General features: G+C 72.8%; 48 protein-coding genes and 1 pseudogene (2 of these 49 cut by a window edge). 30 read left to right on the top strand and 19 right to left on the bottom strand.

Annotated elements, in window-relative coordinates; all coding sequences use genetic code 11:
* On the top strand, nt 1-46 hold the end of the coding sequence (locus AB0L45_RS20490) for a DUF397 domain-containing protein (RefSeq protein WP_365841805.1). Its footprint begins 191 nt before the window's first position; only the last 46 of its 237 coding nucleotides appear in the window; its start codon lies beyond the left edge, outside the window; the stop codon is at nt 44-46.
* A gap of 76 nt (nt 47-122) precedes the next feature.
* Here the strand turns inward: AB0L45_RS20490 and AB0L45_RS20485 are convergent, their stop codons facing one another.
* Nucleotides 123-1,379 carry an 8-amino-7-oxononanoate synthase gene (locus tag AB0L45_RS20485; RefSeq protein WP_365841803.1) on the bottom strand — a complete coding sequence of 419 codons (1,257 nt, stop codon included), beginning with the start codon at nt 1,377-1,379 and terminating at the stop codon, nt 123-125.
* A 146-nt stretch (nt 1,380-1,525) separates the two neighbouring features.
* On the opposite strand from AB0L45_RS20485, the gene bioB reads away from it, so the two are divergent.
* The 6 genes from bioB (at nt 1,526) to AB0L45_RS20455 (ending at nt 8,632) form a co-directional block, all read left to right on the top strand.
* The gene (bioB, locus tag AB0L45_RS20480) at nt 1,526-2,743 is read left to right on the top strand and encodes a biotin synthase BioB (protein ID WP_365841801.1); all 1,218 of its coding nucleotides are present in this window, start codon (nt 1,526-1,528) and stop codon (nt 2,741-2,743) included.
* On the top strand, nt 2,736-4,046 hold the full coding sequence (locus AB0L45_RS20475; RefSeq protein ID WP_365841799.1) for an adenosylmethionine--8-amino-7-oxononanoate transaminase: 1,311 nt from the start codon (nt 2,736-2,738) through the stop codon (nt 4,044-4,046). Before bioB ends, AB0L45_RS20475 begins: the two co-directional genes overlap by 8 nt.
* Nucleotides 4,047-4,142: 96 nt before the next feature.
* On the top strand, nt 4,143-4,835 hold the full coding sequence (gene bioD / locus AB0L45_RS20470; RefSeq protein WP_365841797.1) for a dethiobiotin synthase: 693 nt from the start codon (nt 4,143-4,145) through the stop codon (nt 4,833-4,835).
* A gap of 69 nt (nt 4,836-4,904) precedes the next feature.
* Nucleotides 4,905-5,576, top strand: a complete 672-nt coding sequence (locus AB0L45_RS20465) for a class I SAM-dependent methyltransferase (protein WP_365841794.1) — start codon at nt 4,905-4,907, stop codon at nt 5,574-5,576.
* A 650-nt stretch (nt 5,577-6,226) separates the two neighbouring features.
* A complete protein-coding gene (locus AB0L45_RS20460; RefSeq protein ID WP_365841792.1) occupies nt 6,227-7,489 on the top strand; it encodes an alpha/beta hydrolase in 1,263 nt (420 codons plus the stop codon).
* A 222-nt stretch (nt 7,490-7,711) separates the two neighbouring features.
* Nucleotides 7,712-8,632 carry an ABC transporter ATP-binding protein gene (locus tag AB0L45_RS20455; RefSeq protein ID WP_365841790.1) on the top strand — a complete coding sequence of 307 codons (921 nt, stop codon included), beginning with the start codon at nt 7,712-7,714 and terminating at the stop codon, nt 8,630-8,632.
* 46 nt (nt 8,633-8,678) lie between these two features.
* On the opposite strand, the gene AB0L45_RS20450 is transcribed toward AB0L45_RS20455, so the two are convergent.
* Entirely contained in the window at nt 8,679-9,401 is a 723-nt protein-coding gene (locus tag AB0L45_RS20450) for a dienelactone hydrolase family protein (RefSeq protein WP_365841788.1), read from the bottom strand.
* A 221-nt stretch (nt 9,402-9,622) separates the two neighbouring features.
* Here AB0L45_RS20450 and AB0L45_RS20445 point away from each other — a divergent pair, with 221 nt between their 5' ends.
* The 5 genes from AB0L45_RS20445 (at nt 9,623) to AB0L45_RS20425 (ending at nt 14,472) form a co-directional block, all read left to right on the top strand.
* A complete protein-coding gene (locus AB0L45_RS20445) occupies nt 9,623-10,513 on the top strand; it encodes an LLM class F420-dependent oxidoreductase (RefSeq protein ID WP_365841786.1) in 891 nt (296 codons plus the stop codon).
* Between the two features lie 111 nt (nt 10,514-10,624).
* On the top strand, nt 10,625-11,053 hold the full coding sequence (locus AB0L45_RS20440; RefSeq protein ID WP_365841784.1) for a GNAT family N-acetyltransferase: 429 nt from the start codon (nt 10,625-10,627) through the stop codon (nt 11,051-11,053).
* Between the two features lie 225 nt (nt 11,054-11,278).
* A complete protein-coding gene (locus tag AB0L45_RS20435; RefSeq protein ID WP_365841782.1) occupies nt 11,279-12,622 on the top strand; it encodes a hemolysin family protein in 1,344 nt (447 codons plus the stop codon).
* Entirely contained in the window at nt 12,619-13,671 is a 1,053-nt protein-coding gene (locus tag AB0L45_RS20430; protein WP_365841780.1) for a hemolysin family protein, read from the top strand. Before AB0L45_RS20435 ends, AB0L45_RS20430 begins: the two co-directional genes overlap by 4 nt.
* 12 nt (nt 13,672-13,683) lie before the next feature.
* Nucleotides 13,684-14,472, top strand: a complete 789-nt coding sequence (locus AB0L45_RS20425) for an SGNH/GDSL hydrolase family protein (RefSeq protein ID WP_365841778.1) — start codon at nt 13,684-13,686, stop codon at nt 14,470-14,472.
* On the opposite strand, the gene AB0L45_RS20420 is transcribed toward AB0L45_RS20425, so the two are convergent.
* On the bottom strand, nt 14,469-15,353 hold the full coding sequence (locus tag AB0L45_RS20420) for a polysaccharide deacetylase family protein (RefSeq protein WP_365841776.1): 885 nt from the start codon (nt 15,351-15,353) through the stop codon (nt 14,469-14,471). The two genes, AB0L45_RS20425 and AB0L45_RS20420, sit on opposite strands and share 4 nt — an antisense overlap.
* 263 nt (nt 15,354-15,616) lie before the next feature.
* Here AB0L45_RS20420 and purB point away from each other — a divergent pair, with 263 nt between their 5' ends.
* The 3 genes from purB to proP all read left to right on the top strand — a co-directional run bounded on the left by purB (nt 15,617) and on the right by proP (nt 19,492).
* Nucleotides 15,617-17,050, top strand: coding sequence for an adenylosuccinate lyase (gene purB, locus AB0L45_RS20415; RefSeq protein WP_365841774.1), 1,434 nt, complete (start codon nt 15,617-15,619; stop codon nt 17,048-17,050).
* Between the two features lie 12 nt (nt 17,051-17,062).
* Nucleotides 17,063-17,638, top strand: coding sequence for a G/U mismatch-specific DNA glycosylase (gene mug, locus AB0L45_RS20410; protein ID WP_365841772.1), 576 nt, complete (start codon nt 17,063-17,065; stop codon nt 17,636-17,638).
* Between the two features lie 321 nt (nt 17,639-17,959).
* Nucleotides 17,960-19,492, top strand: coding sequence for a glycine betaine/L-proline transporter ProP (gene proP, locus AB0L45_RS20405; protein ID WP_365841847.1), 1,533 nt, complete (start codon nt 17,960-17,962; stop codon nt 19,490-19,492).
* 155 nt (nt 19,493-19,647) lie between these two features.
* Here the strand turns inward: proP and AB0L45_RS20400 are convergent, their stop codons facing one another.
* Nucleotides 19,648-20,100, bottom strand: coding sequence for a hypothetical protein (locus AB0L45_RS20400; protein ID WP_365841770.1), 453 nt, complete (start codon nt 20,098-20,100; stop codon nt 19,648-19,650).
* 258 nt (nt 20,101-20,358) lie between these two features.
* Here AB0L45_RS20400 and AB0L45_RS20395 point away from each other — a divergent pair, with 258 nt between their 5' ends.
* From AB0L45_RS20395 to AB0L45_RS20380, 4 genes are all read left to right on the top strand, one after another.
* The gene (locus tag AB0L45_RS20395; protein WP_365841768.1) at nt 20,359-21,516 is read left to right on the top strand and encodes an ROK family transcriptional regulator; all 1,158 of its coding nucleotides are present in this window, start codon (nt 20,359-20,361) and stop codon (nt 21,514-21,516) included.
* Nucleotides 21,517-21,862: 346 nt separating this feature from the next.
* Nucleotides 21,863-23,125 carry a histidine kinase gene (locus AB0L45_RS20390; RefSeq protein ID WP_365841767.1) on the top strand — a complete coding sequence of 421 codons (1,263 nt, stop codon included), beginning with the start codon at nt 21,863-21,865 and terminating at the stop codon, nt 23,123-23,125.
* The gene (locus AB0L45_RS20385) at nt 23,110-23,757 is read left to right on the top strand and encodes a response regulator transcription factor (RefSeq protein ID WP_365841765.1); all 648 of its coding nucleotides are present in this window, start codon (nt 23,110-23,112) and stop codon (nt 23,755-23,757) included. Before AB0L45_RS20390 ends, AB0L45_RS20385 begins: the two co-directional genes overlap by 16 nt.
* A 159-nt stretch (nt 23,758-23,916) precedes the next feature.
* Entirely contained in the window at nt 23,917-24,849 is a 933-nt protein-coding gene (locus AB0L45_RS20380) for an alpha/beta hydrolase (protein ID WP_365841763.1), read from the top strand.
* 65 nt (nt 24,850-24,914) lie between these two features.
* Here AB0L45_RS20380 and AB0L45_RS20375 read toward each other — a convergent pair whose 3' ends face one another.
* Nucleotides 24,915-25,283, bottom strand: a complete 369-nt coding sequence (locus AB0L45_RS20375) for a VOC family protein (RefSeq protein ID WP_365841761.1) — start codon at nt 25,281-25,283, stop codon at nt 24,915-24,917.
* Nucleotides 25,284-25,449: 166 nt separating this feature from the next.
* A complete protein-coding gene (locus AB0L45_RS20370) occupies nt 25,450-26,217 on the bottom strand; it encodes a GntR family transcriptional regulator (protein ID WP_365841759.1) in 768 nt (255 codons plus the stop codon).
* Between the two features lie 220 nt (nt 26,218-26,437).
* Between AB0L45_RS20370 and AB0L45_RS20365 the strand changes: the two are divergent.
* Nucleotides 26,438-27,034 (top strand): annotated as a pseudogene (locus tag AB0L45_RS20365) (aspartate/glutamate racemase family protein); the annotation flags it as partial.
* A gap of 190 nt (nt 27,035-27,224) precedes the next feature.
* On the opposite strand, the gene AB0L45_RS20360 reads toward AB0L45_RS20365, so the two are convergent.
* Complete coding sequence (locus tag AB0L45_RS20360; protein WP_365841757.1) at nt 27,225-28,112, bottom strand: RNA polymerase sigma-70 factor; 888 nt, start codon at nt 28,110-28,112, stop codon at nt 27,225-27,227.
* A gap of 300 nt (nt 28,113-28,412) precedes the next feature.
* Here AB0L45_RS20360 and AB0L45_RS20355 point away from each other — a divergent pair, with 300 nt between their 5' ends.
* Complete coding sequence (locus AB0L45_RS20355) at nt 28,413-30,044, top strand: alkaline phosphatase D family protein (RefSeq protein ID WP_365841755.1); 1,632 nt, start codon at nt 28,413-28,415, stop codon at nt 30,042-30,044.
* A gap of 98 nt (nt 30,045-30,142) precedes the next feature.
* Entirely contained in the window at nt 30,143-31,549 is a 1,407-nt protein-coding gene (locus AB0L45_RS20350) for a GNAT family N-acetyltransferase (RefSeq protein ID WP_365841753.1), read from the top strand.
* Nucleotides 31,550-31,834: 285 nt separating this feature from the next.
* Here the strand turns inward: AB0L45_RS20350 and AB0L45_RS20345 are convergent, their stop codons facing one another.
* Together AB0L45_RS20345 and AB0L45_RS20340 are read right to left on the bottom strand one after the other, a co-directional pair.
* Nucleotides 31,835-33,205 carry a carbohydrate-binding protein gene (locus AB0L45_RS20345; RefSeq protein WP_365841751.1) on the bottom strand — a complete coding sequence of 457 codons (1,371 nt, stop codon included), beginning with the start codon at nt 33,203-33,205 and terminating at the stop codon, nt 31,835-31,837.
* 77 nt (nt 33,206-33,282) lie between these two features.
* Entirely contained in the window at nt 33,283-34,401 is a 1,119-nt protein-coding gene (locus tag AB0L45_RS20340; protein WP_365841749.1) for a LysR substrate-binding domain-containing protein, read from the bottom strand.
* Between the two features lie 215 nt (nt 34,402-34,616).
* Between AB0L45_RS20340 and AB0L45_RS20335 the strand changes: the two genes are divergently transcribed.
* Nucleotides 34,617-36,311: a DUF885 domain-containing protein gene (locus tag AB0L45_RS20335; protein WP_365841747.1), complete on the top strand. Its 1,695-nt coding sequence runs from the start codon at nt 34,617-34,619 to the stop codon at nt 36,309-36,311.
* 88 nt (nt 36,312-36,399) lie between these two features.
* Here the strand turns inward: AB0L45_RS20335 and AB0L45_RS20330 are convergent, their stop codons facing one another.
* Nucleotides 36,400-37,230, bottom strand: a complete 831-nt coding sequence (locus AB0L45_RS20330; protein ID WP_365841745.1) for a class I SAM-dependent methyltransferase — start codon at nt 37,228-37,230, stop codon at nt 36,400-36,402.
* Nucleotides 37,231-37,469: 239 nt separating this feature from the next.
* Here AB0L45_RS20330 and AB0L45_RS20325 point away from each other — a divergent pair, with 239 nt between their 5' ends.
* A complete protein-coding gene (locus tag AB0L45_RS20325) occupies nt 37,470-37,916 on the top strand; it encodes an Lrp/AsnC family transcriptional regulator (RefSeq protein ID WP_365841743.1) in 447 nt (148 codons plus the stop codon).
* Between the two features lie 9 nt (nt 37,917-37,925).
* On the opposite strand, the gene AB0L45_RS20320 is transcribed toward AB0L45_RS20325, so the two are convergent.
* The 4 genes from AB0L45_RS20320 to AB0L45_RS20305 form a co-directional block, all read right to left on the bottom strand.
* A complete protein-coding gene (locus tag AB0L45_RS20320) occupies nt 37,926-41,123 on the bottom strand; it encodes an SMC family ATPase (protein ID WP_365841741.1) in 3,198 nt (1,065 codons plus the stop codon).
* Nucleotides 41,120-42,286: an exonuclease SbcCD subunit D gene (locus tag AB0L45_RS20315; RefSeq protein WP_365841739.1), complete on the bottom strand. Its 1,167-nt coding sequence runs from the start codon at nt 42,284-42,286 to the stop codon at nt 41,120-41,122. The genes AB0L45_RS20320 and AB0L45_RS20315 overlap by 4 nt, the downstream gene beginning before the upstream one ends.
* Before the next feature lie 215 nt (nt 42,287-42,501).
* Complete coding sequence (locus AB0L45_RS20310) at nt 42,502-43,674, bottom strand: alpha/beta fold hydrolase (protein ID WP_365841738.1); 1,173 nt, start codon at nt 43,672-43,674, stop codon at nt 42,502-42,504.
* Nucleotides 43,675-43,888: 214 nt separating this feature from the next.
* Nucleotides 43,889-44,767, bottom strand: coding sequence for a hypothetical protein (locus AB0L45_RS20305; protein WP_365841736.1), 879 nt, complete (start codon nt 44,765-44,767; stop codon nt 43,889-43,891).
* A 492-nt stretch (nt 44,768-45,259) separates the two neighbouring features.
* Between AB0L45_RS20305 and AB0L45_RS20300 the strand changes: the two genes are divergently transcribed.
* A complete protein-coding gene (locus tag AB0L45_RS20300; protein WP_365841734.1) occupies nt 45,260-46,555 on the top strand; it encodes a hypothetical protein in 1,296 nt (431 codons plus the stop codon).
* A gap of 129 nt (nt 46,556-46,684) precedes the next feature.
* On the opposite strand, the gene AB0L45_RS20295 is transcribed toward AB0L45_RS20300, so the two are convergent.
* Together AB0L45_RS20295 and AB0L45_RS20290 are read right to left on the bottom strand one after the other, a co-directional pair.
* A complete protein-coding gene (locus tag AB0L45_RS20295; protein ID WP_365841732.1) occupies nt 46,685-48,640 on the bottom strand; it encodes an ABC transporter ATP-binding protein in 1,956 nt (651 codons plus the stop codon).
* Nucleotides 48,637-48,783 carry a hypothetical protein gene (locus tag AB0L45_RS20290; protein ID WP_365841730.1) on the bottom strand — a complete coding sequence of 49 codons (147 nt, stop codon included), beginning with the start codon at nt 48,781-48,783 and terminating at the stop codon, nt 48,637-48,639. Before AB0L45_RS20290 ends, AB0L45_RS20295 begins: the two co-directional genes overlap by 4 nt.
* A gap of 149 nt (nt 48,784-48,932) precedes the next feature.
* On the opposite strand from AB0L45_RS20290, the gene AB0L45_RS20285 reads away from it, so the two are divergent.
* From AB0L45_RS20285 to AB0L45_RS20265, 5 genes are all read left to right on the top strand, one after another.
* On the top strand, nt 48,933-50,324 hold the full coding sequence (locus tag AB0L45_RS20285; RefSeq protein ID WP_365841728.1) for a DUF5685 family protein: 1,392 nt from the start codon (nt 48,933-48,935) through the stop codon (nt 50,322-50,324).
* A 187-nt stretch (nt 50,325-50,511) separates the two neighbouring features.
* Nucleotides 50,512-52,053, top strand: a complete 1,542-nt coding sequence (locus tag AB0L45_RS20280; protein WP_365841725.1) for an amino acid permease — start codon at nt 50,512-50,514, stop codon at nt 52,051-52,053.
* Nucleotides 52,054-52,112: 59 nt separating this feature from the next.
* Nucleotides 52,113-53,126, top strand: coding sequence for an SMP-30/gluconolactonase/LRE family protein (locus AB0L45_RS20275; RefSeq protein WP_365841723.1), 1,014 nt, complete (start codon nt 52,113-52,115; stop codon nt 53,124-53,126).
* A 214-nt stretch (nt 53,127-53,340) separates the two neighbouring features.
* Nucleotides 53,341-53,589, top strand: a complete 249-nt coding sequence (locus tag AB0L45_RS20270) for a WhiB family transcriptional regulator (protein ID WP_365841721.1) — start codon at nt 53,341-53,343, stop codon at nt 53,587-53,589.
* A gap of 111 nt (nt 53,590-53,700) precedes the next feature.
* On the top strand, nt 53,701-54,444 hold the full coding sequence (locus tag AB0L45_RS20265) for a Crp/Fnr family transcriptional regulator (RefSeq protein WP_365841719.1): 744 nt from the start codon (nt 53,701-53,703) through the stop codon (nt 54,442-54,444).
* Between the two features lie 12 nt (nt 54,445-54,456).
* Here AB0L45_RS20265 and AB0L45_RS20260 read toward each other — a convergent pair whose 3' ends face one another.
* From AB0L45_RS20260 to AB0L45_RS20250, 3 genes are all read right to left on the bottom strand, one after another.
* Complete coding sequence (locus AB0L45_RS20260) at nt 54,457-54,810, bottom strand: hypothetical protein (protein WP_365841717.1); 354 nt, start codon at nt 54,808-54,810, stop codon at nt 54,457-54,459.
* Between the two features lie 31 nt (nt 54,811-54,841).
* Complete coding sequence (ctaD, locus tag AB0L45_RS20255; RefSeq protein ID WP_365841715.1) at nt 54,842-56,560, bottom strand: cytochrome c oxidase subunit I; 1,719 nt, start codon at nt 56,558-56,560, stop codon at nt 54,842-54,844.
* 240 nt (nt 56,561-56,800) lie between these two features.
* Nucleotides 56,801-57,351: the 3' portion of a hemerythrin domain-containing protein gene (locus AB0L45_RS20250; RefSeq protein ID WP_365841713.1), read on the bottom strand. 76 nt of this gene lie beyond the right edge of the window; only the last 551 of its 627 coding nucleotides appear in the window; its start codon lies off the right edge, out of view — the gene reads right to left on this strand; the stop codon is at nt 56,801-56,803.

Below are 57,351 nucleotides of genomic sequence, written 5' to 3'. Positions count from 1 at the left end.
CTTCGTCGACGGCCTGGCCGACAACCGCTTCGCGCAGGTCGGATGAGCGCGATCGCCGTACGACGGCGATACGCGGACCGGCACGCCCGGCCGGTCCTCCGGAATTTCGCCGGCCGGCTCGCCTAGCCGCTGACCGGCGCCGTCCGCACCACCGTCCGTACGGCCTCCCGCGCCTGCCGGGGCGTCAGGTCCGCGCGGGCGGTCAGGCGCAATCGGGAGATGCCGTCGGGCACGGACGGCGGCCGGAAGCAGCCGACCACCAGGCCCGCGTCCCGGCAGTCCGCCGCCCACCGGACGGCCTGCTCCGGCGAGGGCGCCCGTACGGAGACCACCGCGGCGTCCGGGCGGACCGCCGCCAGCCCGGCGGCGCTGAGCCGCTGGTGCAGTTCGGCCGCCACCGCGCGGACCCGGCCGGCACGTTCCGGCTCGCGGCGCAGCAGGCGCAGTGCCGTACGGGCGCCGCCGGCCGCGGCGGGGGCGAGACCGGTGTCGAAGATGAACGTCCGCGCGGTGTTGACCAGGTGCTCGATGACCCGGGCCGGGCCGAGCACCACGCCTCCTTGACTGCCGAGCGACTTCGAGAGGGTGGCGGTGACGACCACGTCCGGATCCCCGGCCAGCCCGGCCGCGTGCACCGTGCCGCGCCCCCCGTCGCCGAGAACGCCCAGGCCGTGCGCGTCGTCGACGAGCAGCGCCGCGCCGTGCGCCCGGCAGGCGTCGGCGAGGGACCGCAGGGGCGCGGCGTCACCGTCCACGGAGAAGACGGCGTCGGTGACGGCGAGCGCCGGGCCGTCGTGGCCGTCCAGGGACTTGCGGACCGCGTCCGGGTCGGCGTGCGGCACCACGACGGTCCTGGCGCGGGCGAGCCGGCAGCCGTCGATGAGCGACGCATGGTTGCCCGCGTCCGAGACGATCAGGCCGCCGGGGCCGCCGAGCGCGGTGACGGCGGCGAGGTTGGCCGCGTAACCGGAGGACAGCACGAGGGCGGCCTCGAAGCCGCAGAACTCGGCGAGTTCGGCCTCCAGGCGGGCGTGCAGCTCGGTGCTGCCGGAGACCAGCCGGGAGCCGGTGGCGCCCGCGCCCCAGCGGTGCGCGGCCTGCGCGGCGCCGCGGGTGACCTCGGGGTGCCGGGCCAGGCCGAGGTAGTCGTTGCTCGCCAGGTCCAGCAGCGGTGACTCGACCGGCCGCGGCCGTAGCGTACGGACGAGCCCCGCCCGGCGGCGCTGTTCGCGGGCCGTATCGATCCAGCCGAACGCGGCGGCCCGCGCGTCGGTGCCCGGCGCGGTGCCGCGGTCGGGGACGGGTGCCCCGGCGGACCCGTCGTGAGGCGGTGCCGGCACGTCGCGGAGCAGTGGCGGCGCGGGGTCGTCCTGATGCATCGGCTTCCTTCGCGTTTGTGGGCTGTCGATAGACGTTAGCGGTCGTTACACCGTCCTACGGTGTGGCCATGCACACACCCCGGATCAGCGCCCTTGTCGGGTTCCTCCATGGTCGCGGGCCGTGGGCGTACGCCAGGATCGTCGCCATGGATCTGCTGACAACGCTGGTGGACAAGGGGCTGCGGCGCGAACTGCCGACCCGCGAAGAGGCGCTCGCCGTGCTGGCGACGTCCGACGACGACCTGCTCGACGTGGTGGCCGCGGCCGGAAAGGTACGCCGCCGCTGGTTCGGGCGGCGGGTGAAGCTGAACTATCTGGTCAACCTGAAGTCGGGGCTGTGCCCCGAGGACTGCTCGTACTGTTCCCAGCGGCTCGGTTCCAAGGCCGAGATCCTCAAGTACACCTGGCTCAAGCCGGAGGAGGCCTCCGAGGCGGCCGCGGCGGGGGTGGCCGGCGGTGCCAAGCGGGTCTGCATCGTGGCCAGTGGCCGCGGGCCGACGGACCGGGACGTGGACCGGGTCTCGCAGACCATCGCCGCCATCAAGGAGCAGAACGAGGGCGTCGAGGTGTGCGCGTGCCTCGGCCTGCTCTCGGAAGGCCAGGCGGCCCGGCTGCGGGCAGCGGGCGCGGATGCCTACAACCACAACCTCAACACGTCCGAAGCCACCTACGGGGACATCACCACCACCCACACCTACGCGGACCGGGTCGAAACGGTCCAACAGGCGCAGGCGGCGGGCCTGTCCGCCTGCTCGGGCCTGATCGCGGGCATGGGCGAGACCGACGCGGACCTGGTCGACGTGGTGTTCGCGCTGCGCGCGCTGGACCCCGACTCGGTGCCCGTCAACTTCCTGATCCCCTTCGAGGGCACTCCGCTGGCCAAGGAGTGGAACCTCACGCCCCAGCGTGCGCTGCGCATCCTGGCGATGGTCCGCTTCGTCTGCCCGGACGTGGAGGTACGGCTGGCCGGCGGGCGCGAGGTGCATCTGCGCTCGCTGCAGCCGCTCGCCCTGCACCTGGCCAACTCCATCTTCCTCGGTGACTACCTGACCAGCGAGGGCCAGGCGGGCAAGGACGACCTGGCGATGATCGCGGACGCGGGCTTCGAGGTGGAAGGCACGGACACCGCCACCCTGCCGGAGCACCGCGCGGACGCGCTCCCGGGCGACGGCTGCGGTGGCCACGGGGGCGGCGGCTGCGGGCCGTGCGGGGACGGCGAAACGGCGGCGGAGCCGGCTGAACGGGCCGCCACGGGCGCCGCGACCTCCCCGGCCGCATCGACCGCCCCGACCGCCGGAGCCCGTACCGACCTGGTCTCCGTACGCCGCCGTGGCGCCGGTACGGAACTGCCGCCGAATGCCTGAGGCCGCCCAGCTCTCCGTGCCCGAACTGCTGGCCCTCGACCGGCAGCACGTCTGGCATCCGTACGGCCCGATGCCCGGCCGGGCCGAGCCGCTGGTCGTCGCGTCGGCCTCCGGCGTACGACTGCGACTGTCCGAACCTGTCGAGGGACAGACCGAGTTGGTGGACGGAATGTCCTCCTGGTGGTCGGCCGTGCACGGTTACCGCCACCCCGTGCTCGACGACGCCGTCCGCGGCCAGCTGGACCGGATGAGCCATGTGATGTTCGGCGGGCTCACGCACGAGCCCGCCGTACGGCTCGCCGCCCGGCTGGCGGAGATCACCCCGGACGGGCTGGAACACGTCTTCCTCGCCGACTCCGGATCGGTGTCGGTCGAGGTCGCCGTGAAGATGTGCCTCCAGTACTGGCGCTCCGTCGGCCGGCCGCGCAAACAGCGGCTGATGACCTGGCGCGGCGGCTACCACGGCGACACCTGGCAGCCGATGTCGGTGTGCGACCCGGACGGCGGGATGCACGAGCTGTGGCAGGGCGCCCTGCCCCGGCAGCTGTTCGCGGACACACCGCCTCCAGGGTTCGACGCCCCGCCGGACCCGGCCTACGCGGCACAGCTGCGCGAGCTGGTCGCGCGGCACGCCCACGAGCTGGCAGCGGTCATCGTGGAGCCGGTGGTCCAGGGAGCGGGCGGCATGGCCTTCCACTCCCCCGGCTACCTGCGCGTGCTCCGCGAGGCGTGCGACGAGCACGGCGTCCTGCTGGTCTTCGACGAGATCGCCACCGGCTTCGGCCGTACGGGAGCGCTGTTCGCCGCCGACCACGCGGGCGTCACGCCGGATGTGATGTGTCTCGGCAAGGCCCTGACCGGCGGCTATCTCACCATGGCGGCGACGTTGTGCACGCCGGCCGTGGCGGACGGGATCTCCCGGGGTGACGTGCCGGTGCTCGCGCACGGGCCGACCTTCATGGGCAACCCGCTGGCCGCCGCGGTCGCCAACGCCTCGCTGGACCTGCTGCTCTCCCAGGACTGGGCCCGCGAGGTCAAACGGATCGGGACCGGCCTGCGGGACGGCCTCGCCGACGTCACCGCCATGGACGGCGTACGGGACGTACGGGTCCTCGGCGCCATCGGGGTCGTCCAGCTCGACCACCAGGTCGACATGGCGGCCGCCACGCGGGCGGCCGTACGGGAGGGCGTGTGGCTGCGCCCGTTCCGCGACCTCGTGTACGCGATGCCGCCGTACATCACCGGGGACGAGGACGTGGCACGCGTCTGCGCGGCGATGCGCGCGGTGGCACGCGAGGGGTGAGGGCCCCAGGGGTGATCCCCGGTTTCCGCCCTGGGGGCTCCGGCCACCGGGCCCCCAGGGCGGCCGACAACCATGCTCGACGACAGGAGAAACGACGTGTCGGTGCTGTTCGTGACCGGAACGTGCACGGAGATCGGCAAGACCGTGACCACGGCGGCCCTCGCCGCGACGGCGCTCGCCCAGGGCCGGTCCGTCGCGGTGCTCAAACCCGCCCAGACCGGGGTCGCCGCCCATGAGCCGGGGGACACGGCGGAAGTCGTCCGGCTCGCCGGGCCCCAGGTCACCACCGCCGAACTGGCGCGCTACCCCGAGCCGCTGGCACCGGAGACCGCCGCGCGGCGCGCCGGCCTGCCGCCCGTACGCCCCGAGGAGATCGCGAAGGCGGCCACCGAACTGGCGGCCTCGCACGACCTCGTACTCGTCGAGGGCGCGGGCGGCCTGCTCGTACGGTTCGACGAGCAGGGCGCGACCCTCGCCGACGCGGCACGCCTGGCCGGGGCTCCCGTACTGGTCGTGGCCCAGGCCGGCCTGGGCACGCTCAACGCGGTGGCACTCACCGCGCTGGCCCTGCGCACGTACGGGATCGACAGCCCCGGCGTGGTGGTGGGCAGCTGGCCCGCGGCCCCCGGCCTCGCCGCGCGCTGCAACCTCGACGACCTTCCGCGGGCGGCCGGCGCGCCGCTGCTGGGACGCGTCCCGGAAGGCGCCGGCAGCCTGCCCCCGGAGGACTTCCGCGCACAGGCCCCGAGTTGGCTGGCGCCCGTCCTCGGCGGCACCGCCGCGCTTTGACAGTGGTGTCCCGGCGCGGCACGGCGGACACTCGAACCGGCGGACGTCGTACGGTGAAGGGATCCAGCCATGCCACAGCGCACGAGGGCCGAGCGGGGAGTCGTGCACCATCCGTTCTTCGCCCGGTGGTACGCGCACATCGCGGACCACCGCTCGGGGCTCACGGCCCTGCGGCGCGACCTGCTGGCCGGGCTCTCGGGCCGGGTGATCGAGATCGGCGCCGGCACGGGAGCGAACTTCGCCCACTACCCGCGGACCGTCGCCGAGGTGGTGGCCATCGAACCCGAACGCACCCTGCGGCAACGGGCCCTGACCGAAGCGGCACGCGCCGGGATCCCGGTGGACGTCGTACCGGCCACGGCGGAGGCGCTGCCGGTCAAGAGCGAAGCCTTCGACGCGGCGGTGGTGTCGCTGGTGCTCTGCTCGGTACGTGACGTGCAGCGCTCGCTGTCGGAACTGCGGCGGGTGCTGCGGCCCGACGGTGAACTGCGCTTCTTCGAACACGGACGCTCCCTGCGCCACGGCCCCGCCACGGTGCAGCGGGCCCTGGACCGTACGGTCTGGCCCCTCCTGATGGGCAACTGCCACCTCTCCCGCTCCCCCTTGGCCGAACTCCACACCGCCGGCTTCACCGTCACCACCTACCGCCGCACCCGCATCCTGGGCCCCGGCCCCGCCCTCCCATGGACGGTACTGGGCGTGGCACGCCAGTCCGGGGAGGAGCAGGCGGAGGAGGAGTGACGCACGCGCCCTCACCAGGCGCGGGTGGCTATCAGCTCCTCCGCGCCCGCGTCCGCGTACAGCTGCCGCAGGAATGCGTGCTCTGCCACCTGCTGGTCGGTGATGTGCATGCCCCGTCCCCGTCCCGTTCCCGTCCCCTTCGTGTTCCGGTGCACCGATCATGCACCACACCACTGACAAGGGACGGAGGAGCCAAGCCGACGAGCGCCGCGCGGCGCGCAGCGCGCCTGGCCGGTTACGCGGCATGAGCCTTTCGGCAGGTCATCGTCATGGCGAGGTGTGTGCCAGCCGGCCGGGAGCCGTTGCCACCGAGTCCCGCTCGGCCCGGGGCTCGTGTCAGCCCGTAGGCGTACGAGGGCAGCGGGGCCGGCCACACGCTGCTCACCCCGTTCGCCAGGGCGGCGACCGAACCCGCTGCTCAGCGGCGCGAACGGCGCTTCCGGGCACCGGCCGAGGGCCGGGTGGGCATCCGCCTGGGGTCGTACACGTATCCGGATTCCAGCCTCGGCCGTCTCCCCCGGACAACGCCCCCTCCCCATGAAACCGCAGCTCAACTCCCGTGCGCCGGGTGGCTCGCACGGCGCGGACCACGTCCATGATCAACCCGCAGGCTGACGCGCCGGGCCGCGCGCGGATCTAGCGTCATCCGTGTGATCAGACTTCCTCGCGCGGCCGGAGCCGTCGCCTTGTCGCTGGTGTTCAGCCTTCCACTGCCGCTCGCCGCGGCAGCGGGCACGTCCTGGGCCGCTGCCCCGCCCGCCGCGCCGTCCACCACGCCACCCGTCCGTACGGACACGAAGGCCGCCGCGCAGTTGCGCCTGCCCGCGCCCACCGGGCCCTACGCGGTCGGCCGGTCCACGCTGCACCTCACCGACCACAGCCGCCGCGACCCGTGGGTGCCTACGGCGGAAGCCCGCGAGCTGATGGTCAGCCTGCACTATCCGGCCCGCCGCGGTACGGGCACGCCCGCGCGGTACGCCACCGTCGAGGAGAGCCGGCACCTCCTCAAGGCCCAGGGCTGGGAGGGCAGGATCACTCCCGAGGCCCTGAGCGACACGGCCGTACACGGCCGCGCGGACGCCCGCCCCGCGGCCGGCGCCTATCCGCTGCTGGTCGTCTCGCCCGGATTCAGCGCGCCCCGCTACTCCCTGACCAGCCTCGCGGAAGACCTGGCCTCCCGGGGGTACGTCGTCGCGGTGGTCGACCACGCCTACGAGAGTGTCGGCACCGCCTTCCCCGGCGGCCGGATCCTGACCTGCGTCGCCTGCGAGAAGGTGTACGGCACCGAGGACGGCGCCCGGCTGGCGGCCGTCGGCCGGGGCCAGGACGTCTCGTTCGTCCTGGACCGGCTCACCGGGCACCGGCCCGCCTGGCGGCACTCCCACATGATCGACAAGAAGCGCATCGGCATGGCGGGTCACTCGCTCGGCGGCGCGAGCGCCGTGTCCGCCATGGCGCACGACAGCCGCATACGGGCCGGCGTCAACATGGACGGGGCGTTCCAGGACCCCGTACCGGCCGGCGGCCTCGGCTCCCGCCCCTTCCTCATGCTCGGCACCGACAACGAGGTGCACCGGCCCGGCGGCCGGGACCGGACCTGGGACCTGGCCTGGAGCCGGCTGGACGGCTGGAAGCGCTGGCTGACCGTCGCCGGTTCCGACCACCTCACCTTCAGCGACGGGCCTGTCCTGACCGACCAGTTCGGCCGGCCGGCCGCGAGCCCCACGGCTCCGTCGGACACACAGCCCCCGCTGACCGGCCGACGCTCGGCCGCCCTCACCCGCGCCTACGTGGGAGCGTTCTTCGAGCAGCATCTGCGGCACCTACCCCAGCCCCTCCTCCAGGGCCCCACGAAGGACTGGCCGGAAGTGAGGTTCCACAACCCGGTTACGGTGCCGTCGGCCGGGCGCTGAGTGTACGGACCACGCGCCGGGACCGGGCGGCCGCTGAGTGTCCGGACCGCGCGCCGGGACCGGGCGCCGGCCAGGGGGCGGGTCCGCGGAGGATGCCAGGATGGACGACGGGAGCGGGCCGGCCCGTAGGGGGATGCCAGGACGACCGGAGCTGCCCTACTGTCGTGGCCCACGCGGGAGTTGCCGCCCCGTAAGGCACGGGGCCGACGTCGGGAGGCTGACGTGTCCACACCGGTCTCAGGCGGGGTGCCGTACGCCACGCAGGGCGGCGGGTCGGCCGCGCGGGCGGTGTCGCTGGTCAAGACGTACGGGACGGGCGAGGCCCAGGTCGTGGCGCTGGACGGGGTCGACGTGTCGATCGGGCGGGGGCAGTTCACGGCGGTGATGGGCCCCTCCGGGTCGGGAAAGTCCACGCTGATGCACCGCCTGGCGGGCCTGGACACGGTGTCGGCCGGGCGGGTGTGGCTGGGCGACCGGGAGATCACCGGCCTGGACGACCGCCGGCTGACCCGGCTGCGCAGGGACCACGTCGGCTTCGTGTTCCAGGCGTTCAACCTGCTGCCCACCCTGACGGCGGAGGAGAACATCACGCTGCCCATGGACATCGCCGGCCGCAAACCGGACCGTGAGTGGCTGCGTGAGGTGATCGACACCCTCCGGCTCGGCGACCGTCTGCGGCACCGGCCCGCCCAGCTCTCCGGCGGGCAGCAGCAACGGGTGGCGTGCGCCCGGGCGCTCGCCGCCCGCCCCGCGCTGATCTTCGCGGACGAGCCGACCGGCAACCTCGACTCCCGCTCGGGGCTGGAGGTGCTCCAGTTCCTGCGGGAGGCGGTGGACGGCCTCGGGCAGACGGTCGTGATGGTGACCCATGACCCGAACGCGGCGGCCCACGCCGACCTCGCGCTCTACCTGGCGGACGGCCGGATCGTGGACGAGATGCCACGGCCCAGCGCCGCATCCGTACTGGCGCGCATGCAGGTCCTCACCGCGGACCCCGGCCCCGCCGCATCCCCACCGGCACCACCGACCACACCACCCCCACCGGCACTACCACTTCCACCAACCACACCACCTCCACCAACCACCAGGCCCCCGGCACCGACCACCACCCAGGCCGCCCGCAGCAAAACGACTGACCCGTGACGCGGACCACGCCCCGGGCACGAGTGAGCGCCGGAAGCCGACCTGATCACTCTGTAACGGGCAGGCATTCGGCGAGCAGATCGACGATGTCGCGCCAGGCTCGCTGTGCGTGTCGTGGGTGGTAGCCGACGCCCGGGGGCGTGCTGTGGTTGACCGGTGGGTGGTGGAAGGCGTGCAGGGCCCCGCCGTAGACCACGCAACGCCAGTCGACGCCCGCCTCCCGCATCTCGGCGGTGAACGCTTCCCGTTGCGCGGGTGGCATGATCGGGTCTTCCGATCCGACCCCGGCCCACACGGGGCAGCGAATGCGTGCCGCCTCGCCCGGTCGGCCCGTGGTCAGTGCGTTGACCGTACCGATTGCGCGCAGGTCGGCTCCGTCGCGTCCGAGTTCCAGCGCAATCGCGCCCCCGGTGCCGTAGCCGATGGCGGCGACCCGGTCGGGGTCGGTCCGCGGTTCGGCGCGCAGCACGTCGAGTGCCGCATGGCCGATGCCCCGCATCCGGTCGGGGTCTGCGAGCAGCGGCAGGCAACGGGACAGCATCTCCTCGGGGTCGTCCAGATAGCGCCCGCCGTGGAGGTCGAAGGCCAGCGCCACGTATCCCAGCTCGGCCAGGGCATCGGCCCGGCGGCGCTCGACGTCGCTGAGCCCCATCCCCTCAGGCCCGATCAGGACCGCGGGCCGACGCTCGTCACCGGCAGGGAGCGCGAGGTGCCCGACCATCGTGAGAGCATCGGCCGGGTATTCGACCGTACGTGTCGTGATCGTCATGAGACTGGACCGTAGTGACCGTTCAGCCAGGTCGGGCCGGTGTTCACCGTAGGCAGAAGGTGGTCCGTCGCGGCTGCACGGCGCCCCCCTCTCCCCGTCCCGGCCACCCACCGAAGTGTTCGATGCGAGGCGCATTCTCACTACACTCGCCGGCTGTCCGCACCACGCGACCACCGCACGCGCCGGCCCACCGCCGCGCGCACGCATCTCAAGGGGGCCCCATGCCACGTCCGTTCCGCTTCGGCGTCAACATGCTCACCATCGAGTCGGGGCCCACCTGGCGGGAGAAGTGCCGCCGGGCCGAGTCCCTGGGTTACGACGTGGTGCTCGCACCGGACCACCTCGGCATGCCCGCGCCGTTTCCCGCGCTGATCGCCGCCGCCGAGGTGACCGAGCGCCCGCGCCTGGGCACCTTCGTCCTCAACGCGGGCTTCTGGAACCCGGCCCTGCTGGCCCGCGAGGTGGCCACCACCGACCTCCTCACCGACGGCCGGCTCGAACTGGGCCTGGGCACCGGGTACGTACGTGCCGAGCACGACAAGGCGGGCCTGCCCTGGGGTACTCCCGGCGAACGGGTGGACCACCTCACGCGTACGGTCGAGGAACTGGACCGTCTCCTGGGCGACCCGGAACACGGCCCGAAGCCGGCCCAGCAGCCCCGGCCGCCGCTGCTGATCGGCGGCAACGGTCCCCGTATGCTGCGCCTCGCCGCCCGGCACGCCGACATCGTGGCCCTCACCGGTGGCCGGCCCGCCCCCGGCAAGCCGGAAGGCACTCTCGAACTCCTCGCGCCCGAAGCCCTCGACGCCACCCTGGCCGGTTACCACCGGGCAGCCGCGGACCGCCCGGCCCCGGCCGAGCTGAACATTCTGGTCCAGCAGGTACGGGTCACCGACGACCGGCGCGCCGTGGCTCGCGAGATCGCCGGGCACGGCATCGGCGTCGACGAGGAACAGGCGCTGCACGTGCCGACGTTCCTGTTCGGCACGGTCGCGCAGATGGCCGAGCAGCTGCGTGAACACCGCGAGCGCTACGGCTTCTCGTACATCACCGTCCTGGACCCCTCCATGGAGGCGTTCGCGCCGGTCATGGAGGAGCTGAAGGGCAGTTAGCACGGGCCGGGCGTTCGGACCGGCGGCGGCTCTCCCGGCCGGTGGCGAGCCGCGTCCCGGTATACGGAAGTCCATGGCGGCGCGGCGCCGTTCCGTGCTTGGCTTCCGCACATGATCGATCTTGAGATACGGACCGCCGTACCGGATGACGCGAAGGCCGTGCTCGCCTTCTGGGAGGAGGCGGCGGAAGGCACCTCCATTACGGACGACGTGGCCGGGGTGACCCGGCTGATCGGCCGGGATCCGCAGGCCCTGATCCTCGCGGAGTCCGGCGGAACCCTGGTGGGCTCGGTGATCGCCGGGTACGACGGCTGGCGGTGCTCGCTGTACCGGCTCGCGGTGCTGCCGTCGCACCGGAGGCAGGGCGTCGCGACCGCGCTGCTCGAAGCGGCCGAGCGCCGTTTCCTGGCCGTGGAGGGCAGGCGCGGGGACGCCATGGTGCTGGAGGCGAACGAACGGGCCCAGCGGGCGTGGGCCGCGGCCGGCTACCGGCGCGAGGACCACTGGCGGCGGTGGGTGAAGCCGCTGCCCCGGCCCTGACCTGCTCCCCGGCCGGTCCCCCGTCCCGACCCGCCCCTGCCCGGCGCTCCCTCTCCTCGCCACGGCCCGCAACCTGCTTTGCCCATCCTTTACCATGGATCCTTCCACGTCTCCCAATGAAAGGAGTGAGCGTCCAGCCATGGGCGAGCCTCCCAGTTGTCATCCCGTCCGCGCCCGAGGCGCGAACCTCCCGGTCCTGTTCGATCATGGGACGGAGGTGACCCGATGACCGAGCTGCTCCTCCTGGCCGTGGCCCTGCTCCTGACCCTGGCCTGCGGCGTCTTCGTCGCGGCCGAGTTCTCGCTGACGACCGTCGAGCGCAGCGACCTCGAACGCGCCGTGGAGCGCGGCGAGCGCGGCGCGGACAGCGCCCTCAAGGCCGTCCGGAGTCTGACGTTCCAGCTGTCCGGCGCACAGCTCGGCATCACCGTGACCGGCCTGGTCATCGGCATGCTCGCCAAGCCGTCGATCGCCGCCCTGCTGGCCGGACCGCTCGACGCCCTCGGCCTGCCGCCCGCCGCCGGTGACTCCGTGGCCCTGGTCCTCGGTACGGCCGTCTCCACGGTCGTCCTGATGGTCATCGGCGAGCTGGTGCCCAAGAACTGGGCCATCTCCAGCCCGCTGCCCGTCGCCCGCCGGGTCGCCACCGCGCAGCGCGGCTTCAGCGCCTCCTTCCGGCCGCTCATCGGGCACCTCAACAACACCGCGAACCGGATGATCCGCCGGATGGGCATGGAGCCCGCCGAGGAACTGGCCTCCGCCCGCGGCCCGCAGGAACTGGTCGCGCTGGCCCGGCACTCCGCCAAGGAAGGCGCCCTGGAGCCGGACACCGCCGAGCTGTTCGTCCGCACCCTCGCCCTCGCCGACCTGACCGCGGAGAACGTCATGACTCCGCGTGTGCAGGTCACGGCCCTGGACGTGCAGTCCACGGCGGAGGACGTGGCCGCCGCGACGCGCGCCACCGGCCTGTCCCGCTTCCCCGTCTACCGCGGCAGCCTGGACTCCGTGGTCGGTGTCGCGCACATCAAGGACGTACTGGCCGTGCCCGCCGGGCGCCGCTCCCGCCACCCGGTCGCCGAGCTGCTGCGCGAGCCGCTGCTCGTACCGGAGACGCTGACCGTCGACAAGCTGCTGGACCGGCTGTCCGGACGGCAGACGATGGCCGTGGTCATCGACGAGTACGGCGGTACGGCGGGCGTCGCCACCCTGGAGGACATCGTCGAGGAGGTCGTCGGCGAGGTACGCGACGAGCACGATCCCCTGGAGACGCCGGACCTGGCCCCGGCGGGCGAGGACGCGGACGGCCGGGCCCGCTACGAGGCGGACGGCGCCGTACGCACCGACCAGCTCGAACAGATCGGCCTGAAGCTGCCGGAGGGCCCGTACGAGACCCTGGCCGGCCTGATCGCCACCGAGCTGGGCCGGATCCCGGCCGCCGGGGACAGCCTGGAGGCCGCGGGCTGGCGGATGGACGTCCTGGACGCCTCCGGGCACCGCGCGGCGCTGGTGCTGCTGCACGCGCCGCTGCCGGACAGCGCCGACGACGAGACCGGGGAGGCGACCCGATGACCGCGCTCCAGTTGTTCATCGGCCTGCTCACGCTGGTCGTCAACGCGTTCTTCGTGGGCGCCGAATTCGCGATGATCTCGGTGCGCCGCAGTCAGATCGAGCCGTACGCCGAGGACGGCGACCGCCGTGCGGACCGGGTTCTGTGGGGTCTCCAGCACGTCTCCGGCGTGATGGCGGCCGCGCAGCTGGGCATCACCCTGTGCACCCTGGTGCTCGGCGCCGTCGCCGAGCCCGCCATCGCCCACCTCCTGGAGCCGGCCTTCGACGCGGTCGGCGTGCCGGACGCCCTGGTCCACCCGATCTCCTTCGTGCTGGCGCTGGCCGTGGCGACGTACCTGCACATGCTCTTCGGCGAGATGGTGCCGAAGAACGTGGCGCTGGCCGAGCCGGTGCGTACGGCGCTGCTGCTGGGACCGCCGCTGGTCGCGCTGACCCGCGCGCTGCGGCCGGTGATCTTCGCCATCAACACGTTCGCCAACGCGCTGCTGCGGCTGCTGCGGGTGGAGGCCAAGGACGAGGTCGCGGCCACGTTCTCGGACGACCAGCTCGCGAAGATGGTCGAGGACTCGCAGGCCGCCGGGCTGCTGGACGACCGGGCGAAGGAGCGCCTGCGGGACGCCCTGGAGCTGGGCCGCCGCCCGGTCGCCGATGTGGTGGTGCCGGTGGAGAAGGTCGTGACGGCCCGGCTGGGCATCACGCCGGAGGGCGTGGAGGAACTGACCGCGACGTCCGGTTTCTCGCGTTTCCCGGTCATCGACAGCACCCGGCGCATCCTGGGATACCTGCACGTCAAGGACGCACTGGACGCCTCACCGCGGGATCTGCCGTTCCCGCTCTCCGCGCTGCGGCCGATCGCCCGCGTACGGGCCGGGACACCGCTCGACGACGTACTGTCGGCGATGCGGGCCTCCCGTACGCACCTGGCGGCGGTCATCGGCGAGGACGGCCGCCTGGCGGGCCTGGTCACCATGGAGGACGTACTGCGGGAGCTGGTGCTCCAGCAGCAGCCCACGAAGGCCGCACCGGCCGGGGGCGCGGCCCGGCGGTAGGATTCCTCCGCCATGGAGATCAATGCCACCTACACCAGTTTCGTCGCGGTGGGCGACAGCTTCACCGAGGGCATGTCCGACGTGCTGCCGGACGGCTCGTACCGCGGCTGGGCGGACCTGCTGGCCGCCCGGCTCGCGGCCCGTACCCCCGGTTTCCGCTACGCCAACCTCGCGGTGCGCGGCAAGCTCATCGGGCAGATCGTCGACGAGCAGACCGGTCCTGCGGCCGCGATGGGCGCCGATCTGGTCACCCTGGTGGGCGGGCTGAACGACGTACTGCGTCCCAAGTGCGACGTGGACCGGGTCTGCGCCCTCCTGGAAGAGGCCGCGGGACGGCTGGCCAAGGACTGCGGGCAGCTCGTCCTGATGCGCAGCCCCGGGCGGCAGGGCCCGGTCCTGGAACGGTTCCGGCCCCGCATGGAACAGCTCTTCGCCCACATCGACGCGCTGGCCGCCCAGCACGACGCCATCGTGGTGGACCTCTTCTCCTCGCGCGCGCTGGCCGACCCCCGGATGTGGGCGGAGGACCGGCTCCACCTGAACAAGGCCGGGCACGAACGGGTGGCCGAGGCCGTCTGGCAGGCCCTCGGTCTCCCCGCCGAGTCCGACTGGGACGCCCCGCTGCCCGCCTTCGTCCCGCCGGGCTGGAGGGCCCGGCGCACCGCGGACGTACGCTTCGCCCGCCAGCACCTCGTCCCCTGGATCGGCCGCCGCCTGACCGGCCGCTCCAGCGGGGACGGCCGCGCGCCGAAGCGCCCGGAGCTGGTGCCGTACGAGGATCTGCGCACGTACGAGGACTAGGAGCGGCCCCGCTCCCCCTCGCCGGCGGTCGTGCGGGCGTAGTGCTCGGCGATCTCGTCGCTGGTCGTCAGCCAGACGCCGGGGTGGTTCGCGATGTGTTCGAGGGCCTGGTCCAGGTACTTGTGCCGGAACGGCTGGTTGATGACGAACGGGTGCAGGACCAGGGACATGACCCGGCCGCTGTCCGCGGAGTCGGCGTACAGCTGGTCGAGCTGGTCCTTGACGATCTGCACGAAGTCCGGGCCGCTGAGGCTCTTGCCGACGAACAGGCTGATGTCGTTGACCTCGATGGAGTACGGAACGCTGAGCATGCCCGGCACGTTCAGGCGGTACGGCTGGTCGTCGTTGGCCCAGTCCAGTACGTAGTCCAGGCCGAGTTCGGCGAGCAGTTCCGGCGTACGGAAGGTCTCGGTCAGCGCCGGGCCGAGCCAGCCGCGGGGGCGCCGGCCGGTGGCCTTCTCGATGGCGCCGACGACCTCCGTGAGGTAGGCGCGCTCCTCCTCGACGGTCATGTCCGCCTGGAAGGTGGAGTTGTCGCGGCCGTGCGCGATCCAGGCCCAGTCGCGGGCCCGGCCCGCTTCGACGATCTGCGGATAGTGGCGGGTGACCGCGGAGTTGAGCATGACACTGGCGCGCAGGCCGTGCCGGTCGAGGCTCTCGATCAGCCGCCAGATACCCACCCGGGGACCGTAGTCACGCCAGCCGTAGTTCAGCGGGTCCGGCGCCAGCCCCGCGGTGCCCGGGAAGATGCTGGTCGAGGGCCGGTCGACCTGATAATGCTCGACGTTGAGCCCCACGTAGAAGGCGACGCGCGCGCCGTCCGGCCAGTGGATCGGTTCCCGCTCGACGATCGGGCTGTAAGCGAAGAGTTCGTTGTCCATGATCCCCCACCTCGTGCCAGGTCCGTGCCTGTAAAAGGCACCTGCGCAGGCCACCCGCGCTCGATGTTCACCCTAGCGCGAACATCAGAACTCTCTCGACGTGACGCCCGCCACACACGCATCCCGTCGACGAACCCGGGCTGCCCCTACTGGTCCACAGCGGGTGGTGAGCGGGCCCGGCCCGGGGCAGCGGACCCGGACCGCATCCGCGGGGCACCCGCCTCTGACCGGTCACACCTGCGTGACCAGTAGACTCTCGTCCCGTGACTGCCAAGCCCCGCATTCCGAATGTTCTGGCCGGCCGCTACGCCTCCGCGGAGCTCGCCGTCCTGTGGTCCCCCGAGTACAAGGTGAAGCTGGAGCGCAAGCTGTGGCTCGCGGTGCTCCGTGCGCAGAAGGACCTCGGGGTGGAGGTGCCGGAGCAGGCGCTCGCTGATTACGAGCGGGTGCTGGACGATGTCGATCTGGCCTCGATCGCCGAGCGTGAGAAGGTCACCCGGCACGACGTGAAGGCCCGTATCGAGGAGTTCAACGCGCTCGCCGGGCACGAGCAGGTCCACAAGGGCATGACCTCCCGTGACCTGACCGAGAATGTCGAGCAGCTGCAGATCCGGCTGTCGCTGGAGCTGATGCGGGACCGTACGGTCGCCGTGCTGGCGCGGCTGGGCCGGCTCGCCGGGGAGCACGCCGAGCTGGTCATGGCGGGGCGTTCGCACAACGTCGCGGCCCAGGCGACCACGCTGGGCAAGCGCTTCGCGACCGCCGCCGACGAGCTGCTGGTCGCGTACGGGCGGCTGACGGACCTGCTGGACCGCTATCCGCTGCGCGGCATCAAGGGTCCGGTCGGCACCGCGCAGGACATGCTGGACCTGCTGGGCGGTGACGCCGCGAAGCTGGCCGAGCTGGAGCAGCGGATCGCCGGGCACCTCGGCTTCGGCCAGGCGTTCACCTCCGTCGGCCAGGTCTATCCGCGCTCGCTGGACTACGACGTGGTCACCGCGCTGGTGCAGCTGGCCGCGGCGCCCTCCTCGATCGCCAAGACGATCCGCCTGATGGCCGGCCACGAGCTGGTGACCGAGGGTTTCAAGCCCGGCCAGGTGGGCTCGTCCGCGATGCCGCACAAGATGAACACCCGCTCCTGCGAGCGCGTCAACGGCCTGATGGTCATCCTGCGCGGTTACGCCTCGATGGCCGGCGAGCTGTCCGGTGACCAGTGGAACGAGGGCGACGTGTCCTGCTCGGTGGTGCGCCGGGTCGCGCTGCCGGACTCCTTCTTCGCCCTGGACGGCCTGCTGGAGACGTTCCTGACCGTGCTGGACGAGTTCGGCGCCTTCCCCGCCGTCGTCGCGCGGGAGCTGGACCGCTACCTGCCCTTCCTCGCCACGACCAAGGTGCTGATGGGTGCCGTACGGGCCGGAGTGGGCCGCGAGGTGGCGCACGAGGCGATCAAGGAGAACGCGGTCGCCGCGGCGCTCGCCATGCGCGAACAGGGTGCGGAGCGCAACGAACTGCTCGACAAGCTCGCGGCGGACGAGCGGATCCCGCTGGACCGCGCCCAGTTGGACGCGCTGATGGCGGACAAGCTGTCCTTCACGGGCGCCGCCGCCGACCAGGTGGCCGCCGTCGTCGCGCGGATCGAGGAGATCACCAAGCAGTACCCCGAGGCCGCGGCGTACACGCCGGGCTCCATCCTGTGAGGCGCTGCTGAGATGGGATTGACTCCCGAGGAACTGCAGGCCGCGCGCGGCCGTCTCGTCCCTGACGTGGCGGCGCCCGGCCTGCGGGTGCTTTTCTGCGGTATCAACCCCGGGCTGGTCTCGGCGGCCACCGGCCACCACTTCGCCCGGCCCGGCAACCGCTTCTGGCCCACCCTGCACGCGTCCGGGTTCACCCCGCGGCTCCTCAAGCCCGCCGAGGAGCAGGAGCTGCTCGGCTACGGCCTCGGCATCACCAATGTCGTGCAGCGGGCGAGCGCCCGGGCCGACGAGCTGAGCGCGGAGGAGTTCCGCGAGGGTGGGCGGGAGCTGGCCGAGAAGGTGCGGCGGCTGCGGCCGGAGTGGCTCGCGGTGGCCGGGGTGACGGCCTATCGGGTGGCTTTCGACGACAAGCACGCCAAGGTCGGGCCGCAGGAGCGGACGATCGGTGACACCCGCGTCTGGGTGCTGCCCAATCCCAGTGGACTCAACGCGCACTATCCGCCGGCCGCGCTGGCGGAGGAGTACGCCCGGCTGCGTGCGGTGGCTTTCGCCGACGAGGCCGAGGAAGGTGACGCGCGGGACGTGTGAGTCGCGCGTTACGGGTAAGGCGTGCGTTGTGTGTAGGGCGCACGGGGTGGTGGGGCCGTGCGGAGCGGTTAGCCCGTTCGGGAGCGTTGCGCCGGGTGGATACGGCCAGTGAGCCGACAGTCCGCCCGGCGTTCCATTGGCCCCATTCGTGTCGTTCCTATGCTGGTTGTGCCGATTTCGACCTTTGCGTTGATACTCGGAGTAACCAATGTGCCGCTCAGCCCCTAGCGACAGGACGAGATGACTACCGGTCAGCCTCAGCCGCCGCGCGTCCGGCGGAACAAGCGGTCGGACGGAGGAAGGAACTCCGACACCGACCGGCTGCTGCGCACTCTGCTGCGCCGCCGCAAACACCAGCTCAGCGTCGAGGAAGTCACCGTCACCGACAGACCGCAGGTACGCCGCGCGGTCACGGCGGCCGCCCTCGGCAACATGATGGAGTGGTTCGACTTCGGGGTCTACGCCTACCTGGCGGCCACGATGGGCAAGGTCTTCTTCCCGTCCAGCTCCCCCGGCGCCCAGCTCGTCTCCACCTTCGCCACCTTCGCCGCCGCCTTCCTCGTGCGGCCGCTCGGCGGTCTGGTCTTCGGGCCGCTGGGCGACCGCATCGGACGGCAGCGCGTGCTGGCCGCCACCATGATCATGATGGCGATCAGCACCTTCGCGGTCGGCTTCCTGCCCGGTTACGACTCCATCGGCTTCGCGGCGCCCCTGCTGCTGCTCCTCTGCCGACTGGTGCAGGGCTTCTCGACCGGAGGGGAGTACGCCGGCGCCACGACCTACATCGCCGAATACGCCCCGGACAAGCGCCGCGGCTTCCTCGGCAGCTGGCTCGACTTCGGCACCTTCGTCGGCTACGCCCTCGGCTCCGGCCTGGTCACCGTGCTCACCGCCGTACTGGGCACGGACGGCCTGGAGGACTGGGGCTGGCGGATCCCCTTCATGGTGGCCGGGCCGCTCGGCCTGATCGGCCTCTACATGCGCATGAAGCTGGAGGAGACCCCGGCCTTCAAGCAGGAGGCGGAAGCCGCGCGGCAGGAGGCCCAGAACGCGAGCTCCGGCGACACTCCCGTCGAGGAGGCCCGGCAGTCGGGCAAGGGCCGGCTGAAGGAGATCTTCACAGGGCACTGGGAAGCCGTGCTGATCTGCATGGGGCTGGTGCTGCTGTACAACGTCACCAACTACATGGTGACGTCCTACCTCCCCACCTTCATGACCGAGACGCTCGGCGAGGACGCCACGACCGCCCAGCTGCTGGTCCTGGGCACCATGGTCGTCGTCGCCCTGACGATCACGACGGTGGGCCGTACCTCGGACCGGTGGGGCCGTCGGCCGGTGTTCATGGCGTCCAGCGTCGCGCTCGTGGCACTGGCCTATCCGGCGTTCCTGCTGATCCGGGAGGGCGGCATCCTGCTGCCGGCCTTCGGATGCCTCGTCCTGGGCCTGCTGCTGGTGTGCTTCGCGGGCACCTCCGCCTCGACGCTGCCGGCGCTCTTCCCCACCCATCTGCGCTACGGGGCGCTGTCCATCGCGTTCAACATCTCCGTCTCGCTCTTCGGCGGCACCACCCCGCTGGTCGTCTCCGCGCTGGTGGAGTCCACGGGCAGCCACATGGTTCCCGCGTACTACCTGATGGTGGCGGGCGTCATCGGCTTCATCGCCGCCTTCTTCCTGCACGAGACGGCGGGCAAGCCGCTGCGCGGTTCCGGCCCGATGGTCGAGACCCCGGAGCAGGCCCGCAAGCTGGTGGCCGACAGCCGGACCGAGGCCGGGCGCCAGGCCCGGGACATCTGGATCCGCCTGCGCCACCCCTGGGCGCACCACCGTGACAAGGAAGGCGAGCAGGACAAGTAGGCCGAGCCGGACGCGCAGTCCGCGTACGGGGGCGGCCGCGGCGGTACGGTCCGCGCGCGGCCCCCGCACCCCACGGGCCCGGAACGGGTGGCGCCGGCGGTGCTGCCGGTCCGCTGCGGACCGGCGGCGCCACAGCCGCCACCCGTTCGCCGTTCTCAGGGCACCAGGTCCGCCCGGCCCACCGCCGCCAGCAGCTGGAAGACCGGCATGCCGGGGCCGCCCTCCCCCAGGCCGACCGCGATCCAGCGCCCTTCGGCACGCCAGGCGTGCACCCGCGGGACCTGGCCGCACAGCACGTCGAGCGGCGGCCGTACCGGCATCCCCATGGCCACCCGCTCCAGATGGTCCGCCAGGTCCACCACCTCGGGCTCGCCCCAGCGTAAGCAGAGAGCCGATATGAGTCCCTCCAGCTCGGCGCGGTACTCCTGCGCGGTCTCCTGGACGTCGGCCGGGTCGGCGTCCCAGAGCGGCTCGTCGCCGCGCAGCTGGGCGACGTGGAAGCCCGGGCCGCTCTCGACCATGGCGGAGCGGACCGGCTCGTCGGGGAAGTCCCGGCCGCGGAGGAGGTCGATGGCGGTGAGGTGCTGGGCGGTGGTCGTGTTCGTCATGCCGTCAGTAAACCGCCAGGGTCTGACAATTGGTCTCGCGTCAGGCTCCCCGCGCCGTGACCGGCCCTGACGCCCGCGGCAAGGGCACCGGGCCACGGCCGCCGCACGGCCCGGAAGACACCGCACCACGGCCGCCGCACGGCCCGGGACACACCGCACCGCACTCCGCCGGACCGCCCCCACCCGCCGCCCGGGACTCGCCGCACACCGGCTGACCGGCTACGATCCGCCACACACGCAATGCGAGGGAGACGGACGTTGGGGCGGCTAACCGGCGGGGATCCCTCCCTGCTGCGACGGATCAACTCCGCGGTGGTGCTGCACGCGCTGCGCGCCGCCGACTCCCCGACGCTCACCCACCTCGTGGAAGTGACCGGCCTGTCCCGGCCCACCGTCGAGGGCGTGGTCGAGGGCCTGATGGAGACCGGTCTGGTGACCGAGGCGCCCGCCGACGAGGGCACCGCCCGCCGCCAGGGCCGCCCGGCCCGCCGCTTCCGCTTCCGTACCGAGGCCGGGCACCTGCTCGGCATCGAGATCGGCCCGCACCGGGTGGCCGCCCTGCTGTCGGACCTCGGCGGGCGGGTGCTCGGCTCCGCGCAGCGCGCGGTCGAGGAGTCGGCGCCCGCGGACGAACGGCTGGAGAAGGTGCGGGCCGCGGTGGCCGAGCTGCTGCGGCGGGCGGGCGTGGCCCGCAGTTCGCTGCGGGCGGTCGGCGTGGGCAGCCCCGGGATCGTGGAGGCGGACGGCACGGTACGGCTGGGTACGGCGCTCCCCGGCTGGACCGGACTGCCGCTCGGCGACCGGCTGCGCCGCTCCTTCCGGTGTCCCGTCCTGGTCGAGAACGACGCGAACGCCGCCGCCGTGGCCGAGCACTGGAAGGGGGCCGCCGCCGGCTCGGACGACGTGGTCTTCGTCCTCGCGGGACTGAGCCCGGGGGCCGGCGCACTGATCGGCGGCCGGCTGCACCGCGGTTTCGGCGGTGCCGCCGGGGAGATCGGCGCGCTGCACCTGCTGGGGCGCGAGGCCACACCGGAGAAGCTGCTGTCCACGACCGGGCAGCCGCTGCACCCGCTGGACGAGGCGCAGGTGGCGCGGGTGTTCGCCCTCGCGCGCGACGGTGACGCGCGGGCCCGGGACGCGATGGACCGTTTCCTCCAGCGGCTGGTGCACGACGTCGCGGCGCTGGTGCTGGCCCTCGATCCGGAGCTGGTGATCGTCGGCGGCTGGGCCGCAGGCCTGAACGACGTACTGGCCCCGCTCCGCGCCGAACTGGCCCGTTACTGCCTGCGGCCGCCCCAGGTGGCCCTGTCCGTGCTCGGCGAAGCGGCGGTGGCCACCGGTGCCCTGCGGCTCGCACTGGACCACGTGGAGGGCGAACTGTTCGCGGTGGACACGACGGTCACGGCCCGGGGCTGACGGACGGAATGGTCACTGACGGACCGGACGGTCACGGCCCGGGGCTGACGGACGGAATGATCGCGGCCCAGGGCTGACGGACCGGACGGTCGCGGCTCAGAGCCGAGAGCCTGCGTCATGCCCCCGGCCGGGCGGTCGCGGCCCGGACCGACGTGCCGGTGGGGCTGGGCGTACGAGTGGGTGGGGCCGGCCCCACTACCGGGCCGATACGGGAGAGGCCAGGCTCCGCGCGGTGCACAGTGGGGTGACCGGGCCGTACCGGCGCACCGCGGGAGCAGCGGACGCCGTGGCCGCCGGCGCGTGCCGCGGCCCGGGTGACGGAGTCGAAGAAAGGTTGGTGCGACCGATGGTGTCGTGGGTGACCCGGGCCTTCGTGGGGTTCGCGAAGGCATGTGCCGTGGTGGTCGTCGTCCTGCTGGTCCCGGTGGTGTGGGCCGCGGCCGTGGCACTGGGCGTCTGGTGGGGGCCGGGGAACCCGTGGTCGTGGGTGGCGCCTGCCGTGCTGGTGGGCGTGGGCACGCTCGCCCTGTCCCGCCCGGTCTGCCGTGCGATCCGCTTCCTCGTCGCCCGGTGGACGGGCACCGACGTCCCCGCCGGGTACCGGCGGGCGGAACCGGTGGTGCGGATGTCCACCGGGTTCTGGTGGAACGGCTTCTCCTACGAGCGCACGCGGCGCGACGCCCTCCTGGACCAGCGGTGGCGCATCCGGTGGAAGGACCCGGCGACCTGGCGGGACCTGCGCTTCACGCTGATCGCGCCGTTCACCGCCGGCGTGGTCTCGGCCGTCCCGCCGGCCGCGGTCGCGGTGGCGGCCCTCGGGATCGGTCGGCCGGACCTCCCCGCGCGCCTGGTCGGCGCGCTCGCCGCGGTCGTGGCCGTCGCCTCCGCTCCGTACGCCTGGCGGGTCATCGGGCCGGTGGCCGTACGGTTCCTGGGGCCTTCGCGCACGATGGTTCTGACGGACCGGGTCGACGAGCTGACCGCCCAGCGCGCGGACACGACGGTCGCGCAGGCCGCCGAGATCCGCCGGATCGAGCGGGATCTGCACGACGGGGCCCAGGCGCGCCTGGTCGGGCTGGGGTTGTCCTTGGCGACCGCGGAGAAGCTGATGGCCACCGATCCCGCGCAGGCCAGAGCGCTGATGCGGGAAGCGCGCGTCGGCGCCGCCGCGTCGCTGACCGAGCTCCGTGAACTGGTCAGAGGCATCAATCCGCCGGTGCTGAACGAGCGAGGGCTCGTCGACGCCGTACGGGCCTTCGCCCTCGACAGCCCGCTCGAAGCGACCGTCAGCGCCGGTCCTGAGCCGCGCCTGGACCCGCCGATCGAGTCCGCCCTGTACTTCGGGATCGCCGAACTGCTGACCAACGCGGCCAAGCACGCCCGTGCGGACCGGGCGCGGATCTCCATCACCCGGGACGACACCGGCACCGGCGCCTTCCTCGTCGTCGACGTCGAGGACGACGGCCGGGGCGGCGCCGTCGAGCAGGACGGCGGCGGGCTCGCGGGGCTGCGCCGTCGCCTCACGGTCTTCGACGGCACCTTGGAGATCACCAGCCCGGCGGGCGGCCCGACCCGGGTGAGGATGATGGTGCCATGCGAATCGTTGTAGCCGAAGACCTCTACCTCCTGCGTGACGGGATGGTGCGCCTCATCGAAGCGTGCGGGCACCAGGTGGTGGCGACCGCGGCCACCGGGCCCGAAACGCTCGAAGCGCTGCTGACGTGGCGGCCGGACGTCGCCGTCGTCGACGTCCGGATGCCGCCGGCCCAGTCGGACGAGGGCCTGCGCGCGGCCCTCGCCGCCCGTCGCGAAGTGCCGGGCCTGCCGGTCCTGGTCCTCTCCCAGCACGTCGAACAGCTGTACGCCCGGGAGCTGCTGGACGACGGTGCCGGCGGCATCGGTTACTTCCTCAAGGAGAGCGTGTTCGACGCCGATCAGTTCATGGACGCCCTGGAACGGGTCGCGGCCGGCGGGACCGCCATGGACCCGGCCGTCATCGCCAAACTCCTGGCCAGCGGCTCCTCGAACCGACGCCTCGCGGGACTCACCGAACGCGAGCACTCCGTACTCGGCCTGATGGCCGAGGGCCTGTCCAACCAGGCCATCGGCCAGCGGCTCTTCCTCAGCGAGAGCGCCATCAGCAAGTACACCACCTCCATGTTCGGCAAACTCGGCATCACCGACGACGACAGCAGCAACCGCCGCGTCCTCGCCGTCCTCACGTACCTGAACAGGCCGTGACGGTGCTTCCCGGCCCGGTTCCGTTTCCCGGTCCCGGTCCCCGGCGTGACGCGCGGGCGTTGTCAGACCCCCCGGCTAATGTGCTGAGCAGGTGCCCGGTGCCGGCTGAGCAGGCGTCACCGAGCCGGTCGGCAGCGGGGTCGAGACGGGGAGAGCGCGTTGAGCGAGGAACGGGAAACCACCACGTATCCGTCGTCCGCCGGATACGCGCGGGTCAACGGTCTGGAGCTGTACTACGAGGTGCACGGCACCGGCCCGCCGCTGGTCCTGCTGCACGGCGGGCTGCTCACCATCGACCTGACGTTCGGCGGCATACTGCCCGCACTCGCCACGACGCGGCAGGTCGTCGCCGTCGAGCTGCAGGGCCACGGGCACACCGGCGACATCGACCGGGATCCGACGCTCACACATCTGGCCGACGACGTGGTGGGGCTGCTGGACCACCTCGGGATCGGCCGGGCGGACTTCTTCGGGTTCAGCCTCGGCGGCCTGACCGCTCTCCAGCTGGCGCTGACCCGGCCCGAGCGGGTGGGCCGGCTGGTGCTCGCCTCCACCCACTACCGCCCCGACGGGTACCACCCGGAGATCCTCGACCCGCGCGCGCTGCCGGGCTCGCCGCGGATGCCCACCGAGAGCGACTTCCAGGAGATGTACGAGGCGTACGCGAAGGTCGCTCCCGATCCCGGCCGCTTCGAGGCGTTCGCCGAGAAGCTGCAACCGACGGTGCACGCGTTCGAGGGCTGGCCCGCCCGGAGCCTGGCGGGTATGGCTGCGCCGGTCCTCCTGCTGGTCGGTGACACCGACTTCGTCCGGCTGGAGCACGCCGTCGAGATGCACGAGCTGATTCCCGGCTCCCAGCTCGGTGTCCTCCCGGGGACCACCCACAGCGACCTGCCGCGGCGTGCCGATCTGGTCGTGCCGATGGTGCGGGCGTTCCTGACGTCCCCGGTCGACGCTTCGGAGGGCGATGAGCCGGTGAGTGACGGGTCTGTGGGCGGCAGACCGGTGGGTGACGGGGCGGTGGGTGACGGGGCGGTGGGCGACAGGCCAGTGGGCGACGCACCGGCGGACGGCATATCCGCTGCCGGGTGAAGGGAAGGGGCGGGGCGGGGTGGGGCGAGGCCCGGGGTCACGGACGGGCCCGGAAGCCCGGTCCGTCAGTCGCGCCCGGTGTCGATGACGCAGAAGCGGTTGCCCTCGGGGTCGGCGAGGACGACGAAGTCGGCGTCGTCCGGGTAGTGGTCCCAGTCGACCCGCCGGGCGCCCAGGGACACCAGGCGCTCGACCTCGGCGGCCTGGTCGGCGGCGTCACCGGCGTACAGGTCCAGGTGGACCCGCGGACGCTCCGGTACGGGCGTCTCACTCAGGCCGATCGACACCTGGACCCCGGGCCCGGCCGCGGGCTTGAGGACCACCCAGTCGTCTTCCGTCTCACCGCGTGGCACATACCCCAGGGCCTCCGCCCAGAAGGCAGCCGCACGCCGCACGTCCGAAGCACCCAGTACGACCGATCCGACTCTCAGCATGGACCGATGGTCGCGCAGCGACTCCCAGGAAAGGCGGTACCTCCAGGAAAGGCGGTGCCCCTAGGAAAGGCGGTGTCTCCAGGAAAGGCGGTACCTCCAGGAAAGGCGGTGCCCCTAGGAAAGGCGGTGTCTCCAGGAAAGGCGGTGCCCGCAGGAAAGGCGGTGCCTAACTCGCGAGGACGGCGACACCCGTGTCGGGCGTGCTGTCGCTCTCGTTGTCGCCGAAGGTGAGGCGGCAGGTGTCGGCGCGGTAGGTGGACAGGGCCACGGCCGCGGTCCGGCCGCCCGCGAAGTAGCGGGTGGTGACGACGAGGACGGGGGCGCCGGGCAGCCGGTCCAGCTCCTTGGCGTCGTCGGCGCGGGCCGAGCCGAGTTCCACGGCGCGGTCCTGGCCTTCCAGTTCGAGCTGCTGGAGGGCGCGCAGGACCGTACGGGCGCGGGCCGGCGCGTCCACGGCGGTGTGCGGCGCGGCGTCCGGGACGGAACGGGCGGGTACGTACAGCTGCTCGGCGGCGACCGGCTGACCGTGCGTGACCCGGCTGCGGTGCACGACGTACACCTGCTCGCCGGGTGACAGTTCCAGCAGGCGCGCCACGGCGGCGGGGACACTCTGCGTCTCGGCGGCGTCGACGGGCTGCCAGTCGTCGCCGGGCGCGCCGGGCCAGGTGTGGCGCGCGGGGTCGACGGCCACGCCCACGCGGGGCGGTGCGACGGTCGTACCGACACCGCGGCGGCGCTGCAGGCGGCCTTCCAGTTCCAACTGCTCCAGTGCCTGGCGCAGCGTGGCGCGCGCGACGCCGAACCGCGCCGCCAGCTCACGCTCGTTGGGCAGGATCTCGCCGACCGAGAACTCCGAGTCCAGAGCCTCGCTGAGCACGGTCTTGAGGTGCCAGTACTTCGGCTCCGGCGCCGTTTCGAGCTGCGTGGTCCCCACCCTGTCCTCCGCCATGGCCGTCTTCCCGGCGGAGGTGGTCCCCGCCGGAGTGCGGACCCGCCCCGGGCCCGCACACGCACTCGGATATGAGCGCTTCTTTATTAAAGGTTGTTGCAGTATCCCTGTGACGATATGGCTGCCCCCACCCTTGGTCAAGACCAATGGGCCGATCCGTTCCCCGGCCGGTGACCGGCGGTCCCGATCGGTTAGCCTCGCGATCATGCTTGCGTTGCTGCACACCTCCCCCGTGCACGTTCCGGTCTTCGACGCGCTGCGCGACGAGGACTCCCCCGGCACGCCCGTGCGGCATCTGGTCCACCCGGACCTGCTGGACCGGGCCCGGAAGGAAGGGCCGCGGGCGGTCGGGACGGCGGTACGGGACGTGCTCGCCGCGGCCGTGGCGGAAGGGGCGTCGGCGGTCCTCTGCACCTGCTCGACCATCGGCGCGGTCGCCGAGGAGGCGGGGGCGGCCGCCGGTGTGCCCGTACTGCGCGTGGACCGGCCGATGGCCGCCGCGGCCGTCGAGGCCGGACCGCGCGTCACCGTGCTCGCCACGGTGGAGAGCACCCTGCGGCCCACCGCTGACCTGATCGCCGAGGAGGCCGCCCGCGCGGGCCGGGAGGTCACCGTGGTGACCCGGGTCGTGCCGGGCGCCTGGGACCTCTTCACGGCGGGTGACCAGGAGGGCTGCACCGCCGCCGTCGCCACGGCGGTCCGTGAGGCGCAGCGGGAGACGTTCCCGGACGGTGGCGGCACAGGGCGCGCCGACGCGATCGTCCTCGCGCAGGCGTCGATGGCCGCGGCGGCGGAGCGGGTGGCCGCCGCGACGGACGGTTCCGGGACCACGCACGGTTCCGGGAGCACGCACGGTTCCGGGAGCACGCACGGTTCCGGGACCAGGCACGGTTCCGGGGCCGCTGGTTCCGGGGCCGCGTACGGAGTCGTGCTGTCGAGCCCGCGGCTCGGACTGCGGGCTGCCGTACGGGCCGTGCGTGAGCTGCGCCGGGTCAGCCCTGCGCCGCAAGTGACGCCAGCTTCTCCGGGTTGCGGATGACGTAGACGGTCTGGATCCGGCCGTCCACCACGTCGACCTGGAAGACCGCGTCCGGCTTGCCCGCGGAGAGCACCAGCAGCGCGATTCCACCGTTGAGCTCCCGGAAGACGAACTCGGCCGCCGGGACGCCGGCCCGGGCCGCGCCGAGCAGGAAGCGGCCGACCTTGTCGGCGGTCTCGATGACCCGCAGGGGCGCCTTGGCCTTGCCGCCGCTGTCGCCGACCAGCCGTACGTCGTCGGCCAGCAGGTTCAGCAGCCCCTCCAGGTCCTCGCCCGCGGCGGCCGCGAGGAAACGCTCGGTCAGGTCGCGCTGCCGGGCGGGGTCGACCTCGAAGCGCGGGCGGCGTTCCTCGACGTGGCGCCGGGCGCGGCCCGCGAGTTGGCGTACGGCGGCCTCGCCGCGCTCCAGGACGGTGGCGATCTCCGCGTACGGGTAGCCGAACGCCTCGCGCAGGACGAACACCGCGCGTTCCAGCGGCGACAGCGACTCCAGTACCACCAGGACGGCGAGGGTGACGGTCTCGGCGAGCACCGCGCGTTCGGCGGTGTCGGCGGCCGTGTCGCCGAAGTCGGTGGCCAGCGGCTCGGGCAGCCAGGGGCCCACGTACGCCTCGCGGCGCGCCTGGACCTGCCGCAGCCGGTCGATCGCCAGCCGGGTCGTCACGCGCACCAGATAGGCACGCGGCTCGCGTACCTGCTCCCGGTCGGCGGACGCCCAGCGCAGCCATGCCTCCTGCACCACGTCCTCGGCGTCGGCGACCCGGCCGAGCATCCGGTAGGCCACTCCCAGCAGCACGGGGCGGTGCTCCTGGAAGACTTCGGTCGCGGAATCGGTTCGCACGCGTTCATCCCAGCGGGCGGGCCGGTCGTTGTCCAGCAGGAACGTTCGGGAGGTGGCAGTTTCGGTCGGGGGTCGGGTGGCGGACGGGTCGGAAACGTTCCGCCGGGCGGCCGGTTTCGTACCGGCCCCGGAGACGGACCGCGCCGTACTCTTCATCCCCGCGGCCGGTCCGGGCAACCGGCTCCGGCCGGCCGCCTGGAGTTCACCGTGCGTTCGGCGGCGGGGCACCGGGCGACGGTACGAACGGGAGCGTCACCAAGATCGGTCGCACCGGACCGGTCGTACACCGGGAGGTTTCACATGGCGCAGGGATCCGGCAGAACGGTCGACCGGCGGTCACTGCTGCACGGCGCGGCGCTCGGCGCCGCGGCGCTCGCCCTCCCCGCCACCGCGCACGCCGCGGGCGCGGCCGGTACCGGAACGGGCGCCGCAGCACGTACGGGAGCGGCGCCGGCCCAGCTGCGCGCCGGGCGGCCGAGCGCCCCGTGGGGCGTGCAGACCGGGGACGTGACGACCTCTTCCGGGCTGGTGTGGGTGCGCGCCGACCGGCCGGCCCGGATGATCGTGCAGACCGCGGCGACCGAGTCGTTCCGCAACGCGCGTACCTGGCACGGCCCGGTGCTCGGCCCCGGTACGGATTTCACCGGCACCACCGCGCTGCACGGCCTGCCGTCCGGCGAGCAGATCCACTACCGGGTGCTGCTCGCCGACCCGCACGACTACCGGCGTACGGGTGAGCCGGTCACCGGCACCTTCCGCACCGCCTCGGCCCGGCGCCGCGACGGCGTGCGCTTCACCTGGTCGGGCGACCTCGCCGGGCAGGGCTGGGGCATCAGCCCGGAGCACGGCGGTTACCGGATCTACGAGGAGATGCGCCGCCGCGACCCGGACTTCTTCCTGTGCAGCGGCGACAACATCTACGCCGACAGTCCGATCGAGGCCAGTGTGCGACTGCCCGACGGCCGGATCTGGCGCAATGTGACCACCGAGGAGAAGTCGAAGGTCGCCGAGACGCTGGCGGAGTACCGCGGCGCCTTCAGGTACAACTTGCTGGACGCGAACCTGCGCCGCTTCAACGCCCAGGTCCCCACGGTCATCCAGTGGGACGACCACGAGGTGCGCAACAACTGGTACCCGGGCCAGATCCTCGACGACGCCCGGTACACCGAGAAGGACGTCGACGTGCTCGCGGCCCGTTCGCTGCGCGCGTTCCGGGAGTACTTCCCCATCCGTACGCTCCGTCCGGACCGGGGCGGCCGGGTCTACCGCGTGATCGACCACGGGCCGCTGCTGGACGTGTTCGTGCTGGACATGCGGACGTACCGGAACGCCAACTCCCCGAACCGGCAGACCGACGAGCGGCAGGGCATCCTCGGGGCCGAGCAGCTGGCCTGGCTCAAGCGGTCGCTGTCGCGCTCCCGCGCCGTGTGGAAGGTGATCGCCTCCGACCTGCCGCTGGGGCTGGTGGTCGCGGACGGCAAGACGGACTTCGAGGCGGTGGCGCAGGGCGACCCGGGCGCGCCGCTGGGCCGGGAACTGCAGATCGCGGAGCTGCTGCGGCACATCAAGCACCACCGCGTCACCGGCACGGTCTGGCTGACGACCGATGTGCACTACACCTCGGCCCAGCACTACGACCCGTCGCGCGCCGCCTTCAAGGACTTCGCGCCGTTCTGGGAGTTCGTCTCGGGCCCGCTGAACGCGGGCGGCTTCCCGGCCGTGCCGCTGGACGGTACGTTCGGGCCCGCCCAGCCCTTCGTCAAGGCGCCGCAGCGGGCGAACGTCTCCCCCGCGGAGAGCCCGCAGTACTTCGGCGAGGTGGACATCGACGGGGACAGCGGCGAACTGACCGTACGGCTGCGTGAGGACAGCGGGCAGGTACTGTTCAGCCGGGTCCTGCAACCGGGACGAGTGGGGCAGCCGGGACGGTAGAGAACGGGAACCGCCGCCTTTTGCCTCGATTGTGTCCTTTACCCATCGGTCACAGAGCGTTCTCGATCAGGCAACACCCGTAGGCGACGCTGGGCTGCATGACTGACGTGACCTCTGCCAAGAGCTCCCGCCGCCACCACTGGCGGCGGGACCTGGTCGAACTGGCGGCCCTGTTCACCGCCGTGTCCGTGGCGGACGCCCTCGCCAACGCCGTCGCGCACGGCCCGTCGGGGCCGGTGCTGCTGTGCGGCTCGGCGGTCGCCCTGATCGCCACGGCCGCATTCCACACCTGGTGGTCACGCCGCCACGAACACGCGCCGCCGCCGACCGATACCGGCGCCGCAGCGCCCACCGCTCCGGCCGGACCCGAGGGCGGGCGGCAGGAGACGGCGCTGTGGCGGATGCGTACGACCGTACGGGACGAGCCGGGCAGCCTCGCCGCGCTGTGCACGGCCCTGGCCCGCCACCGGGTGGACATCCTGAGCCTTCAGACGCACCCGCTGTCGGACGGGACGGTCGACGAGTTCCTGTTGCGCGCCCCCGTCCCGCTGCCCGCCGCCGAACTGATCCGGACGGTCGCCGCGGCGGGCGGCGCCCACACCTGGCTGGAGCGCGCGGACGCCCACGACCTGGTGGACGCCCCGACCCGGATGCTGGGGCTGGCCACCCGTACGGCCCTGGACTCCGCCGAGCTGCCGCTGGCCCTACGCCAGTTGCTGGGCCGCTGCACCATCCATTCGGTGCCCGCGCGGGCCCTGAAGGGGCACCCGCCGGCCGAACCGGTGCCGGACGAGGGCATCCTCGAAGAGCACACCATGAAGTTCCGTGACCCGTCCGGGGGGACCGTCAGCATCGAGCGCCCGCAGCTGCCCTTCACGCCCACCGAGTTCGCTCGGGTACGGGCGCTGGTCGAGCTGGACGCCCGGCTCGGCCAGCGGGTGCCGCCGCGCCGCGACGTGCTGACCCTGCCCGAGGGCAACGCCATCACCGTCCGCCGCGCCGGCCCCTCCGACCTGGACGCGGCCCGCGAGATGCACGAGCGCTGCTCGGCCCGGACGCTGGCGATGCGCTACCACGGCCCGGTCGCCGACACCGAGCGGTACCTGGACCATCTGCTCAGCCCCCGTTTCGGCCGCACGCTCGCGGTGGAGACCGCGTCCGGGCGGCTGGTGGCCCTCGGCCACCTGCTGTGGGACGGCACGGAGACCGAGGTGGCGCTGCTGGTCGAGGACGCGTGGCAGCAGCGTGGCATCGGCTCGGAGCTGCTGCGGCGGCTGGTCGGCATGGCGGCCGAGGCGGGTTGCGCGAGTGTCTACGCGATCACGCAGGCGTCGAACACCGGCATGGTGGCGGCGATGCGCGGGCTGCGGCTGCCACTGGACTACCAGGTCGAGGAAGGCACGCTGGTGATCAGCGCCCGCCCGGAGGGGCTGCCTGCCCGGCGGGAGTCCGTACGGCCGGAGGCGGCCCGCGTGGTGCCGCGGACCGGGCCGCAGACGACCTGAGGAGGCGGCCGAACGCCCGGTGCGCACGCACGGAACACCGTGATCGGACACCCGGTGCGCAAGCACGGAAGCCGTGATCGAACGCTTGGTGCGCGCCCGCGGAAAGAAGGGGGGCCGGCCGGTACGCGAGCGCTCGTACCAGCCGACCCCGAGCGGTACGGCAACCGGTGCGGATCGGTGCCGTACCTCAGTGGCTCTCGGTCAGGTGGCGGTTGCCGTCGGGGACGTCGCCGGACGACGTGCCCTCACCGTCGTGCTGTCGCCGTCGTACTGCCGCCGTCGTGCTCAGACCTGCTCCCACAGCGACGGTGTGTTCGCGGGCTCCCACCCCGGCTGCGCCTGGTGGCTCTGGAGGCAGCGGTACGTGGTGCCGTCGTACGTGACCTGGGCGCCCGCCTCGTAGACGGTGCCGGCGGCCCAGGTGGTCTCACCCGGCTGGCCGGGTCCGGGGTTCTCGGAGCCGCTCGTGCCGGTCTTCAGCGTGAGGCCGTAGCCCTGGAGCAGCGGGTTGATGGGCTGGTAGTAGGTCGTGCCGCCGGAGCGGCAGTTGCCGGAGCCGCCGGAGGTGACGCCCTGTGCCTGGCTGCCGGAGATGAAGGAGCCGCCGGAGTCGCCCGGCTCGGCGCACACCGAGGTCCTGGTCACGCCGCTGACGGTGCCCTGCGGGTAGGTGACGCTGGTGTTGTGCTGCTGGACGGTGCCGCAGTGCCAGCCGGTGGTGGAGCCGGAGCGGCAGATCGAGGCGCCGACCGCCGCCTGGGTGGAGCCGGCGACCCGGACGTTCTGGCCGCCCTGTCCCTTGACGTACGGGGTCGCGGTCCAGTTGCTGTTGGTGGCGACCCAGGCGGTGTCCCGGCCGGGGAAGGTGGACGCCTGGAAGCTGCCCTGGGCCACCTGGTTGTAGCCGGTGGTGGAGGTGCCGGCGCGGCCGCAGTGGCCGGCGGTGGCGAAGCCCTGCTGGGAGCCGCGGGTGATCGCGAAGCCTACGGAGCAGCGTCCGCCGCCCATGTAGTACGCGTCACCGCCGCGGATGTCGTAGAGGGGGCGCGGGCGTTCGGTGGTCCGGCCGACGCTGATCAGGCCGCGGTCGGCGCCGCTGGCGGCGACGAACGAGCGGGCGGCGGCCGGGTCGGCGGCGCGCAACTGCACCGTGTTGGTGCGGACGTCGACGGCCCACGAGGACGCTTCGGGGGCGGCTCGGCGCGCCGACGCGCGGTCCAGCTTGTCCTTGGCGGCGTCGAGCTGGGCGAGGGTGTGCGGTACGTGGACGGCGCGCGCACCCGCCGCCCGTACGGCCGCCATGCGGGTGGCGTCGGTGGTGGCGACGGTCAGGGTGGCGGACTCGGTGCCGCTGACCCAGGCGCCGGCGAAGGAACCGCCCAGCGCGTGGCGCAGGCGCCCGGCGACCGCGCCGGCCTCCGCCTCGTTGGCCAGCCGGCGTTCGGCCTGCGCCCGGTCGAGGCCGAGGTCGCGCCGCATCGCCTGGAACACGGCGTCGGAGGTGGCGCCGACGGACAGGGTCTCGGCGGCCGACCGGTGGGAGGTCTGCGGGGCCGTCGAGTCCGCCGCTGCCGAGCCGGGCAGCGCGGTCAGGACGAGGGCACCGACGGCGGCGACGATGGCACACGCGCTGGTTCGGGCGTGTCTGTGGCGCATGGGGGAGCTCTCCTCGGTCTCGGGGGGGGGTGGAGGTGCCGAAAACGTAGGTGCCGTGTGCCGGCCGGCAGAAGATGTCAGCTCTCCTTCTGCCAGGTGTTATGGATGCCGGGTGGCGATCCGGGGTATGCGGTGCGCTTCGGTGGCCGCGGCCCGGGGGCGGGCGCGAGGCCGGGGACGGATGCGGAACCGGGGGCGGGCGCGGAACCGGGGACGGAGCGGCTCGCGGTACGCGGCGGCCCCGGATCGGCCGCGTCGCGGTGGTCGGCGAGCCACTGCGTGTAGCTGTCGCTGCGGGCGGCGGCGTCGGCGTGCGCGGCGCGGGCCTGGGTGACGACCTCGGAGGCGGCGTCCGCCGCGGGGGTGCCCGGCAGCCAGCCCACCAGGTGGCGCCAGGACAGCGGCGTGCCGGCCAGCGGTCTGGTCACCACCCCCGGGGTGGGCGGCAGTGTGGCACGGCACAGTCCGGCCGCGCGGCCGACCTGGACGAGGTGGATGCAGGACGCGGTGTCGGTCTCGTACACGCGGGTGGGGGTGAAGCCGGCGCGGGCGCAGGCCAGGGTGAAGCAGTCCGCGAAGCAGCCGTCGCCCGGTACGTCCGCCCAGGCCTCGGTCGCCAGTTCCGCCAGGCCGATCTCGCGCCGCCCGGCCAGCGGGTGGCGCTCGGCGAGCATGACGAAGACCGGGTCCACCGCCACCTCCCGCCAGCTGAGCCGTTCGGACTCGGGGGCCGGGCTCTCCCCGCAGGCCCCGATCAGCGCGAAGTCCAGCCGTCCGGTGGCGACGGAGGCGGCGATCTCGCGTTCGGACCAGGTGGTGAACGTGGTCACCGGCACACCGGGGCGGACGGTCGCCAGCCGGTCCACCAGCCCGCCGAGCAGCGGCCCGTGGGTGCCGCCGAGGCGCAGGCCCGGTACGGCGCCACAGGTGCTGGTGAACCGTACGGCCTCCTGCTGGAGCTCGCTGATCGCGGGCAGTACGACGCGGGCGCGTTCGAGCACGAACTCGCCCAGGGCGGTGGGCCGTACGCCGTAGCGCCCGCGCTCGAAGAGCCGGCCGCCCAGGGTGCGCTCGATGCGTTTGAGCTGGGCGCTCAGGGCGGGCTGGGCGAGGCCGAGCCGGGCGGCGGCCTTGGTCAGGCTGCCCGCGTCGGCAATAGTCCGGATCGTCTTCAAATGCCGCAATTCCAGGTCCATTCTGCGAGCTTGGTGCTCCGCTCCGGGCGGGAGCAATAGTCCGGTCCGGACCAATGACGGCCACGTCACCCGGTACGGCGGCCCCCGGTGCCGCCCCGCGCCCTCCCCCGCGCCGCCCCGCTCCCCGTTCGCCCTGCGCGGACGCGGCGCCCCCGGCCGCAACGCACGGCGCGCTGATGATGACGTACCAGGGGCTTCCGTACGAGGATGGGCGCATGTCCCACACCACTGCTTCCGACACCGCTCCGCTCCCCCGCCAGGTCGCCGACGCCCATGTCGACGCCCTGATCGAGCTGGACCCCATCACCGGCACCTTCCTGGGCGTCCCGGAGAGTTCGAGCCGGCTGCCCGACTTCTCGCCCACCGGCCAGGAAGCGGTGGCCCAGTTGGCCCGTACGACGCTGGACCGGCTCGCCGAGGCCGAGCGGCGGCCGGGCGGGGACAGCGAGAGCGAACGGCGCTGCGCCCGGCTGCTGCGCGAGCGGCTGACCGCCGAGCTGGCCGTGCACGAGGCGGGCGAGGGGCTGCGCGCGGTGAGCAATCTGCACTCACCGCTGCACTCGGTGCGCGAGGTGCTGACGATCACGCCGGTCGAGACGGACGACGACTGGTCGGCGCTCGCCCAGCGGCTGCGGGCGGTGCCCGCGGCGCTGGAGGGCTACCGCGCCTCGCTGGAGGCGGGCCTGAAGCAGACCCTGCCCGCCGGGCCGCGGCAAGTCGCGACCGTCATCGGGCAGTTGGACACCTGGATCGGTACGGACCGCAGCTGGTTCGCCGACCTGACCGAGCCGGGCCCCGAGGCGCTGCGCGCCGAGCTGGACGCGGCGGCGTCGGTGGCGACCGGCGCGCTGGTGGAACTGCGCGACTGGTTCCGCGACCGGTACGCGCCGGCGGTCGAGGGCGCGCCGGACGTGGTGGGCCGCGAGCGCTACGCCCTGCTCGCCCGCTACTTCAACGGCACCGACCTGGACCTGGAGGAGGCGTACACCTACGGCTGGTCGGAGTTCCACCGGCTGCACGCCGAGATGGTCAAGGAGGCCGAGAAGGTCCTGCCCGGTGCGAAGACCCCGTGGGAGGCGCTGTCCTGGCTGGACGGCAACGGCGAGGTCGTGGTGGGCGTCGAGGAGACCCGCCAGTGGCTCCAGGCACTGATGGACCAGGCCATCGAGGCGCTGGACGGCACCCACTTCGACCTGGCGGAGCGGGTCAAGCACGTGGAGTCGCGGATCGCGCCGCCCGGTGGCGCCGCCGCGCCGTACTACACGAGCCCCTCGCTGGACTTCTCCCGCCCGGGCCGTACGTGGCTGCCGACGATGGGCCAGACCCGCTTCCCGACGTACGACCTGGTCTCGACCTGGTACCACGAGGGCGTACCGGGCCACCACCTCCAGCTGGCGCAGTGGGCGCACGTCGCCGAGGACCTCTCGCGCTACCAGACGACGGTGGGCATGGTCAGCGCGAACGCCGAGGGCTGGGCGCTGTACGCGGAGCGCCTGATGGACGAGCTGGGCTTTCTGACCAGCGCGGAACGCCGGCTCGGCTACCTGGACGCGCAGATGATGCGGGCGGTCCGCGTCATCATCGACATCGGCATGCACCTGGAACTGACCATTCCGGCGGACTCGCCGTTCCACCCGGGCGAGCGCTGGACGCCGGAGCTGGCGCAGGAGTTCTTCGGCCGCCACTCCAGCCGTCCCGCGGACTTCGTCGAGAGCGAGATCGTCCGTTATCAGGGGATGCCGGGCCAGGCCATCGGCTACAAGCTGGGCGAGCGTACGTGGCTCAGCGGCCGCGAGGCGGCCCGGCAGCGGCACGGCGCGGACTTCGACCTCAAGGCGTGGCACATGGCGGCGCTGTCGCAGGGTTCGCTGGGCCTGGACGACCTGCTGGCCGAGCTGTCGCGGATCTGAGCCGGGGGCGGCGGGCCCGTCGCCGCGGGGGCCGGGGACGGACGCGGTCCCCGCTCCTCCGGGCTGTCCCGCGCCCCGCCGCCCCGGCCTATTTCTCGGCAGTATGAATCTCGTACCGCCAAAAGGCCCGGTGCCGCCAGAATTCCACGGCCGACATGGTGTTCACGGAATGCCGGCGCACACCCACCGTCCGGCACGCCGCATAAGGCAGCGCCCCGATGACGGCGAAGCAGCGCAGCATCGGCCACATATCGCGTGAGATGTCCTCGACGCCGCGTACCGTGAATCCGGTGTCGGCGGTCAGGCGTTCCAGCGTGCCGTAGGTGAAACGCTGGAACGAGGGCATCGCGGCCCAGTCGTTCAGCTGCCGGAACACGTCGGCGGCGGGGGCCGGCATCCGGGCGGCGGCCTCCCGGGCGTACTCGAACATGACGAGCCGGCCGCCGGGCTTGAGGACGCGGTGGAACTGCCGCAGCACCTCCTCGGCCTCCGCCGCGTGCACCAGCGTCTCCATGGTGTAGACGGCGTCGAAGCTCTCGTCGGGGAAGTCGAGGGCCGCGTAGTCGCTGTGCGAGAAGGTGAGCAGGTGGTCGAGGCCCCGGCGGCGGGCGCGCCGCCGGGCCTGCGCGACGTGGGTGTCGAGTACGTCCACCCCGTGCACCCGCAGGCCGAAGCGGCCCGCCAGCCGGCTCGCCACGTCCCCCACACCGCACCCGGCGTCGAGCACCCGCGCGCCCGGCGGCTGCGCGAGCGCCCGGCCCATGCGGTCTTCCATCCGGCGCAGCGCTTTCGACCAGGCCCACGGGGAATCCGTCTCGCGATAGAAGCCGAAATGTTTGGTGCCGTTCAGGAAGAGGCGGTACCCCAGCTGAGATCCCGGCTGACGGTAATATCGGATGACCTCGCGTACGTTGCTCACATTCAGCACCATGCCAGCCCGGACGGGACCGGCACATCGCTTCCGCGCCGGAACCCCCCTTCCGGGCTCACGACTTCACCCGCTGTGCGTTCCGCTGCGTGGGTGGCACCCCCGCGCGGCGCGTGGCGGGATGCCCGGCGTCGGCGGATGCCGGAAGCCGGAAGGTGCCGGATGCCAGGAAGTGGTGATCAGCGGCAAAACCCTTGATCCACCGGGGATTCCACTGCTAGACACCTCCCATGACCGGCTATTCCCCTGACGCCACCGACTGGCGCATCCTCGACGTCCTGCAGCGCAACGGCCGCGCGGGCTACGCCGAACTGGCCCGCGCCGTGAACATGTCCGCCAGCGCGGTGACCGAGCGGGTACGGCGCCTGGAGGAGGCCGGGGTGATATCCGGGTACGCCGCGGTGGTCGACCCGGCGGGCATCGGGCTGTCGGTGCTGGCCTTCGTCCGGCTGCGCTGTCCGAACGGCAACGACAAGCCGTTCCACGACCTGCTGGAGACCACGCCCGAGATCCTGGAGGCCCACCACGTCACGGGCGACGACTGTTTCGTCCTGAAGGTCGCCGCCCGGTCGATGAAGCACCTGGAGGAGGTGTCGGGCCGGATGGGCGCACTGGGCGCGGTGACGACCAGCGTCGTGTACTCGTCCCCGCTGCCCCGGCGTCCGATCAGCCCCTGAGCCGCCGGCTCACTCCGGCACCCGGTGCCGTACGGACGACCCCGCGCGGTCCTTCACGACCTCCAGCTGCGCCGGTATGCGCTGCCGGAGGTCCGCGACGTGGCTGACGATGCCGACGCTGCGGTCCCGTTCGCGCAGGGAGTCCAGGACGTCCAGCACCTCGTCCAGGGTCTGTTCGTCCAGGCTGCCGAAGCCCTCGTCGATGAAGAGGGTGTCCAGGCGGGTGCCGCCCGCCTCGTCGGTGACCACGTCGGCGAGTCCGAGGGCCAGGGCCAGTGAGGCGAAGAACGTCTCGCCGCCGGAGAGGCTGGCGGTGTCCCGTTCGTGGCCGGTCCAGGCGTCGATGACGTGCAGGCCCAGGCCGGAACGGCGCGCGCCACCGGCCCGTTCGTCGGAGTGCACGAGTGTGTAGCGGCCGGAGGACATGCGGTGCAGGCGCGCGCCGGCGGCCGCGGCGACCTGTTCGAGCCGGGCGGCGAGCACGTAGGACTCCAGGCGCATCCGGCGTTCGTTCTCCGCCGACGTGCCGGCGGCGAGGGAGGCGAGGCGGGCGATGCGCTCATACTCGGTACGCAGCGGGGCCAGCCGGCGGGCGTCGGAGTGGGCGTGGGCGCCGAGCCGGTCCAGTTCGGCGCAGCGTTCCTCGGCGGCGGCGTAGGCCGCGCCGGCGGTGCGCAGTCTGCGGCCCGCGTGTTCGAGTTCGGCCTGCGCCCGGTCCGGGTCCGCGGGCGGGAGGCCCGCCGCGGCGACCGCCTCGGGGTCGGCCAGCTCGGCTTCCACGGCGGCCGTTTCGGCCTGGTGGCGGTCGAGGCGCTGTTGCAGGGCCCGCCAGTCGGCGTCGCTCAGCAGGGCGTCCGACGCGTCCTGCGGGGTGTCGAATCCGGCGCGGTAAGCGGCGTCGGACAGCTGGGCGTCGGCCTCCTTCAGCCGCTCGGCGCACGCGTCGGCCGTACGGGCCGCGGTGGCGGCCTCGGCCAGCAGCTCGACCTGCCGCTCCAGGCGCCGGGCACGCTCGGTGACGCTCGCGAAGCCGTCGCGTGCCTGTGCCAACCCGCTCTCCAGCGAGGCGAGTTCCCGGTCGAGGGCTTCGCGGTGGGAGGTGCGTGCGGCCGCGCGGCGCTCGGCTTCCTGCTGCTCGGCGCGGCGGCGTTCGTACTCCCGCTCGGCGCGGGCGGACGCCTCCCGGGCCGCGTGGAGGCCGGCGCCCGTGGCCCGCTCGCGCTCGTACGCCGTGCGCAACTCCTCTTCCGTGCGCGCGAGTTCGGCGACGGCGGCGTCTCCGGCGGTCGCGGACGCGGCGGCCAGTTCCTCCTTCAGGGACTGCCGGTCGCGCTCGGCGTCCTGCCGTACGGACTCGGCCTGCCGGTAGGCATCCAGCGCCGCTTCCTCGGCCGTACGGTCCACGTGCCCGGCTTCGGTACGGGCCGGAGCGGGGTGCTCGGTGGCGCCGCACACCGCGCACGCGGCACCGTCTTCCAGCCCGGCGGCGAGCTCGGCCGCGATGCCGCGCAGGCGGCGGTCCTTGAGGTCGAGCCAGTGCTCGTGGGCCGCCGCCGCGCGCTCCCGGGCGCGCAGCGCGTCCTCGTCCGCGGCCCGCAGGGCGTCCGCCAGCCGGTCGCGGCGCCGTGCGGCTGCCAGCCGTTGGCGGGCCGGGTCGAGCTGCGCGTGGAGCTGCTCGGCGCGGGCCGCGGCTTCCTGGGCGGTCTCGATGCGCCGCTGGTGTTCCTGGTGGGCCGGCCCCCAGTCCGCGAGCCAGGCGGCGGCGTCCACCAGCGTCTGCTCGTCGGCGCGCGCCTCCCGCTCGATCCCGGCGCGCTCCTCGGCGATCTCGGCGGCGCGGCTCTCGGCCCGGCGGGCCGCCGCCAGCGACCCGAGGTCCTGGCGCAGCTCTCGTTCCAGCGTGGCGAGCCGTTCGGTGTCCGCGCCGGCGAGGTCGGGCGGCAGCTGGGCACGCCCGCGCCGCTCGGCGGCCTGCGCCGTCCCGTGCTCGCGCCAGGCCGCGTCCCGCAGCGCCAGCGCCGGGGCGACCTCGGAGGCCGCGCGGGCCCGCGCCAGCCGGTCCCGGGCCCGGTCCCGCTCGCCGGACTGCGCCGCCAGCTCCGCCGCGCGCCGCTGCGCCTCGGCGTACCGCCGCTGGAGGCGGTCGCGCTCGCGCTGCTCGTCCGCCCGCGCGCGGGCCGCGGCCTCCGCCGCCTCCGCGGAGCGTACGGCGAGCCGGGCGATGTCGTACCGCTCGCGCGCACTGGACCGCGCCACCGCGGCCCGTACCAGTACGGCCTCGGCGAAGCCCGGGTCGCCGGGGCTCGGCGCCTCGGCCGGCTGCACGGCGGCGGCCGCACCGGTCTCCCGCCCGTACTGCCCTGGTACGCGGACGGTGGCGGTCGCCGTGCCCTGGGGCGCCGCGCCGGCGGTCCGCGTCGCCCGGCCCGTACCGCCACGGCGGCCGGCCGCCGGCGCCACCGCTTCGGGTGCCCGCCCCGGCGCGGGGACCGCGGGGTCGGCGAGGTCGGCCGGCTCCCTCGCCGCCTGGTCCATCCGGTGGGCGAGCGCCAGCAGCCGGTCGTCGCCGGCGGACACCTGGTCGGCGGCGGCCTTGCGGCGGGCGGCGAGCTGGTCTTCGAGGGCGGCGAACCGGCGGGTGTCGAAGAGCCGCCCCAGCAGCCGGGCGCGGGCCTCGGCGTCGGCGCGCAGGAAGCGGGCGAAATCGCCTTGCGGCAACAGCACGACCTGGCAGAACTGCTCCTTGCTCATGCCGAGCAGCTGGCCGATCTCCTCGCCGATCTCCTGGTGCGACCGGCTCAGCGCCTTCCAGCGCCCGCCGCCGTCCGGCCCGCCGTCGCCGGTCACGTACTCGCGCAGCCGGCTCTGTGCCTTCTCGCGGGTCGTGCCGGTCCCGCGCTTCTTCGGGCGGGGCTGTTCCGGCAGCCGCGTGATCTCCAGCCGCCGCCCGCCGACGGTCAGTTCGAGGACGACCTCGGTGGGCGTGAGCGGGTCGGCGAGGTCGCTGCGCAGCGCCTGGCCGCTCTGCCGCGTGCCCGGCACGGTCCCGTACAGGGCGAAGCAGACGGCGTCCAGGATGGAGGTCTTGCCGGCGCCGGTCGGCCCGTGGAGCAGGAAGAGACCGGCTTGCGCGAGCCGGTCGAAGTCGATGGTCTGGGTGCGTCCGAACGGGCCGAAGGCCGTCACGGACAGCCGGTGCAGCCTCACCGCGCCACCTCCCGCAGTACGTCGTCGGTGCGTACCTCGTCGAGGGCGGCGCGCAGCACGGCCCGCTCCTCGTCGTCCACGCCGCGCCCGGGGCGCACGTGGGCGACGAAGTCCTCGGCGATCTCCTGGTCGCTGCGGCCGCGCAGCCGCTGCGCGTACGAGGCGAGGGTGCGGGCGGTGCTCTCCTCCGGGTCGAAGGCGAGGCTGAGGATGTGCGGGAAGCGGGCGGCGAGCCGGGCCATCGGTTCGTGCGGGCGGGCGGCGTCGGTCAGGGTCGCCTCCACCCACGCGTCCTCGTGGACGGCCAGCGCCGGGTCCGCCAGCAGGTCCTCCAGCGCGCCGCGGATGCGGGCCAGCGGCCGGGGCACCGGGCAGTCCAGGCGCTCGGCGGTCACCGTGCCCGCGGCGTCCAGGTCCACGAGCCACATGGACTTGCGGTGCCGCTCCTCGGAGAAGGAGTACGCGAGCGGCGAGCCGGAGTAGCGGACCCGGTCGGTGATCGTCTGGCAGCCGTGCAGATGCCCGAGGGCGGCGTAGTCCACGCCGTCGAAGACGGACGCGGGGACGGACTCCACGCCACCGACCATGATGTCCCGCTCACTGTCACTGGGCGCGCCGCCGGTGACGAAGGCGTGCGCGAGCACCACCGACCGGGTGCCGGCGGGCCGCCCCGCGAGATCGTCGCGCACCCGGTCCATGGCGGCGCCCAGGACGTGCGCGTGGTCGGCCCGCTCGGCGCCGAACTCGTCCTTGACCAGGGCCGGTTCCAGGTACGGCAGCCCGTACAGGGCGACCTCGCCGTGCTCGTCGCGCAGCACGACCGGCGTGGCGCAGGCCGCCGGGTCGGTCCGCAGGTGGATGCCGGCCTGCCGCATCAGTCCGGAGCCGACGCCGAGCCGGCGGGCGGAGTCGTGGTTGCCGGAGATCATGACGGTCGGTACGCCCAGGTCCGCGAGGCGGTGCAGGGCCTCGTCGAACAGTTCCACCGCGGCCAGCGGCGGTACGGCGCGGTCGTACACGTCGCCCGCGACGAGGACCGCGTCGACCCGCTGCGTACGGACCGTCTCGACGAGGTGGTCGAGGAAGGCCCGCTGCGCGGTGAGCAGGTTCACCCGGTGGAACGAGCGGCCGAGGTGCCAGTCGGAGGTGTGCAGAAATCTCACAGCAACGCTCCGGCCTGCATCTTTCGTCCTCCCTCGGGCACCGGCCGCGCACGGGTCACCTCGGGCCCGCACATCGGCACGGACGACTTTAGTCTCTGCCGGCACCTCTTCCCTCACCGGCCTCGTCCCCGCCCTCCCGGACGATCGGACGATCACCGGATCCGGCTCGGGAAATACGCTCCGCGCAGGTTCTCACCGGTTTTCCCCGGCGCGGTCTACGGCCGGTGGAATACGACCTCCGGATACCGGGCCGAAGGGCCGGTCAGCAGAGCACTTTCCGTTCCGCGCAGATGCCGGTCGACGAAGGCTGCCACATAGGCGCGGGTGACGGCGTCGCAGCGGTCGCCGTCCAGGTCCTGGAACGGGATGCCGAGTTTCTTGGTCAGGGCCGCCAGGTCGGTGAAGGAGAGGTGGCCGGTCCCTTCGACGCTCAGCCAGCGCTTCCAGCCGGTGAATTGTTTCCAGGTCCGGTCCCAGGTCGCGTCAGGGCCGCCGGGTACGTGGCCGGTCATGCCGAGCATCAGTACCGGGCGGTCCAGGGGCACGTCGTTCGGGTAGCGGAAATTGCCGTCCATGTTGACGCCTGCCTTGATGCGCGCGTCGCGCAACATGGCCGGGATGATACTGAAGCCACCGGCCGAATGGCCGACCATCGCGATACGGCCGGCGTCGATGAATTTCCTGCCCTGCCACCCCGGGCGGTCGCTGGTCAGCTCGTCCAGTACGAACGAGATGTCCTGGGCGCGCACGGCGCCGACCCGCTGCCAGTCCGCGTCCGTCATGTCCGCGCCCTTGCACGCCGCACAGGGCGTCGTGTGCCCGTCGGGGAAGGTGGTGCCGTTGGCCTCGTAATTGTGTCCGACGGCGGCGACGGCGTAGCCGCGGGACGCCAGCTCTTCCGCGAGTCCGGTCAGTGTGGCGCGCGGCATGCCGAAGCCCGGCGAGAGCACGACCAGGGGAAGCCCGCCGCGCCGCGCGGCCGGTTCCGTTTCCAGGGTCGCGTGGGTGCGTACGGTGCTCAGCAGGTGTGGCGGCACCTTCACGCCGCTGGTTTTCAGGTACTCCTCGGATTCCGCCGCGGTCATGTACGGTGCGGGATTCTTCGAAGGCCGTACGGCCGGGTACCAGACGGAGACCATCAGTTCCCGGCGCTCACCGGGCACCCATGGATCGGGCCGCCCGTCGTCCTTCAGGTGCAAGGTGGTCTTGCCGACCGGGTGCTTTCCGGTGGGCGCGGGCAGCGCCGGCCCGGATTCGGCCGACCGTACCGAAAGGTTCTCCGTACGGCCGGCCGGCGGGTTCGCCGCATGGGCGGTGGCGGCGGGTGCGCAAACGGCGGCGGTCAGGGCCAGGGCCACGGCCGCGCGGGGCAGGTATCTGTGACGCATCGGCTTCTTCCTGTCGAAGTCGGGAGACGGAATCCGGAAGCCGGAATCCGGCAGTCGTGCATGACGTCCGACGGAAAGGTATGCGCCGGGAGCCGTGGTCGTCGTCACTCCCGGGAGCTATGTGCGGTGGCTCCACCAGGTGACTCCGGACGTGAACGAAGGCGCCGGGCCACCCACCGGCGCCTTCGCGGGACAACCGCGGAGCTGCGGAGCGTCAGGACTGCGACGTCCGCTGCCCCTCCTTCGCCGCCTTGTCCGTGATGTCGACCGTGTCCTTCGCCGGGGGCGCGGTCACGTTCACGTCCGTACCGAAGTCGCTGAACTTGAGCGTGGTGCTGACCGCCGTCCGCGCACCGTTGCTGCCCTGCTTGCCGCCCTGCGGCTTGACCTCGACCCGCTCCTGGCGGACCCGGCCCTGCCCGTCCAGCCAGATGTCGAGCGGCAGCCGGTCGCCGAGCTGCGCCCTGAGCTGCTTGGCCTGCTGGGCGTTGCCCTTGGCCAGCTCCGCCACGTCGACGGACACCTTGTAGTGCGTGGTGGCCGTACCGTCGACGGTCTCGGTGCCGACCTTGGTGACGTCCTTGTCGCTGATGCCCTTGGTGTAGGTGAAGGAGGCCGTCGGGTCCTCGTACTGCGAGCTGCCGCCGGACTGCTCGACGAGCTTCTTCAGGTCCACCTTGAGCCACGACTTGCCCTGCGGCGGCTGCTGCCGCTGCGCTGCAGGCGGCTGCTGGTAGAGGATGCCCTCCACCATCCGCTGGTGGATCTGCTGGTTCCCCGTCTGCATCACCAGCTCGCTGCTGCCGTTGCCCAGGTCCACCACGCCCGACCCGCGGACTTCCGCTGTCCTGCCGCCGCTCTGGGCCCGGGTCAGGAGCGTCATCCTGGCGGTCTTGGCGGCGGTGGTCTTCTGGTGCGCGGCCCGTACCGCCTGCGGGCCGTCCGCCGCGCCGCCCTGCGAAGCCGCTGCGCTGCCCTGCCCGGAGGGGTCCTTGCCCGATGCCTTGTCATCCCCTCCGCCGCAGCCGGTGACGAAGGCCAGGGACAGCGTCCCGGCCGCCGCCACCGCTAAGAGACGCGGGCGTGTTCTCACTGCGCGCACTGCTGTGTCCACTGAAGACCTCCTGGTCGCGAACCCGTATCGGCCGGCGGTGCCGCACGCTCCGCGTACGGCCCCGGTACGTGTACGCCGGTGCGGCCGGTGGCGGCGCGGAGGGCACCGGTGAAGCTGTCGTGGGACGTCCCCCGCGCGTCACGGGGTTCCGAGTGCCCAGCGGTACACAGATGAATCACGGGGCTCCGGCACCGGTTCAGCGGCGGCCGCCCCGCCTGCGCGGCACGCCCTCGAACACCGGAAATGTGCATGCGAGTTCGCAGAAACGTCAACCAATTCCTGGCCATGGGTACGCGAGTGCACGTGGTGCCGCGTGAGGCAGCAGCGGCGCATTGCGACGCGTTTTCCGGCCGCTCACCGCTCGCGAATGAGCCAGCGTCCCGTATGGCTTGAACATGGTCGAACACGTCTTCCGCAATTGACGGCACCACATGCCGCGGGCAGCCTGACCTTTACTGCACCAGCGACGAGATGGGGACGCGAGTGACCGTCAACGGTAATGGCAAGGCCGCCGACGAACCGTACGTCATCACCGGCCGGGGGAAGGACGCCGCCCCGAAGAACGCCTTCTCCTTGTTCGCCGACGTCAACTACAACGTGGGCGGACCCCGCACCAAAATTCTCGTCATTCCGGCCAACGGTACGGCGAACAACTTCAGTGACTACGGTTTCGACCAGAGCGACGACGGCGTGAGCAGCGTCGTCAACAACACCGACCGGGACAACATCCTCTTCACGCGGACCAACCAGGGCGGCTCGCAGCTGCCCGTCCCCGCCAACTCCTCGATCACCGACCTGACGCGGACCCCCCTCGCCGGGAGCCCCACCGGCACCTGGAACGACCAGGCCCAGTCCGCGCTCGCCTTCAACAAGCCGGTGCCGCTGCCGGTGTTCACCGCCCCCGCGCCCAGCGCGCAGACCCAGGAGCGCCGGCAGGCGGTCCAGGGCAACGCGGCGCCCGACGTCCAGCAGGTGCTGCTCTACGAAGGGGCCCGGCTGCTGGGCACCTGCCCGGTCAAGGACAGCAGGTGGGAGTACGTCCCGGACACCGACTGGCCGCTCGGCCAGCACGACCTGTCCGCCATCGCGGTGCGCGACGACGTGCTGTCCGGCAAGGCGCCGCTGCGGTTCTACGTCACCCTGCCGACGCCTGTCGTGGACATCCGCTCGCCCAAGGAGGGCGCCGAGGTGGACAGCGGCGTCACCGTCGACGGGGTCGCGTTCAACGCCGACACGGTGACGCTCACCGAGGGCGCCACGCCGCTCGGTACCGCCAAGGTGACCAGCAACCTGTGGAGTTTCGCCCACGACGGCGGCTGGCCGCTCGGCAGGCACAGTGTGACGGCGAAGGCCGCCCGCGGCGGCCAGGAATCCGAGCCGGAGACCGTGAATTTCACGGCCGCGAACCTGAACCTCAGGGTCGAGAGCACCTTCAACTCCTCCTGGCAGGACTGGCAGACCCACAAATACATCTACTCCTACGACATCACCCTGTACGCCGGTGAAAGTGACGTGAAGCACTGGCATCTGGGATTCGGCCAGCTCCCGGAGGGCTCGGTACTGGCCCCGGAATTCGAGACCGGTTTCTGGGGCATGGTCATCGCTGAGGGTTCCGACGGGAACGTCGTTCTCGGCTCACCGCCCGAGGGCGTCCACATCGTTCCGGCCAAGGGGCATCTGACCCTTCGCGTACTGGTGCTCATCCCGGCACAGGACGACGCGTACAAGAAGCTCTACGGCCTTTTCGCGAAGTCCCTGGCGGAATAAAGAGGCCGGACCGGTCACTGCCGTCATACGCACGGAACAATGCGGGGCCCCGGACGGTCTGCCCGAGGCCCCGCCTCGATGGTCCCCGCGCACCCGGCGAGCCGCGCCCGGCCCGCCCCGCGCGGTATGTCAGGCATCGGGTCCGGCCTCGGGTGCGGCGCTCGTCGCGTACTGGGCGGCCTGGATCTCGTACAGAGAGCGGTAGTGGCCGCCGTCGAGGGCCATGAGCTGGGCGTGCGTGCCCTGTTCGATGAGCCGGCCCTCGTCGAGGACGTAGATGAGGTCGGCGGCCGCGGTGGCGGCGAGCCGGTGGGTGATCAGCAGGACCGTGGTGCCGTCGTCGGTGAGCGCACGCAGGGCCTGGAACGCCTCGATCTCGGCCCGGGGGTCGAGCGCGGACGTCGGCTCGTCCACGACCATCAGCGGGGCCTCGCGGTACAGGGCGCGGGCGGCGCCGAGGCGCTGCCACTGCCCGCCGGAGAGCTGGGTGCCGCGCTCGAAGCCCTTGACGACCAGGCTGTCCCAGCCGAACGGCAGCGAGGTGATCACATCGGTGGCGTCCGCCCCGTCGGCGGCCCGCTCGACGCGCCACTGGTCGAGCCGCTGGTCGCTGCGCCCGATGTGGATGTTGGCACGGGCGGTCATCGGCCAGTGCGGGAAGTCCTGGGCCAGCAGCGCCACATGGCCGAAGACGGCCGCGCGGTCGGCGTCGCGGGTGTCGGTGCCGTTCCACAGGAGGCGCCCGTCACTGGGCAGGTACAGGCCCGCCACCAGCTTGGCCAGGGTGGACTTGCCCGACCCGTTCGCACCCACCAGCGCCACGACCGTGCCCCGGGGGACGGTCAGGTCCACCTTGTCCAGGGCGGGTGAGGTGGCGCCGGGGTAGGTGAACGACACGTTCTCCAGCCGTACTTCCTCCAGCGGCCCGGGCAGCGGGGCTCCCCCGCCGGGAATGGCGTGCCGCTGGGCGGTGGTGCAGGCGTCCTCCCAGTCCTTGAGGTACATGGCCTCCTCGTAGAGGCGGTTGAACTGCATGACCAGGGACAGCAGGCCGGCGCTGGAGGACCGTACGGCGATCACGGCGGTACCGGCCACGGCCAGCGGCATACCGCCGCCGGTCAGCAGCAGCCACAGCACGCCGTAGGCGCCCAGCGACGCCAGGCCCGAGGCCGCCGAGGCGACGGTCTGGGTGCCGGCCTCGGCGCGGGCCAGCCGCTGCTGCTCGCGCTCCACCGTCCTGGACATGTCCGCGTACGCGTCCACCAGCAGCCGCCCGGCACCGTGCACCCGGATCTCGGCGGCGCACGCCTGGTCGGTGAGCTTCTGGGTGATGACGGAGATGGCGCGGCGGTGCTCGATCCAGGTGTGCCGGGACTCGTACTGGCGGCGGGCCGAGAGCACGGCGCCCCACCCCTTGGGGGCGGCCACCAGGAACAGCATCAGGACGAGCAGCGGGTGCAGCATGAGCAGCACCCCGGCAGCGGCGACCAGGCCGATCAGCGCGTTCAGGACCACGACCGAGGAGCCGAGCATCATGCGGATGGCGTCGGTGCCGAACCGGCCGGCGTCCAGGGTGCGGTGGACCTGCTGGTCCTCCAGGGCGGCGAGTTCGACGTGGATCACGCCATGGTAGAAGCGGGCCGTGCAGACGCGTTCGACCTTGGGCTCCAGCTGTCCGGACGCCGCGGTGGACACGGCCGACAGCAGCGCCGAGAGCACCGCGACCACGGCCACGGCCGCCAGCGCGGGCAGCGCCTGGCGGAGCCGCTCGGGCGTGGGCCCGGCCGCGAACAGCGCCACCAGCACCTGGTTGGTGGCCACCAGGGTGAAGGCCCGCATGACGCCCTGGCCCGCCTCCGCCCCGAGCAGCACCGTCAGCGCGGCGCGGTCCTCCCGCCAGGCCGCCCTGGCGACGGCACCCATCATGGCGGGGAACTGGCGGGCCATCGCCCACAGGCCCATGCGCAGCATCGGCATCTCGTGGCGCATGAACGACAGGTCGTAGCGCAGGGCGCCGCCGAACAGCACCTGTTCGCTCTCGGAGACGGGCAGCCGGGGCCGGGGCCTGGCGCCGCGGCTCCTCACGGGGTCTCCGGCCATGCGGCGTGCGCGGTACGGGCGCGGGCGGTACGGGTACGGGGGCGGGCCTGGGCGGTACGGGAGCGGGCCTGCGCGGCGCGGTCCGGGGCGCCGGCTGGTCCGGTCGGCGCGGTCGCGGTGTCCCTCATGGCTTCTCCTCCGGCTCGGTCGTCGTGCCCCGTGCTATGCCCCGTCCTGCCCGCCCCGGCACACCCGGCGCCCGATCCGGTGGAACCCAGGTCATACGATTTCCAGCCACGACAGCTCTTCACCGATGTCCAACGGGGGATCTCTTCACGTGTTCGGAATCGTCAGGCCCTGCACCCACCGCCTGTCCCAGGGACTCAAGGCGGAGTGGATGGCGCACCTGTGCGGGCTGTGCCTCGCGCTGCGCGGTGACCACGGCCAGTTCGCCCGGGTGGTGACCAATTACGATGGCTTGATCGTGTCCGTCCTGACGGACGCCCAGTCCGGCCGGGCGGCGGCGGAACGCCGTACCGCCGGGCCCTGCCCGCTGCGCGGGATGCGGACCGCCTCGGTGGCGAAGGGCGAGGGCGCGCGGCTGGCCGCTTCGGTCTCGCTGGTGCTCGCCTCGGCGAAGATACGGGACCACGTCGCCGACCGGAACGGGCTGCTGCGCCGCCGCCCGGTGGCCGCCGCCGCGCGCAAGGTCGCCGCGGGCTGGGACCGGGCCGGGGCCCGTACCGGCGCGACGCTCGGCTTCGACACGTCCGTCCTGGTCGACGCGGTCGACCGGCAGGTGGGCATCGAGGAACTCGCGGGCCCCGGCACGCCGTTGACCGTCATCACCGAACCCACCGAGACGGCGACCGCCGCGGCCTTCGCGCACACCGCGGTCCTGGCCGGCCGCCCCGGCAACGCCGCGCCGCTGGCCGAGGCCGGCCGGCTCTTCGGGCGGCTGGCCCACCTCCTGGACGCCGTGGAGGACCGTGCCGCGGACGCCGCCGAGGGCGCCTGGAACCCGCTGGCCGCCACCGGCGCCTCCCTGGCGCAGGCCCGCCGGCTGTGCGACGACGCGCTGCACGGCATCCGGCTCGCGCTGCGCGACGTGGAGTTCGCCGACTCCGCGCTGGTGCACGCCCTGCTCGTGCACGAGCTGCGGCGGTCGGTCGACCGTGCCTTCGGTACGGCGTCGTGCTCGCACCAAGGGCACGGGGCGGGGCCGTACGAGGGCCAGGCGGGCACCCCGTACGGCAACGGCTACGGGCAGCCGCAGCCGTACCCCCCGGCCCCGCAGTACGGCCAGGCAGCGGCCGGCGGCCCGTACGCCCACGCGCCGCAGCACCTGAACGGCGCGCAGAACCCGTACGCGGGCGGACCGGTGCCGCCGGGCGGGCCGGGCGGGTCCGGTGGCTCCGGCGGGTGGGGCGGCGGGTCCGGTGGCTGGGGCGGCGGGCCCGGCAACGGCGGCGGGATGCCGCATCTCACCCCTCAGCCGCCGAAGAAACCCCGCGGCTTCCTGGCCGGCTGCGCGGTCGCCGTCGGGCTCTGCTGCACCTGCCGGCTCTGCTGCGCCGAGGAGTACGAGGGGCCGTGGTCGCGCCAGAAGCGCGAGGGCTGCTGCCGGGACTGCGACGGCTGTGACAGCTGTGACGGCTGCAACTGCTGCCCGGACTCCTGCTGTGACGGATGCTGCTGCGACGGGTGCTGCTGCGACTGCGGCTGCTGACCGGAGAACCGCGCGGCGCGGGGGCGGGGGACGGGGCGGGGCGGGGCGCAGGAAGGAGACGGGACGGGTCGGGGCCAGGGTGGCGCGTAACTGCCCGGCATCTGGCCGAGTTGTGCTCGACACAGCCCCCACTCCGGTCCTTTCCTTGCGCTGACGGCTCCCCCGCCCCGTACTGGAGGCTGCATCCGTGACGCGCGCAAGGCGATCCGACCGTGACGGCGGTTCCGGCGCCGGGCCCGGTTCCCCGGACGACCACGAGTTCCTGCGGAAGCTGGGCTACACCCCCGTATTGAAGCGGCGGATGGGCCCGTTCGCGAACTTCGCCATCTCCTTCTCCGTCATCTCCGTGCTCTCCGGCTGTCTGACGCTGTACGGGTTCGGACTGGTCACCGGCGGGCCCGCGGTCATGATGTGGGGCTGGGTCGTGGTCGGCATCATGGTCATGTTCGTCGGGGCCGCACTCGCCGAAGTCACCAGCGCCTACCCGACGTCCGGCGCCCTGTACTTCATGGCCGACCGGCTCGGCGGCAAGCGCTGGGGCTGGTACACCGGCTGGCTGAACCTGCTCGGCCTGCTCGGCGCGATCGCCGGCATCGATTACGGCTGCGCCCTGTTCGTGGGCGCGTTCGCCGGTCTGCAATGGGGGTTCGAGCCCACCCCCGGCTCCCTCATGCTCATCTACGTCTGCGTCCTGGCCCTGCACGCGGCGCTGAACCTCTTCGGCGTCCGCCTGGTCAGCATCCTGAACACCGTCTCCGTGTGGTGGCACCTGGGCGGGGTCGCGCTGATCGTCGGCGTGCTGTGGCTGGTGCCCGCCCACCACCAGTCCCCCTCCTTCGTCTTCACCACCTTCGTCGACGGCACCGGCTGGAACAGCACGCTGTACGTGGCGCTGATCGGTCTGCTGCTGGCCCAGTACACCTTCAGCGGGTACGACGCCTCGGCGCACCTGAGCGAGGAGACCACCGGGGCGCGGGTGAACGCGGCCCGCGGGATCGTCCGGGCCATCCGCTGGTCCTGGGTCGCCGGATTCTTCCTGCTGGCCGGGCTCACCTTCGCCATCCAGGACTACGCCGGCGTGCGGGACACCCCGACCGGCGTGCCGCCCGCGCAGATCTTCCTCGACGCGCTCGGTGTCAGCGGGGCGAAGGCGCTGCTGCTGGTGGTGATCGTCGCGCAGCTGTTCTGCGGCAACGCGGAGGTGGCGGCCACCTCACGGATGGTGTTCGCGTTCTCCCGGGACGGCGCGCTGCCCGGCTCCGCCTGGTGGCGGCACGTCTCCCCGCGTACGGGTACGCCCACCCGGGCCGTCCTGCTCTCCGTGGCCGTCGCCGCCGTCCTCGCCCTGCCCTCCCTCTACTCCTCGGCGGCCTACGCGGCCGTCACCTCCATCAACATCATCGGCATCACCCCGGCCTACGCGATCCCCGTCCTGCTGCGCCTGCGCCACCGCCGCACCTTCCGGCCCGGCCCGTGGAACCTCGGCCGCTGGAGTGTGCCGGTCGGCCGGGTCGCCGTCCTCTGGGTGGCCTTCGTCACCGTCCTGTTCTGCCTCCCCCAGAGCCACCCCGTCTCCCTGGCCACCTTCAACTACGCGCCCGTCGCCCTGCTCCTCGTCCTGGCCCTCGCCACCGTGTGGTGGGCCGTCGCGGGCCGCCGCTCCTACCACCTCCCGGAGCCGGAGCGGGACCGCCCCGCACGACGCGTCTCGGACGAGGCACACCGGTGACCGGCCACCGGCCGTGCGGCCCCTGGTAAGAGTCCCCGGTGCCGGGTAGTCAGGGGGGCATGGCCAACGCATACGAGACCAGCCGGATGACGATGCCCCTGCCGCCGCTGCGGCCGGTACCGCTGGACGGGAGGGGCCCGGAGGACGTGGTGGTGGACACGGCCGGGCGGGTGCTCACCGGGGTGGAGGACGGCAGGATCCTGCGGCTCGACCCGCTGCCGAAGGGAGGAGCGGGCGAGCCGGCCGGTGCGCCCGCCGGCCCCCCTCGCGCCGAGGTCGTCGCCCGTACCGGCGGACGGCCGTTGGGCCTGGAACCGCTGGCCGACGGCGGGGTCCTGGTGTGCGACGCGCGCCGGGGCCTGCTGCGGGTCGAGCCGTCGGACGGTACGGTGCGCACCCTCGCCGACACGGTCGACGGCGCCCCGCTGCGCTTCTGCAGCAACGCCGTGGCGGCCGCCGACGGCACCGTCTACTTCAGCGTCTCCAGCCGCCGCTACCCCCTTGAGGACTGGCTCGGCGACATTCTGGAGCACACCGGCACCGGACAGCTGGTCCGGTTGCGGCCCGGTGGCACGCCCGAAGTCGTCCTGGACGGGCTCCAGTTCGCCAACGGCGTCGCGCTGGCGCCGGACGAGTCGTTCGTCACCGTGGCGGAGACGGGCTCCCGCCGGCTGACCAGACTGTGGCTGACGGGACCGCGGTCGGGACAGCACGACGTACTCGCTGACGAACTGCCGGGCTACCCCGACAACATGTCGCGCGGGCCCGGGGGCCTGTTCTGGGTGGCCCTGGCCGGGCCGCGCTCCGCGGGCCTGGACCGCCTGCACCGTACGAAACCGGCACTGCGCCACGCCGCGTGGAGCGTGGCCCGGCGCGTGCGCCCGCGGCCGAGTCCCCTCACGGGCGTCCTGGGCCTCGACGCCTCCGGCCGCATCGTCCACGACCTGCGGCGCCGTAGCCCGGACTACCGCATGGTGACCAGCGTCTGTGAACACGAGGGCCACCTCGTCCTGGGCAGCATCCACGAACGGGCACTGGCCGTCTGCGAACTGCCTTCCGCTTTCCGGGGTTGAACCCGGTCCGCACGGGAACCCGGGACATCCAGGTTCCCACGCGCGGACTCGGACAACAGGGGGCCACCACTGCACCGCCCCCGCGAGCCCGCCGCCCCCGGCGCCGGGCCGGTTGCCGTGCCGTCATCTCGCGCGGGCGCTGCCCCGGTACGCGATTCCGTGGGACCTGCGACAGAAGACGATCCCGTGGCGATCTCGGCGAGGGAAGGCAGACATGGAGTGGTGGGAGCAAGCAGCGTGCCTGGACGAGGACCCGGAACTGTTCTTCCCCGTGGGGGTGACGGGCCCCGCCGCCCAGCAGCAGGCGGACGCCAAGGCGGTGTGCCGCCGCTGCCCGGTGGCGGGCGAGTGCCTGGAATGGGCTCTGCAGACCGGCCAGAACTACGGCATCTTCGGCGGTACGGACGAGGAGGAACGCCGCCGGCTGACGACCCGCCGTCAGCGCAAACGCCGGGCGGCTTGAGGAACGGGGCGGGACGACTTCCACGGCATCCGGTATGCCTGACGCCGTAACGGCTGCCGGCTGCATAGACTTCGTCCTGCCCCTGACCTCGGGAAGAAAGGCGTGCGGAGCATGGCGAGCGGTACGGCCGGTTCCTACGATCTTCGGGAGAACCGCATTCTCGCCGCTCTGCCGGAAGCCGAACGGGAGCGTCTGCGTCCCCATCTGGAGCCGGCCGAGCTGAACGTCGGCGACGTCCTCTACCGGCCGGGGGAACGGATCGACGCCCTGTGGTTCCCCCTGATCGGCGTCTGCTCGATCGTCGCCGACATGGACGGCCCGACCGTCGAGGTCGCCACCGTCGGCGACGAGGGCATGGTCGGGCTCCCGGTGTTCCTCGGTCTCGGCAGCCCCACCGAGCGGGCGATGGTGCAGGTCCACGGCCGGGGACTGCGGATGGACGCCGACGAGTTCCGGCACCAGATCGCCGTACTGGACGGACCTCTCCAGAACGTGCTGCAACAGTTCACCCAGTGCATGTTCACCCAGATGGCACGCAACGCCGGCTGCAACCGCAGCCACCGCACGCGGCAACGGTGCGCCCGCTGGCTGCTGATGACCGCCGACCGGGTGCACAGCGACGAGTTCCCGCTCACCCAGAAGTTCCTCGCCCAGATGCTCACCGTGCGCAGGTCCTCGGTCAGCGAGGTGGCCGGTGCCCTCGCCGAGGACGGCTGTATCCGCTACAGCCGAGGCGTCATCACGGTCCTCGACCGTGACCGGCTGGAGGCCAACGCCTGCAGCTGCTACCGGATCATCCGCGACGTGTTCGACACCACGTTCCCCCCGAACGGCGATGCGCCCCGGCCCCGTTGACGCGTACGCGCCTCACCCCGCGGTGGACAGGATCACGATGCACGCGCAGACGGCCGCGGCCAGCAGGCCGGCGGCACAGCAGGTGTGCAGGAGCCGGCGGCGGAGCGTCTCGTAGCGGGCGGTGTACTCGGCGCGGAGCTGGTGGCACCGGGTGCGGATGCGTTCGAGGTCGCGTCGCACCGCGGTGAGGCGTTCCTCGGTGTAGCAGCGGATGACCTCGTCGCGCTGGGCGGTGGTCAGCCAGGGCAGGCGGTCGGCGAACGTACGGGCTTCGTGGCTCGCGCGGTCGCGTTCGGCGTGCAGGAGGAGGTAGCCCTCCAGCCGCGCGAGGCCCTCGGCGGTTCCGGGGCCGGCTTCCGTCTCCATCGGCGGGCTCCTTGTTCGGCGGTCGGCGGCTTCAGTCCGTGCCGCCGGGGCCGGGCTCGACCATGTCGCGGCGGCCGGTGTGCTCGCTCTGGTCGCGGACGGCGATCTCGGGGTGGTGGAGGTCGAAGGCGGGCGATTCCGAGCGGATGCGCGGGATGGTCAGGAAGTTGTGGCGCGGCGGCGGGCAGGAGGTGGCCCATTCCAGGGAGCGGCCGTAGCCCCACGGGTCGTCGACGTGGACCTTCTCGCCGTACTTGGCGGTCCGCCAGACGTTGTAGAGGAACGGCAGGGTGGACAGGCCCAGCAGGAAGGAGCCGACGGAGGAGATGGTGTTGAGCCAGGTGAAGCCGTCGGCGTGCAGGTAATCGGCGTAGCGGCGGGGCATGCCCTCGGCGCCCAGCCAGTGCTGGACGAGGAAGGTGGTGTGGAAGCCGGTGAACAGCGTCCAGAAATGGATCTTCCCCAGGCGTTCGTCGAGCATCCGGCCGGTGAACTTGGGCCACCAGAAGTGGAATCCGGCGAACATCGCGAAGACGACCGTGCCGAAGACCACGTAGTGGAAGTGGGCCACGACGAAGTACGAGTCGGTGACGTGGAAGTCCATGGGCGGTGAGGCCAGGATGACGCCGGTCAGCCCGCCGAACAGGAAGGTCACCAGGAAGCCGGTGACCCACAGCATCGGCGTCTCGAAGGACAGCGAGCCGCGCCACATGGTGCCGACCCAGTTGAAGAACTTCACGCCGGTGGGGATGGCGATGAGGAAGGACATGAAGGAGAAGAAGGGCAGCAGCACCGCGCCGGTGGGGAACATGTGGTGGGCCCATACGGTCACCGACAGGCCGGTGATGGAGATGGTGGCGGCCACCAGGCCCACGTAACCGAAGATCGGCTTGCGCGCGAACACCGGGATGATCTCGGTGACGACGCCGAAGAACGGCAGCGCGATGATGTAGACCTCGGGGTGGCCGAAGAACCAGAACAGGTGCTGCCACAGGATGGCCCCGCCGTTGGCCGGGTCGAAGACGTGCGCCCCGAACTTGCGGTCCGCCTCCAGGGCGAACATCGCGGCGGCCAGCACGGGGAAGGCCAGCAGGACCAGCACGCTGGTCAGCAGGACGTTCCAGGTGAAGATCGGCATCCGGAACATGGTCAGGCCCGGCGCCCGCATGCAGATGATGGTGGTGATGAAGTTGACCGCGCCGAGGATCGTGCCGAAGCCGGAGAAGGCCAGGCCCATGATCCACATGTCGCCGCCGACGTTCGGCGAGTGGGTGGCGTCCGACAGCGGCGTGTAGGCGAACCAGCCGAAGTCCGGCGCTCCGTTCGGGGTGAGGAACGAGCCCACCGCGATCAGCGAGCCGAAGAGGTAGAACCAGTACGCCAGCATGTTCAGCCGGGGGAAGGCCACGTCCGGCGAGCCGATCTGCAGCGGCATGATCGCGTTGGCGAACCCGGCGAACAGCGGCGTGGCGAACATCAGCAGCATGATCGCGCCGTGCATGGTGAACGCCTGGTTGAACTGCTCACTCGAAATGATCTGCAGTCCCGGCCGGGCCAGCTCCGCCCGCATGGCCAGCGCCAGCAGCCCGCCGACGCCGAAGAAGACGAACGACGTCACCAGGTACATCGAACCGATCTTCTTGTGGTCCGTGGTCGTCAGCCACGCCACCACGATCGCGCCCGGGCGCCGGCGCTCCGCCAGGCCGGGCGGATGCTCCGCCGTCCGGTCCGCTGTTACCTGTCCCGCCACCGTTGCACGCTCTCTCTCAGCAGCCGGAACTCCCCGTCCGGGCGCACTCCTGACGCCACCCATGTCCCGATTGCGGCGAATCAGCCAATTCGGTTCCCATTCGTACCGTAAAGCGGGCCCGGGAGGCAGGCAGACACACCGCGCGGGGACTTCCGGCGGGCGGGGCGGCCGCGGGCGACCGCCCCGCCGGGCGCGCCCGCCTGGTGGCGATCGCGCGCCCGAGGGTGGCCCGTCCGCGGCTCAGCCGTCCTTGCCCATGGCTTTCCGGACGGCGTCGCGGGTCCGGTCGACCACGGCGGCCAGCGGACCGAGGGCGGCGTTCTTGGCACCGGACTCCACACCCGGGTGCGGGTGGGTCGGCGCGGTCGCCTCGGCCGCCTTGACGGCCTTGGCCATCGAGGCCAGCCGCCCCGGATCGTTCAGCCGCCGCAGCTGGGAGAACTCGTAGCGCTCCTCCGCGCGGGCGTGCTGCATCACGTCCCTCCGCAGGGACAGCAGCCGGGGCAGGAACACCTCGTCCTCGGGGTCGATGTCCTCCAGTGCGGACAGGGCCTGTTTGGCGAGCTTCTCCTCCCCCAGCCGGTCGGCGACGATGTCGTCCCCGCCGTCCGCCGCCCGCTTCACGTACGGATGGACGACCTCCTCCTCGGCCGTCTCGTGCACCGCCAGCATCCGCACCAGCCGCCGGAACGCGTCCCGGCGGGCGTCGCCACTGCTCTGCTCGACCTCGTCGAAGAGGTTGCGGATCTGCCCGTGCTGGGCCATCAGCAGGGCCACGACGTCCGTGTCCG

Origin of the sequence: Streptomyces sp. NPDC052496 (assembly GCF_040679095.1) — a bacterium.
GTDB lineage: Bacteria > Actinomycetota > Actinomycetes > Streptomycetales > Streptomycetaceae > Streptomyces.
This window is presented reverse-complemented; position numbering and strand designations above follow the sequence as displayed.

Coding starts and splice junctions, on each gene's coding strand:
- AB0L45_RS20485 (WP_365841803.1), bottom strand. CDS start 1,379: ATGCATCAGGACGACCCCGCGCCGCCACTGCTCCGCGACGTGCCGGCA.
- bioB (WP_365841801.1), top strand. CDS start 1,526: ATGGATCTGCTGACAACGCTGGTGGACAAGGGGCTGCGGCGCGAACTG.
- AB0L45_RS20475 (WP_365841799.1), top strand. CDS start 2,736: ATGCCTGAGGCCGCCCAGCTCTCCGTGCCCGAACTGCTGGCCCTCGAC.
- AB0L45_RS20465 (WP_365841794.1), top strand. CDS start 4,905: ATGCCACAGCGCACGAGGGCCGAGCGGGGAGTCGTGCACCATCCGTTC.
- AB0L45_RS20450 (WP_365841788.1), bottom strand. CDS start 9,401: ATGACGATCACGACACGTACGGTCGAATACCCGGCCGATGCTCTCACG.
- AB0L45_RS20445 (WP_365841786.1), top strand. CDS start 9,623: ATGCCACGTCCGTTCCGCTTCGGCGTCAACATGCTCACCATCGAGTCG.
- AB0L45_RS20440 (WP_365841784.1), top strand. CDS start 10,625: ATGATCGATCTTGAGATACGGACCGCCGTACCGGATGACGCGAAGGCC.
- AB0L45_RS20435 (WP_365841782.1), top strand. CDS start 11,279: ATGACCGAGCTGCTCCTCCTGGCCGTGGCCCTGCTCCTGACCCTGGCC.
- AB0L45_RS20430 (WP_365841780.1), top strand. CDS start 12,619: ATGACCGCGCTCCAGTTGTTCATCGGCCTGCTCACGCTGGTCGTCAAC.
- AB0L45_RS20425 (WP_365841778.1), top strand. CDS start 13,684: ATGGAGATCAATGCCACCTACACCAGTTTCGTCGCGGTGGGCGACAGC.
- AB0L45_RS20420 (WP_365841776.1), bottom strand. CDS start 15,353: ATGGACAACGAACTCTTCGCTTACAGCCCGATCGTCGAGCGGGAACCG.
- mug (WP_365841772.1), top strand. CDS start 17,063: ATGGGATTGACTCCCGAGGAACTGCAGGCCGCGCGCGGCCGTCTCGTC.
- AB0L45_RS20400 (WP_365841770.1), bottom strand. CDS start 20,100: ATGACGAACACGACCACCGCCCAGCACCTCACCGCCATCGACCTCCTC.
- AB0L45_RS20390 (WP_365841767.1), top strand. CDS start 21,863: ATGGTGTCGTGGGTGACCCGGGCCTTCGTGGGGTTCGCGAAGGCATGT.
- AB0L45_RS20385 (WP_365841765.1), top strand. CDS start 23,110: ATGCGAATCGTTGTAGCCGAAGACCTCTACCTCCTGCGTGACGGGATG.
- AB0L45_RS20375 (WP_365841761.1), bottom strand. CDS start 25,283: ATGCTGAGAGTCGGATCGGTCGTACTGGGTGCTTCGGACGTGCGGCGT.
- AB0L45_RS20355 (WP_365841755.1), top strand. CDS start 28,413: ATGGCGCAGGGATCCGGCAGAACGGTCGACCGGCGGTCACTGCTGCAC.
- AB0L45_RS20350 (WP_365841753.1), top strand. CDS start 30,143: ATGACTGACGTGACCTCTGCCAAGAGCTCCCGCCGCCACCACTGGCGG.
- AB0L45_RS20345 (WP_365841751.1), bottom strand. CDS start 33,205: ATGCGCCACAGACACGCCCGAACCAGCGCGTGTGCCATCGTCGCCGCC.
- AB0L45_RS20340 (WP_365841749.1), bottom strand. CDS start 34,401: ATGGACCTGGAATTGCGGCATTTGAAGACGATCCGGACTATTGCCGAC.
- AB0L45_RS20335 (WP_365841747.1), top strand. CDS start 34,617: ATGTCCCACACCACTGCTTCCGACACCGCTCCGCTCCCCCGCCAGGTC.
- AB0L45_RS20325 (WP_365841743.1), top strand. CDS start 37,470: ATGACCGGCTATTCCCCTGACGCCACCGACTGGCGCATCCTCGACGTC.
- AB0L45_RS20310 (WP_365841738.1), bottom strand. CDS start 43,674: ATGCGTCACAGATACCTGCCCCGCGCGGCCGTGGCCCTGGCCCTGACC.
- AB0L45_RS20300 (WP_365841734.1), top strand. CDS start 45,260: ATGGGGACGCGAGTGACCGTCAACGGTAATGGCAAGGCCGCCGACGAA.
- AB0L45_RS20290 (WP_365841730.1), bottom strand. CDS start 48,783: ATGAGGGACACCGCGACCGCGCCGACCGGACCAGCCGGCGCCCCGGAC.
- AB0L45_RS20275 (WP_365841723.1), top strand. CDS start 52,113: ATGGCCAACGCATACGAGACCAGCCGGATGACGATGCCCCTGCCGCCG.
- AB0L45_RS20270 (WP_365841721.1), top strand. CDS start 53,341: ATGGAGTGGTGGGAGCAAGCAGCGTGCCTGGACGAGGACCCGGAACTG.
- AB0L45_RS20265 (WP_365841719.1), top strand. CDS start 53,701: ATGGCGAGCGGTACGGCCGGTTCCTACGATCTTCGGGAGAACCGCATT.
- AB0L45_RS20260 (WP_365841717.1), bottom strand. CDS start 54,810: ATGGAGACGGAAGCCGGCCCCGGAACCGCCGAGGGCCTCGCGCGGCTG.